Here is a 57407-nt window from a genome sequence, read left to right as displayed (position 1 = left end):
GGCGACCTCGTGGTCGACGTATCCGTCGTCGATGTCCACCAGCAGGTGGTGGCGGGGAAAGGCGCCGCGCAGCCGCTCCACGAAGGCCACCATGTCGGGCCACGCGATGAACCCGATGTCGGGGAGTCCGTAGTAGGACGCGGCGAACCCGAACCCGGAGACGAAGAAGCCGTCGTAGTGCCGGGCCGCGACGGACGCGGAGTACATGTCGTAGATGCCGATGAGCGGTGTCGTCCCGGGTGCGCCGATCGTCCGGCGCAGCGCGTTTCCATGGGTCATGGCGGATTCTCCGTGGGTGGTGTCGGGTGCCTCGTGCGCGAGGGGGAAGTCGCGCGGGCGGGGGAACGGATTCCCCCTGCGGAGCACGCGGGGGAATCATCGGAGAAACGATCACCATTCTTGGTGACTTCTCCGAAAAGAGGAGGGAAGGACCCCTCGGGGCCTCCCGTTCTTCGACATGAACGATATCTTTCCCCGTCGCTTACCCACAAGAAGAACTCTCTTGACTCCGGCGAGGAATTCGCTTCGAATTCCGGGTTCACCCATGTCCCCCTGTCGGCCCATAATCCTTAATTCAACCGCTGCGGTACTCTTTTCGCTTGTCCGGTGATCCGATGACGGGCCGGTCGTCTTTCAGGACCGGAATTCGGCGCCCTTCCGGTCCCGGGAGGTGTCGCTCTCCCGGACCCGGGGCGGGGGCCGCCCCCGCCTCTCCGAAACGGGCCGCCCCGTCCCACCCGGCCCTTGCCCACCGGGTCGCCCCCGGCAGCCGCGACCTCGCGGGCCCTCCGGCCGCGCTCCCCGCGCGGTTTGCCGCCGGAGCCATCGGGCGTAGCTTGGAAACCGAGGCGAAAGCGACCGCCCGTGAGGGACGCGCCGACATCGCCGTGAGTCGTGGAGCGCGGGCGGCATCCCCGTACGCGAGGTCTCCAAACGGCGCGGCGGTCCCGGCCCAAGGACCCCCTGTGGCCCGGTGGGGCGGAGGTCCCGCCCCGGGGCGGGGAGCCCGCACGGGACGGAGAGCCCGGAGACGGGGCGCGCTCCCGAGGCAGGCACGGAGGGATCATGACGGAGTTCCGTGGGGTGAAGGGCGTCGCGCCGAGCCCTGCCACGGTGCTGCACGGTCCCTCACGGCTGGCCGCGGTGGAAGCCGTCCGCGCGATCGACGACCGGACCGGCACCGCCTTCACCCGCTCCGCGGAACTGGCCGCCCGGCTGCTGGGCACCGGCATGGCGCTGATCAGCCTGGCCGGGGTCGACCGGCAGTTCGTCCGGGGCGGGACCGGCGCGGCCGTACCGCGGAGCGGCGAGCAGCGCGGGCTCGACTGGGCCTTCTGCTCCGAGGTGGTGGCGTCGGGCGGGCCGCTGGTCATCGACGACCTCCGGGACGACCCCGGGCGCGGGTCCGACGGCGCGGTCGCCGACACCGGCATGCGCGCCTACCTGGGGGTGCCCCTGCTCCTCGGCGGCCTGCCCGTGGGCGCGCTGTGCGTCCTCGACACCGGGCCGCGGCCCTGGGACCCGGGGCAGCGGCACGCGCTGGAGCAGTTGGGCGAGTCGGTCATGAGCGAGATCGGACTGCGCCTGGACGCGGCCGAGAGCGACCGGCTGCACGCGCGGACCGCGGCCACCGCGGCCGTCGAGCGCCAGCGGTCCCAGCAGTTGCGGGACCTGGCCCGGGCCAGTCTGCGGATCAACGCCACGCCCTCGCTGGAGCACGCCCTCCAGACGGTCACCGAGGAGGCCAGGAGGCTGGTGGGCACCCACCAGTCGATCACCAGCATGACCACGGACCTCCGCTGGGGCCAGGCGATCAACGCGGTCTCCCTGTCGGACAAGTACGCCGCGTACCGCTCGTTCGACGCGCCCCCGGTCGGCGAGGGGATCTACGTCCTGGTGTGCCGGGAGAACCGGCCGATGCGGATGACCCAGGACGAGCTGGAGGCCCACCCGGCCTGGCGCGGCTTCGGGGAGTACGCCAGCCGCCACCCCCCGATGCGCGGCTGGCTGGCCGTGCCGCTGATCACCTCCGACGGGCGCAACCTGGGGCTGATCCAGCTCTCCGACAAGGAGGACGGCGGCGAGTTCACGGCCGACGACGAGGCGATCCTCGTCCAGCTCGCCCAACTGGCCTCCGCGAGCGTCGAGAAGGCCGCCGCGCTGGAGAGCCAGTACGAGATCGCCCGCACCCTGCAGAGCAGTCTGCTGCCGCAGCGGCTGCCCGAGCAGTCGGCGGTGTCGGCCGCCTCCCGGTACCTCCCCGCGACGCCGCGCGCCGGCGTGGGCGGCGACTGGTTCGACGTGATCGCGCTCTCCGGCGCCCGGGTCGCGCTGGTGGTCGGGGACGTGGTCGGACACGGCATCCACGCCGCCGCCACGATGGGCAGGCTGCGTACGGCGGTGCGCACCCTGGCCGACGTCGACCCGACCCCCGAGGAGTTGCTCACCCGGCTGGACGACCTGGTCAGCCGCCCGCCGTCGGAGTCGGACACGGACGCCGACGACCGCCTGGGGCTGGAGGGCGAGGCCGCCCTCGGGGCCACCTGCCTGTACGCGGTGTACGACCCGGTGGCGGGGCGGTGCGCCCTGGCCTGCGCCGGGCATCCGGCGCCCGTCCTCGTCTCCCCGGACGGCCACACCGGTCTCCTCGACGTGCCCGTCGGGCCGCCGCTCGGCGTCGGGGGCGTGCCGTTCGAGACGGCGGAGGTGGACGTGCCGGAGGGCGGTCTGCTCGCCTTCTACACCGACGGCCTGGTGGAGTCCCGCAGCCGGGACCTGGACGCGGGGACGGAGGAGCTGCGCCGGACCCTGGCCGAGCAGCCCCGCGAGTCGCTGGAGACCCTGTGCGACGACGTGGTCGGGACGCTGCTGCCGGAGCCCCCGGCCGACGACGCCGCGCTGCTGCTGGTGCGTCCGCACAGCCTGGACCGGGCGCGGGTCGCCACCTGGGACATCGGCGCCGACCCGGCCGAGGTGGCCCGGGTGCGGGCCCGCATCGCCCGCAGGCTGGCCGCGTGGGGCCTGGACGAGATCGGCTTCGTGACCGAGCTGGTGGTGAGCGAGCTGATCACCAACGCCATCCGGTACGGGCTGCCTCCCCTCCAACTGCGGCTCATCTACGACCGGACGGTCATCTGCGAGGTCTCCGACACCAGCGGCACCGCCCCGCACCTGCGCCGGGCCGCCGCCCTCGACGAGGGCGGGCGCGGACTGATGCTGGTCGCGCGGCTCACCCAGCGCTGGGGCACCCGCCAGGCCCGGGAGGGCAAGACCATCTGGTGCGAGCAGGCCCTGCCCGCGACGGACCCGCCGCCCGAGCCCCGGTAGCCCCCGGCGCCGGTCCCGATGGTTCCGGCGGGCCGGCTCCCGGGCATCCCGGCTGTCGCGCGCCCGCCGCCCCGGAGACCGCCCTCCCGCTGTGGGGCCGGGTGCCGCCCTTCGGGGCCGGACGAAGCCCACGGACCGAACCGCCGGGGCCCCACGGCTCCCCCCCCCGGCTCGGGAGGGACCGGCCGAGGCCGGCCCGCCGCTCCCCGGGTCCCCGCCGACCTCCACCAAGTTCATGGCCTCGACCAAGAGGAGCGGGGCATGGCATCGCGCAGGACCGCGGTTCCCTCTCGTCGAGGTGTTCGGGCCCGACGGGAGGAGAGCGACGCGCCGCGCGGACTCCGCACGGGCGCTGCCGTACCGGGCTGCTGGACAGCGGCTCTGATGAACCTGCTCGACCGGGACGCGCCCCTGGGGCGATGATGGCCGTGTGACGTCGACCGAAGCGGCAGCAATCGCTCTGCAGGACCACGCCGCCTTATGGAGTGTGGGCGAAATCAGTGCGAGCGATGTCGTCGATGCCGCCTGTGACGCACTCGTGGCCGGACTCGACACCCCCGGCCTCCGGATCCTCGCCGCCCGCACGCGCTCCGAGGCGGACTACGACGTCCACGACCTGCTTCCCCCGGCACTCGACGAACTCGGCCTCACCTTCCATCCGGCCGGCGGCGGGACCGGCCGGGAAGCCGCCGCGCCAGCCCTGGCACGACGCATGCTCGCCGGTGAGCTGACACCTTCGGAGCTCACGTTCCGGATCCATCGGCGCTACGGACATGAGCTGCCCCTGACGAAACGGCTTGCCGAACTCGACGACGAGTACTCCGTCCTCGAATACGGCGGCAGAACCGTGGACCAGGTCGATGCCGAGGTCACGGCCGAAGCCCGCCGCCTGGCAGTCCACCCGAACGAGCCTCGTCCTCCCCGATCCGACGGGGCGGTGCGCGACATCCCGTGAGTTCCCCCCGAGCCCGACCGAGTCCGCCCCCCTGGCCGGGGAGGTGCCTTCTCCTTCTGCCCTGCGGGCTCGTGGCAGGACCTCGCGATCCTTGAGACGAAATCGCCCCGTCCTACCGATCCTCCGTCCAACTGGAGGCGAGGAGGCTCGGGTCGGCGGGGCCGGCGGCCGTACGGGACCTGCGTGAGCCACGGGCGCCCGTGCCGGCGGAAGATCCGGAGCGGTTCGAGATCGACGTGCCGTCCGGGTTCGTTCTCGCCCGGGCCTTGGCGGGACCCTCGGCCGGCTCCGCGGGGACGTCGGGCACCCGGAGCGGATCGGAACCCGCTTCGGCCAACCCCCGTGGGACCCGGAACCCGCCGACGCCGACGCGTACTTCGGGAAGGCGCGGCGGAACTCACCCGACTGGACCGGTCGCAGGTGCCGATGCCGTACTTCCTGTTCCCGGAGCCGCGGCACAAGGGCGAACCCCACCGGATGACCGACCGGGCGGTCGAGTGCCCGACCGACGGGATGAACCGGCGTGCCCGGAAGCCGTCCGGACTCCAGCGGAGCCCGGTCGGGCCCGGGTTGGTGATCCCGGCGGGGAAGAGGGGATCAGTGGACGGGCGGGACGAACTCGGGCCGGTCGAGCAGGCGCGGCCGGCTTCCATCAGGCTGGCGCCGGACGACCTGCGCCCGGGCCCCGGCCCGTCCTTCGGCGGGGTGGAGGTGAGGGCGATGTCCCCGCTGATCAGCGTCGGCAACGGTGGCTCGGAATCCAAACGGGGGCGGTTGGCCAGCACCTTCTCCGACGGCGCACGGATCGCCTCCCGGCCCGCCGTCCGGCCGCCGGGCGGGTAGGCCGTCACCGCCCCCTCTTCGTGGAGCGCGGCAACCTGGCCGCGTCCCCAGCGGACTCGGCGGGTCCTGAGACATGCAAGGCGGCCGACGCCAAGCCGTTCTCCACCGCCCGGCTGACCTTGTGCGGGCGTTGAGGCGATTCCCCTCATCGCGACGGGCCTCGCGCTGCAGCGGAGCCGACGGGGCGGCTTGACCGCCGACGAGCCGGTGGCGGTCGGCGAGGAGTCGTCCGAGCGGAACGCCCGGCCGGGACTCGCCGGCCGAGTGCCTCACCGAGCTCCGGACGACGGTCAGTTGATCAACCGGTACCGCAACGCCCCCTGGTGTGCGCCCGGCCGCCGAGGGCCCGGGCGTGGCCGGCGACGGCCTCCGCGACCGGGGCGAAGAGCAGTGCCCAGTTACCGGGCAGGCACCGCACCGCGGACGTGAGGTGGCCGCGGACGACCGCCCATTCGTCCGGGCGGCCGTCCGCCCCGTCCGCCAGGACCGCCCGCAGGCACGCGTCGACGCCCTCGGCGGGGTCGTCCTCGTCGAGCCCCAGCCGCGCCCACGCCTCCCCGGCGTCCGGCGGCAGGGGGAGGGAGTCACCGTCCCATCCGGCCGCCGCGTCCAGCAGGTAGAGGAGATGTCCACCGGGGGCCGGCGGAGCCGCGCGAAGGCCCTCGGTGGTGAACTCCCGCTCCCCGTCCTCCCGTACCAGCGCCGACGTCCCGGCCGAGGCGGCGACCAGCTCCGCCCAGCGGTCCGGGCCGTGCCCGCCGTCGGTCTGCCGCAGATGCTCGGCCGCGAACGCCGCCATCGCGTCCGGATCGTCGATCAGCGGGGAGACCACGAGGTCGTTCCCGTGGTCGAAGCCGAAGTAGTGGCGGTGGCCGTCGAGGGTGAGCGACTCGACCCCGGCCACATGGCCGACCCGTCCGGGCAGGGGGTCGAAGCGCCGGGCGCGTTCCTGTCTCATACGCAGGACCGTACGGGCGGTCACTGACATCGGAACGGGCGGCACCCGCGGCCGGAGCCCGGGCCGGTACGGCAGCCGGGGCCGGTACGGCAGCCGGGGTCCGGACCGGAGCTGAATGTCAGGCCGCCCAGACCCAAGCCCGCTCCACCGGTGCCGGAGCCGCAGCCCCAGGCCCAGGCCCAGGCCCAGGGCCGCTGCCGGGGCCGTGTGCCGCGCCGGTGGAGCGGATCCGGACCCCCCGCGCGGCGGCCGGGAGGCGGCCGGACACGGCGTTCGGGGCCCGGGGCCTCCCACCCGACGGACCCGCCGGACGCGCCGGACGCGACGGCCCCAACGGCCCCAACGGCCAAGGAATCCGACCGGACGGCACCCGTCCCCCGGGGGCGGCGGGGCGTGGTGGCCCTCCTCAGTCCCCGGCCTCGGCCCCGGTCAGCTCGTACGGCTCGCCCAGGGGTCCGCCGTCCGTCCCGGGGCGCCTCGCGCGCACGGTGACCCGTTCGCCGGGGAAGAGGGCGAGCAGGGCGACCCTGCCGGTCAGCGGCTTGCGGGCCGGGCGGCCGGAGGAGGCGCCGGGCGAGGTGTCCCCGATCTCCAGCAGTCCGGCCGCCCCGTCCACGAGCAATGTGTGGAAGCGCAGGAGTTCGTACCCCTCGTCGGACCCGGGCCGGCCGGTGAGGAGGGCGCTCTCCGACTCGCCGAACGGTGCCAGGGTCCTGCCGCCGAGGACGGTGTCGAGGTCCCCGGCGGCGGTCGGGTCGATGCCCATGACGCCTCCCGAGAGGTGTTCCGCGGGCTCCCACTCCCCGGTGCCGGCCCGGGTGCAGGCGTACAGCTCCTCCGCGAAGCTGCCGTCGTCGCGCCGGTGGAGGAGCAGTGCGAAGCCGAGGGCACCGCGCACACAGGTGTCGGCGACGGTGATGGCCCGGCCGCCGCCCGGCGCGGGGAGGGCGGTGCCGCCCGGTGGCGGGAGGACGGCTCCGTCCGGCGCCGCGCCGTGGGGGTGCGCCGCCGTGAGTGCCGCTCGGGCCGTGTCCGCCAGGTTTCCGCCCATGCCGCCCCTTCGTGTGCCGTGATCCGTCGGGTCCGGGACCGGACGCGCGCCGGACCGGGGCCCGCCCGTGTTCACGGCACGGAGCCGTCGGCGGGGCCCCGGGCCAGGGTGACGGCCGGACCGGAGGCGTGGGCGCCCCCGGGGACCGGGAGCGCCCCTCCCGGTCCCCCGGGGGTCAGTCCTGCTGCTCCAGGTCGCCCTCGGTCTCCAGGTACGCCTGGCGGAGTGCCTCCAGGAGGGCGGGGTCGGGGTGCTGCCAGAGACCCCGGGACTCAGCCTCCAGGAGGCGTTCGGCGATGCCGTGCAGGGCCCAGGGGTTGGCCTGCTGGAGGAACTCGCGGTTGGTGGGGTCGAGGACGTACGTTTCGGTGAGCTTGTCGTACATCCAGTCGGCGACCACGCCGGTGGTGGCGTCGTAGCCGAACAGGTAGTCCACGGTGGCGGCGAGTTCGAAGGCGCCCTTGTAGCCGTGGCGGCGCATCGCCTCGATCCACTTGGGGTTGACCACCCGGGCGCGGAAGACCCGGGAGGTCTCCTCGACCAGGGTGCGGGTGCGGACGGTCTCGGGGCGGGTGGAGTCACCGATGTACGCCTCGGGGGCGGTGCCGCGCAGGGCGCGGACGGTGGCGACCATGCCGCCGTGGTACTGGAAGTAGTCGTCGGAGTCCGCGATGTCGTGCTCGCGGGTGTCGGTGTTCTTGGCGGCGACGGCGATGCGCCGGTAGGCGGTCTCCATCTCCGCGCGGGCCGGGCGGCCGTCGAGTTCGCGGCCGTAGGCGTAGCCGCCCCACACGGTGTAGACCTCCGCGAGGTCGGCGTCGGTGCGCCAGTCGCGGGAGTCGATGAGCTGGAGCAGTCCGGCGCCGTAGGTGCCGGGGCGGGAGCCGAAGATGCGGGTGGTGGCCCGGCGTTCGTCGCCGTGCTCGGCCAGGTCGGCGCGGACGTGGGCGCGGACGTGGTTGGCCTCGTCGGGTTCGTCCAGACCCGCCGCCATGCGCACGGCGTCGTCGAGGAGGCCGACGGTGTGCGGGAAGGCGTCGCGGAAGAAGCCCGAGATGCGCAGGGTGACGTCGATGCGGGGGCGGCCGAGTTCGGCCGCCGGGACGGGTTCGAGGCCGGTGACGCGGCGGGAGGCGTCGTCCCAGACGGGGCGGATGCCGAGCAGGGCGAGGGCCTCGGCCACGTCGTCGCCCGCGGTGCGCATGGCGCTGGTGCCCCACAGGGACAGGCCGACGGAGGTGGGCCACTCCCCGTTGTCGGCGCGGTAGCGCTCCAGGAGGGAGTCGGCGAGCGCCTGCCCGGTCTCCCAGGCGAGCCGGGAGGGGACGGCCTTGGGGTCGACGGAGTAGAAGTTGCGGCCGGTCGGCAGCACGTTGACCAGGCCGCGCAGCGGGGAGCCGGAGGGCCCGGCGGGGACGAAGCCGCCGTTCAGCGCGTGCACGGTGTGGTCGAGTTCGGCGGTGGTCCCGGCGAGCCGGGGGACGACCTCACGGGCGGCGAACTCCAGGACGGCGGCCACCTGTTCACCCTGTCCGGTGGGGACGGCGGCCGGGTCCCAGCCGGCGTCCTCCATCGCCTGGACGAGGGCGCGGGCACGGGCCTCGGCCTCGTCGGCGGTGGTACGGGTGGCGCGGGCCTCGTCGAGGCCGAGCGCTTCGCGCAGGCCGGGCAGGGCGGTGGTGCCGCCCCAGATCTGGCGGGCGCGCAGGACGGCGAGGACGAGGTTGACGCGGTCCGCGCCCTCGGGCGGGCTGCCGAGGACGTGCAGGCCGTCGCGGATCTGGGCGTCCTTGACCTCGCAGAGCCAGCCGTCGACGTGCAGCAGGAAGTCGTCGAAGCCGTCGTCGTCGGGCCGGTCCTCCAGGCCGAGGTCGTGGTCGAGGCGGGCGGCCCGGATGAGGGTCCAGATCTGGGCGCGGATGGCGGGCAGCTTGGCCGGGTCCATGGCGGAGATCTGGGCGTACTCGTCGAGGAGTTGCTCCAGGCGCGCGATGTCGCCGTAGGAGTCGGCCCGGGCCATGGGCGGGACGAGGTGGTCGACGAGCGTGGCGTGGACGCGGCGCTTGGCCTGGGTCCCCTCGCCGGGGTCGTTGACCAGGAAGGGGTAGACGAGGGGCAGGTCGCCGAGGGCCGCGTCGGGGCCGCAGGCGGCGGAGAGCCCGGCGTTCTTGCCGGGGAGCCACTCCAGGTTGCCGTGCTTGCCCAGGTGGACCATCGCGTCGGCGCCGAAGCCGCCCTCGGAGCGCGGGGCGGCGATCCAGCGGTAGGCGGCGAGGTAGTGGTGCGAGGGCGGCAGGTCGGGGTCGTGGTAGATGGCGATGGGGTTCTCGCCGAAGCCGCGCGGCGGCTGGATGAGGACGAGGAGGTTCCCGAAGCGCAGGGCGGCCAGGACGATGTCGCCGTCGGGGTCGCGGCTGCGGTCGACGAACATCTCGCCGGGCGGCGGCCCCCAGTGCCGCTCGACGGCCTCGCGCAGGGTGGCGGGGAGGGCGTCGTACCAGCGTCGGTAGTCGGCGGCGGGGATGCGGACCGGGTTGCGGGCGAGCTGCTCCTCGGTGAGCCAGTCCTGGTCGTGGCCGCCCGCGTCGATCAGCGCGCGGATCAGTTCGTCGCCGTCGCCGGATTCCAGCCCGGGTATCGCGGCGTCCCCGAAGTCGTAGCCCTCGGCGAGCAGCCGCCGCAGCAGGGCGACGGCGCTGGCGGGGGTGTCGAGTCCGACGGCGTTGCCGATGCGGGAGTGCTTGGTGGGGTAGGCGGACAGCACGAGGGCGAGCCGCTTGTCGGCGGCCGGGACGTGCCGGAGCCGGGCGTGGCGGACGGCGGTTCCGGCGACGCGGGCGGCCCGTTCGGGGTCGGCGACGTAGACGGGCAGTCCGTCGGCGTCGATCTCCTTGAAGGAGAACGGCACGGTGATGAGGCGGCCGTCGAACTCGGGGACGGCGATCTGGCTGGCGGCGTCGAGCGGGGAGACGCCCTCGTCGTTGTCGCGCCAGTCGGCGCGGGAGCCGGTGAGGCACAGGGCCTGGAGGATCGGCACGTCCAGGGCGGTGAGGGCGCCCGCGTCCCAGGACTCGTCGTCGCCGCCCGCGGAGGCCTCGGCGGGCCGGGTGCCGCCGGCGGCGAGGACGGTGGTGACGATGGCGTCGGCCTCGCGCAGCGCGTCGACCAGATCGGGTTCGGGCGAGCGCAGCGAGGCCACGTGGAGCGGCAGGGCCCGGGCCCCCGCGGCCTCGACGGCGTCGCACAGGGCGTGCACGAAGGCGGTGTTGCCGCTCATGTGGTGGGCGCGGTAGTAGAGCACCGCGATGGTGGGCCCGTCGGTCTCCGGGCCGGGGGTGCGCTCCAGCGGGCCCCAGGTGGGGGCGGGCGCGGGGGCCTCGAAGCCGTGGCCGGTGAGCAGGACGGTGTCGGAGAGGAAGCGGGCGAGCTGGGCCAGGTTGGCGGGGCCGCCGTGGGCGAGGTAGGCGTGGGCCTCGGCGGCGAGGCCGACGGGGACCGTGGAGGCGGCCATGAGCTGGGCGTCGGGGGCCTGTTCGCCGCTGAGGACGACGACGGGGCGGCCGTCGGCGAGGAGCAGGCCGAGCCCCTCCTCCCAGGCGCGCAGCCCGCCGAGGAGGCGGACGACGACCAGGCCGACGCCGTCGAGGAGGGCGGGCAGCTCGTCGAGCGGGAGGCGGGCGGGGTTGGCGAAGCGGTAGGCGACGGGGCCGTCGGCGGCGCGGGCGCTCAGCAGGTCGGTGTCGGACGTCGACAGGAGCAGGACGCGGGGGGTCTCGGAACGCTCCCCGGGGAATTGCGGCATGCGTCGTCTGGCCTTCCTCGGGATCCTCGCCCCGGGCGGTGGGAGACGGCGGGAGTTCCTGACTCGCCCGGCCTGTCGGCCGGACTCACAGTGGCGGGACCGCGCCGGATTCGCACCGGGCTTCCTCCCATGTCGCCGTCCTGGCGATGGCGGGCTGGATGGCCCGCCAGGGAGCATAGTAAGCGCCCTTCGCCGTCCGTGGGGCGGGGGAATGGCAGCGGAGCCGGCCGGATCGGCGGTCGGTATGCTCGCCGCCATGCCGACCCCCCTCACTCCTCCGCCCCAGGTCGCGGCCGTCCACCGGGACCGCGGCGACGCCTGCCCGGGGTCGTTGCGTCTGCACACCGCCGACGACGGCGCGTTGGCCAGGGTGCGGGTCCCGGGCGGCGTGGTCACCGTGGCACAGGCGGAAGCGCTGGCCACGGCGGCACGGTGGGGCGACGGAGATCTTCATCTCACTTCGCGCGGCAATGTGCAGGTGCGAGGTCTGGACGCCGGTCGCGGCCCGGAACTGGCCGGACTGCTGGACGCGGCCGGGCTGTTGCCCGCGCCCGGTCACGAGCGGGTGCGCAACGTGGTGGCCTCGCCGCTGTCCGGCCTGGACGGGGGCGGGGAGCGCGAGGTGCGCCCCTGGCTGACGGAGCTGGACGCGGCGCTCTGCGCGAGCCCGGCGGCCCGGGAGCTGTCCGGCCGGTTCCTGTTCGCGCTGGACGACGGGCGGGGCGATGTCGCGGGGCTCGGCGCCGATGTGACGGTGCGGGCCGCCGCGGGCGGCACCGCGCTGCTGGGTGTGGGGGCGTCCCGCGAGGCGCTGCGCATGGCCGCCGGCGACGCGCCCCGCGCGGCGCTGCTGGCCGCCGAGGAGTTCCTGGCGGCGGCGGGGGCGCGGGCCTGGCGGGTGGCCGAACTGGGCACCGCCCCCGAGGCGCTGCTCGACGCCGTCGGGGACCGTCTGGCCGGCGCGGGCATCGCCTGGGCCCGGGTGCCGGCGGCCACGGGGCGTGCGCCGGAGCCCGCGCCGGGGGCGGCCGGGGCGGCGCTCTGCGCGCACGCCCGGTTCGGCCGGATCACGGCGGTCCAGTGGCGGGAGCTGATCCGTGCGGCGACCCGGGGCACCAGCGGGGAACTGCGGCTGACGCCGTGGCGGAGCGTCGTCGTGCCCGCCGCCGGACTGGACGCGGCCGGGCGCGCGGCGGCGCTCGCGGACCTCGCGGCCACCGGTCTGGTCACCGATCCCGCCTCGCCCTGGCCCCTGGTGGGAGCGTGCGTCGGACGGCCGGGATGCGCCCGGTCGCACGCGGACGTGCGCGACGACGCGGCCCGCGCCCTCACCGGGCCGGCTCCCGGGCCCGACGGCCCGGCCCCGGGCACCTCCGACACCGCGACTCCGGCCTCGGGCACTCCCGTTCTCGCGGGCCCGGCCCCGGGCACCGCCCTTCCCTCGGGCCCGGCTCCGGACGCCCTCACTCCCGGCGCTCCCGTTCCCGGCGCTCCGGCTCCGGAGGTCCCGGCTCACGACGTCCCGGCGCCCGGCGTTCCGGCTGCCCGGCCGCCGCTCCCCCTGTACTGGTCGGGCTGCGAGCGCCGGTGCGGGCGTCCGCGCGGCCCCCATCTGGACGTGGTGGCCGTTGCGGACGGCGGCTATCTGCTGACCGCCGCCGGGGACGGGCCGTCGCGCGCCGTCCCCCTGTCCGGCCCCTCCGGCCTCGCCGCCGCGCTGGCGGACCTCGCCCCGTGACCGGCGCGTCCCGACGCCCGCGGCACGCCGCCGCCCACGCCGCCCCGTTACGCCACCGGGCCGCCGACCCGCACGGCGGCGCCCCGCACGGCACCACGACGCGCCGCCCGTGGCCCCCGCCCCGGCCCGCCCCGGCGTCGGCCGACGCCCCCGTCAGCCCGCGCACCCCCGGTGCCCGGCGGCACGGGCGGCCCGCACCCCCGCGACCGCACGACGACCCCACCGACCGTCAGACGACCGAGAGCAGCGAGAAGACACCGTGACCACGTACGACTACGAGAAGGACGGCGCGGCGATATACCGCCGGTCCTTCGCCACGATCCGCGCGGAGGCGGACCTCTCGGCGCTGCCCGCCGACGTCCGTCCGGCCGCGGTCCGGATGATCCACGCCTGCGGCATGGTCGACCTCGTCCGCGACATCTCCTGCACCGACGGTGTGGTGGCCCGGGCCCGCGCGGCCCTGCGCGCCGGGGCACCGATCCTGTGCGACGTGCGGATGGTGGCCAGCGGGGTGACCCGCAAGCGGCTGCCCGCCGACAACGAGGTGGTGTGCACCCTGGGCGACCCCTCCGTGCCCGCCCTGGCGGAACGGCTCGGCACCACCCGCACCGCCGCCGCCCTGGAGCTGTGGCGGGACCGGCTGGACGGCGCCGTCGTCGCCGTCGGCAACGCGCCGACCGCGCTGTTCCGGCTGCTGGAGATGATCGAGGAGGGGGCTCCCCGGCCGGCCGCCGTCATCGGCGTGCCCGTCGGCTTCGTCGGCGCGGTCGAGTCCAAGGACGCCCTGGCCGGACACCCCTCGGGCCTGGACCACCTGATCGTCCGGGGCCGGCGCGGCGGCAGCGCCATCGCCGCCGCCGCGCTCAACGCCATCGCGAGCGAGGAAGAATGAGCGGCAAGCTGTACGGCGTGGGGCTCGGCCCCGGCGACCCGTCCCTGATGACCGTGCGCGCCGTCGAAGTGATCGCGGCGGCCGACGTGGTCGCATACCACAGTGCCCGGCACGGGCGGTCCATCGCCCGCTCCATCGCGGAACGGCACCTGCGCGCCGACCACATCGAGGAACGGCTCGTCTACCCGGTCACGACCGAGGCGACCGACCACCCCGGCGGCTACCGGGGCGTCATCGACGACTTCTACGCCGAGGCCGCGGCCCGGCTCGCCGCGCACCTGGACGCGGGCCGCACGGTCGCCGTCCTCGCCGAGGGCGACCCGATGTTCTACGGCTCCTACATGCACATGCACAAGCGGCTCGCGGACCGGTACGAGACCGAGGTGATCCCCGGGGTCACCTCGGTGTCCGCCGCCGCGGCCCGGCTGGGCACACCGCTCGCGGAGGGCGAGGAGGTGCTGACGATCCTGCCGGGCACGCTGCCCGAGGAGGAGCTGACCGCCCGGCTGGCGGCCACCGACACCGCGGTGGTGATGAAGCTGGGCCGCACCTTCCCCAAGGTCCGCCGGGCACTGGAGGGTTCGGGGCGGCTGGCCCGCGCCCGGTACGTGGAGCGGGCCACCATGGCCGGGGAGCGGCTGGCCGGGCTGGCGGACGTGGAACCGGAGTCGGTGCCGTACTTCTCGGTGGCGGTGCTGCCCAGCCAGGTGGGCGCGGAGCCGCCGGTGCCGGAGCCGGGGGCTGTCGGCGAGGTCCTGGTGGTGGGCACCGGGCCCGCCGGGCCGCTCTGGCTGACCCCGGAGACCCGGGGGGCGCTGGCCGGCGCCGACGACCTGGTCGGCTACACCACCTATCTGGACCGGGTGCCGGTGCGGGCGGGACAGCACCGGCACGGCACGGACAACCGGGTGGAGGCCGAACGTGCCGAGTTCGCGCTCGGGCTCGCCCTGCGGGGGCGGCGGGTGGCCGTGGTCTCGGGCGGCGACCCCGGGGTCTTCGCCATGGCGACCGCCGTGCTGGAGGCCGCCTCGGCGCCGGAGTACGCAGGGGTCCCGGTGCGGGTGCTGCCGGGGGTGACGGCCGCCAACGCCGCCGCCGCCCGCGCGGGCGCCCCGCTGGGCCACGACTACGCGACGATCTCCCTCTCCGACCGGCTCAAGCCGTGGGAGGTGATCGCCGGACGGCTGCGGGCCGCCGCCGCCGCGGATCTGGTGCTGGCCCTGTACAACCCCGGTTCGCGGAGCCGGACCTGGCAGGTGGGCCGGGCCAGGGAAGTGCTGCTGGAGCACCGCTCGCCGGAGACCCCGGTCGTGGTCGCGCGGGACGTGGGCGGCGCCGGGGAGCGGGTGCGGATCGTGCGGCTGGGCGAACTGGACCCGGCCGAGGTCGACATGCGCACCATCCTGCTGGTGGGGTCCTCCCGGACCCGGGTGGTGCGGCGCGGCGACGGCGAGGAGGTCGTCTGGACGCCCCGGCGGTATCCGGAGGAGTAGGGCGCGACGCCCGGCCGGAGCGCGGGGGCCGGAGCGGGTACCGGTGCACGGGGCCGGCATACGGGGCCGGTGCGTCGGGCCCGGTCCGGCGCACCGCCCCGCGCGGGGCGGGCCCCGGGGAGGGACGGGGCGGTCGCCGCCTCCGGCCCGAACACCGCCGTCAGCCGTGCCGTTCGCGGAGCCAGTCGGCCGCCGCGCCGGGCTCGGTCACGGTCGGGACCCCGGCGGGGACCGGGGGACGGCGGACGACGACCACCGGCAGGCCCGCCTCCCGGGCGGCCGTCAGCTTGGGCGCGGTGGCCGCTCCCCCGCTGTCCTTGGTGACCAGCACCTCCACCCGGTGGCGGCGCAGCACCTCGCGCTCCCCGTCCAGGGTGAACGGGCCGCGGTCCAGCAGCACGCCCATGTGCGCCGGGTGCGGGGGGACGGGGGCGTCGACGGAGCGGACGAGGAACCAGTGGCCGTCCAGCCCCGCGAAGGCCGCCAGGCCCGTACGGCCGGTGGTGAGGAAGACCCGGCGGCCGAGTGCGGGCAGCAGCCCGGCGGCCTCGTCCAGGGAACCGGCCTCGCGCCAGTCGTCGCCCTCGACCGGCGTCCAGCCGGGGCGGCGCAGCGCCAGCAGGGGCACCCCGGCGGTGGCGGCGGCGCGGGCGGCGTTGAAGCTGATGGTGCCGGCGAACGGGTGGGTGGCGTCGACCAGCGCGTCGACCCGGTGTGCGCGCAGCCAGGCGGCCAGTCCGTCGGCGCCGCCGAAGCCGCCGACGCGGACCTCGCCGGGCGGCAGCCGGGGGGCGGCCACCCGCCCGGCCAGCGAGGTGGTCACCCGCATGCCCAACGGCGCCTCCGCGGCGAGCAGTTCGGCCAGTCGGCGGGCCTCGGTGGTGCCGCCGAGGATCAGTACGCGCACGGCCGGCCGTCTTCCTTCGTCCGGTTCCTCATCTCCGCCTCCTTCGGGTGGGGGTGCCCCTGCCGGGCACCCGTGGGGTGGCTCACGGGGCGTCGCGTGGGCCGCGGTCCGGGGCGGGGTCCGGTGCCGGGACCGTCGGACGGAGACCGGAACCGGGACCGGAACCGACGGGACGTGCCCGGACCGGCGCGACGGGGCCCGGAGGCCGTCCGGAGGCCGGCGCCGCCGGGTGACCGGGTCCCCGTGCCACGGGCGGCACCGTCTCCGTCACGAGCGCACCCCCGCCCTCGGGTTCGGATCCCGCCGCACCTCCCGCGACGGCTCCTCGCTCCCCCGCCGTCACCACCCGTTCCCACGGGGCCGGTTGCCGGGCCGCGCCCGGAACACCCCGTGCACGCGCCCGTCTCAGCAGGTGTGGCGGTCGCGTTCGGCCGAGTAGAGGTGGCTGTCGCGGAACTGCTCCGCGCCCAGGGTGCGGCCGACCAGGATGACGGCCGTGCGCCGGATCCCCGCCTCCTTCAGCCGGTCGGCGATCTCGTCCAGCGTGCCGCGGATGACGACCTCCCCGGGGCGGGAGGCGAAGGCGACCACGGCGGCGGGGCAGTCGGCGCCGTAGTGCGGCAGCAGTTCCTCGACGACCCGGTCGGCGTACCCGGCGGCCAGGTGCAGGACGAGGAGCGCGCCGCTGCGGCCCAGGGTGGCCAGGTCCTCGCCCTCGGGCATGGGCGTGGCGCGCTGGGCGATCCGGGTCAGGATGACCGTCTGGCCGACGGTCGGCACCGTCAGCTCCCGCTTCAGGGCGGCGGCCGCGGCGGCGAAGGCGGGGACGCCCGGGACGACCTCGTACGGCACCCCCGCGGTGTCCAGCCGCCGCATCTGCTCGGCGACGGCGCTGAACACCGAGGGGTCGCCGGAGTGCAGCCGCGCCACGTCGAGCCCCGCCGCGTGCGCCCGGACCAGTTCGTCGGTGATCTCGTCCAGGGTCAGGCGGGCGGTGTCCACCAGCCGTGCGTCCGGCGGGCATTCGGCGAGCAGTTCGGGGGGCACCAGGCTGCCCGCGTACAGGCAGACCCGGCACTCCGCGAGCAGGCGGGCGCCGCGCAGCGTGATCAGGTCGGCGGCGCCGGGACCGGCGCCGATGAAGTGGACGGTCATCTCTCAGCTCCGGACGGGCGCGAGGGCGGGGAGGGGGACGGGTCGAGGGGCTTCCGTACGGCCCACTGGGTGACGGGCATGGCCTGCCGCCATCCGGTGAAGCCGCCGACGGGCACCGCGTGCGCCACGGCCAGGCGCACCAGTTCGCCGCCGTGGCGGCGGCGGGCGTCGGCGAGCAGCGCCTCCGACTCCAGAGTCACGGTGTTGGCGACGAGCCGGCCCCCGGCGGGGAGCGCCTGCCAGCAGGCGTCCAGGAGCCCGGGGGCGGTGAGGCCGCCGCCGATGAACACGGCGTCCGGGCGCGGGAGTCCGGCCAGGGCCCCGGGCGCGGCGCCGGTCACCACGGTCAGGTCGGGCACACCGAGGCGGTCCGCGTTGCGGGCGATGCGTCCGGCCCGGACGGCGTCGCGCTCGACCGTGACCGCCCGGCAGGACGGGTGGACGCGCATCCACTCGACGGCGATGGAGCCGGAGCCGCCGCCGACGTCCCAGAGCAGTTCGCCGGGGGCGGGGGCGAGCGCGGCCAGGGTGACGGCGCGGACGTGCCGCTTGGTGAGCTGCCCGTCGTGCTCGTACGCCTCGTCCGGGAGCCCGGGCACGGCGCCGAGGCGCAGGGCGTCGGGGGCACGGCGGCAGTCGACGGCGACGAGGTTGAGGGCGGCGGCGGGGGCGTCCGGCGGCCAGTCGTCGGCGGTGACCTCGGGGGTGACGCGCTCCTCCGGGCCGCCGAGCCGCTCCAGGACCCGCATGCCGCTCGGGCCGAAGCCGCGGTCGCGCAGCAGCGCCGCCACCTCGGCGGGGGTGGCGGCACCGGTGCTGAGCACCAGGAGGCGGCGGCCGTGGTGCAGGGCGGCGGCGAGCCGGGCGGCGGGGCGGCCGACGAGGGAGACGACCCCGGTGTCCTCCTGCGGCCAGCCGAGCCGGGCGCAGGCGTGGGAGACGGAGGAGGGGTGCGGCAGGACGCGCAGCGCGGCGGCGCCGAGTTCCTCGCCGAGGGCGCGCCCGATGCCGTGGAAGAAGGGGTCGCCGCTGGCCAGGACGGCGAGGCCGCGGCCGGAGTGCGCGGCGAGGAGGGCGGGCAGGGCGGGGCGCAGCGGCGAGGGCCAGGGCACCCGGTCCGCGGGGCACTCCGGGGGCAGCAGGTCCAGGTGGCGGGGGCCGCCGACCACGACCCGGGCGTCGCGCAGGGCCTGCCGGGCGGTCTCCGTGAGTCCGTCCCAGCCGTCGGCGCCGATCCCGACGACGGTGACGGCGGGGGCGGTCGCGTCCGCCGGTACGGGACGGTCGGTGGTCACGGATCGGTACCTCGGGGTCGGGTGCACACGTCGGTGCCGCACTCTACGGGGCGCCCACCTGCGCGGAGTCACTCGGGGGGACCCGTAGGGGACCTGCCCCGGCCGGGGCACGGCCGGGGCACGGCCGGTGGGGTGGGGCCGGGGAAGCAGTCCGGGGTGGGCCCGGGGGCGGTCGGGGTGGATCCCGGGGTTGGTCGGGGTGCGGCCGAGGCCGGTCGGGGCGGACCCGGGAGTCGGCCGGGGTGGCCCGGTGGTCCTGCGGGTGGGCCCGGGAGCGGTCGGGGTGCGCTCGGGGTGATCCCCGACCGGGTCCCGCCACGGCCCCCTCCTCCCCACCCTCGCCTCGGCACCCGCCCCTGTCAGGGGCGCCCCCGTCCCCTCACTCCCGCTCCCCCACCCCCCGCAGCGGGTTGGCCAGAGGCCGGTACCGGGCCGCCGCACCGTCCGCGCCGGTCCAGCGCAGCAGGAGGTTGGTCTTGGCGGGCAGGGTGGGCGCGTCCAGCAGGGCGGGGATCTCCGGCAGGTCGTGGCGGGCGAACGCGGCGCGCACCGCCGGCCAGGGGTCGAGGCCGGGGTGGTGCTCGGCCAGGGCGGCGGCCGTCTCCGCGAGGTGATTGACGACCAGGCAGTACACCAGCCGCTCCCACCCGGCCGGGCGCGGTGTGTCGGGCAGCAGCCTGACGCCCTCCGCGTCCCGGAAGAGGGCCTGGACGGGGGTGCCCGAGCCGTCGACCGCGACCAGCGTGTTCTGGAGGTGGGCCTCCAGCACCACCCCGTCGTCCGCGAAGGCGGTGAGCACCGGCGGGACGACGACGGCGAGGTACGCGCGCCACCAGGCCGCCGGGTCCGCCGCCTGTGCCAGGGGACTGCCCGGGAAGCCCTCCACCAGGGAGGCGGCCAGCAACGGCGTCGCGCCGGGCGCGAGATGGGGACGCAGACCGTCACGGACGACGACGGCGAGTTCCTCGAAGGCGAAGTCGGCGGTGCGGTAGCCCCGGTCGCCGAGCCAGGCGGCCGGGGGGCCGATCGCGGCGAAGGCCTCGGTGACCGCCGTGTCGGTGCGGCGCAGGGCGAGCAGGTCGTGGCGCCAGAGGCGGCGGACGTCGTTGGTGATGCGCACGTCGAGGCTGAACTTCAGGAACAGGTCGTCCCCGGCCGCGGGGGCGGGTACGTGGACGGTGCGGATCGCCGCCGTCGGCCCGACGGTGAAGGCGGTGGTGCCCAGCCGTACCAGCCGCCCGTCCGCGAAGGCGGGGGCCAGGGCGTCCGCGGCGAGGGCCAGCTGCCAGGGGTGGGCGGGCAGCAGCCGGTAGCCGGGCGGAGCGTGGCCGAGGGCGTCGAGGGCGGCGGTGTCGCCCTCCTCGACGAGGGTGTCGGCGCGGACGGCGAGCAGGGCCAGCGGGAAGCGGGCGTGCGCCTCGGGCGCGTACGGCAGCCACTCGGCGTGCGGGCCGCCGCCGCGCGCCTTGGGGGCCGGGTGGTGGGTGTGTCCGGTGAGGAGGGACTGCTCGGAGCGCAGATAGGGGTCCTCGGGCGGGGCGGCGCGGGCACGGGCCGCCAGCAGGGCGGCGACCGCGTCGCGGCTGTCGGTCATCTCGGCGGGCAGTCCGGGGTTGGCCCGGCCGGTGTGCCGGCGCAGTTCGTCGGCGGCGAGCGCCACCAGCCCGTCGTGGCCGACGCGGCGCCAGCCGTCCGGGGCGCGCACCTCCGGTTCGGCGGGGCGCCGTCCGCCGCGCACCCGCAGCAGCCGCCCGCTGGGCAGCCGGTGCACCGTGCGCCCGCCGGGTGGCGCGGGCAGCGCCTCGGCCAGCTCCCGCAGCAGGCAGTTGAGCAGCGGTACGGCGGCGAGGGCGTCGGCGCGGGCCGCCACGCCGTCCCGGGGGGCGGCGTCGGCGCCGGTGGTGGGGGGCAGGAGATCCACGCGTTGCACTCGTTCCCTACGGTCTGTCTGAGGTGGCGACGATCAGTATGTCTCCCGTGTCCCCCCGGTCCGTCGCGGGCCGGTGCCCCGTCCCGCCCCGTACGGAGCGTGGTGTCCTTCCCCTCGGGGGGTGCCGCGCCCCGCCCCGTACGGGTCGCCACCGACCGTCCCCCCGCCGTCCCCAGCCGCACCCCGACCCGCCCCGACCACCGCCCCGAGGACCACCCGGACCCGTACCCCAGGGGCCGCGCCGGTCCGCCGGGCCGTCCCTTCCGCCGCCGAGGAGCCCGCCCGTGCCCCGTCCGCCCACCGCCGAGACCGAGACCGCCGGGGAGCTGGCCGCCGTACGGCCCGCTCTCGTCCCCCGGTACACGGCCGAACTGCCCGGGGCCCGGGCCGCCGTGCTGACCAGGCTGTGGCGGGCGCTCGCCTGGGAGCCGCTGCCGTGGATCGCCGCCCGCGAGCCGGTGCGGGACGGACTGGTGCTGCGGCTGCGCGACGGCCGCCGGCTGAGCGGCCCGGCCGCCGACCCGTACCGCGCCGCCGCCTACGCCGCCCGGGTCCACCTGGACGGTGTGCCGTACGGGGACCCGGCGCGGCTGATGACGGACCTGGCCGTGCCCCGGGGCGTCGCCCTCGCCGGTGAACTCGGTCACAGCGTGGCGTCGTTGGCGCTGTCCCGGGCGGCGCAGCCGGAGGGGGCCGCCGCCCGGATTCACCCGGACGAGTGGCCGGTGACCGACTGGGGCTGGGAGCGGCGGGTGGTGGACGGGCATCCGTACCACCCCGCCTGCCGCGCCCGGCCCGGCTTCTCGGTGGCCGAGCAGCTCGCCTACGGCCCTGAGCACGGGCCGGTGGTGGGGCTCGGGCTGGTGCCGCTCCCGGCGGAGGACTGCCTGGTGTCGGGTGCGTGGCCGGACGACCTGCGGGACGGGGGGCGGCTGCTGCTGCCCGTGCACCCGTGGCAGGCGGCGCACGTGCTGAAGCTCCCGTGCGAACCGGCGCTCCCCGCACGTCCGTTGATGTCGCTGCGGACGCTCGCCGTGCCCGGCGGGCCGCATGTGAAGACCGCGCTCAGCGCCCGGCTCACCTCCTCGGTGCGGGACATCTCGGTCGCCTCGGTCGCGGCGTCGGCGGCCCTGTCGGCGTTCGGGGAGACACTGGCGGAGCGCTCGGAGGGGCTGGTCGGCTTCACCCGCACCCTGGGCGCGGCCACCCCGCACTCCCCCGACCTGGCCGCCGTGCTGCGCGAGTCGCCGAGCGCGTACGCGGGACCGGGCGAGCGGGCCGTCCCGGTGGCCGCGCTGACGGGCACCGGGCTGCCCTCGGACCCGGAGTGGCTGGCGGCCCTCACCCGGCTGACGCTCACCGCCGGGCTGCGGCTGCTGGAGCTGGGCGTGGCGCTGGAGGCGCACGGTCAGAACCTGCTGGTCGTCCTCTCCCCGTCGGGCGCTCCGCTGCGCCTGGTCTACCGGGACCTGGCCGACATCCGGGTCAGCCCGGCGCGGCTGGCCCGCCACGGTGTGCCGCACGCCGGGCTGCCGTCACGCGTCCTGACGGACGATCCGGTGGCGCTGCGCCGCAAGCTGTTCGGTTCGCTGGTGGGGGGCGCCCTGGCGGCCACGGCCGGGTCCGGCCCGGCGCTGCGGGCGGCGCTGGAGCGGGCGGTGCCGGACCTTCCGCCCGGCGAGGACCTGACCGCGCTGCTCCGGGAGCCGCTGCCGGTGAAGGCCCTGACACTGATGCGGCTGACACCGGAGGGGCCGGGCGACCTGTGGACGGGGCTGCCGAACCCGCTGCGGGGATGACGCCCGGCGGGGAGGCGGGACGGTTCGGGGGTCTCGGGGGTGGTTCGGGGTCTCGGGGGTGGTTCGGGAGTGCTTCGGGGGACTACCTGGTCAGTTCGTCGGCCTCGCGCGAACCGCTCGCGCACCGTCGTGCGGGCTTCCAGGACCGGCCCGCACGGATCGGGACGCCTGACAGGCCCGGCCGGACCGGGAGGAGGGAGACCGGACGGGGCGGACCGGGGGAGGCAGACCAGACGGGGCGGACCGGAAGGAGGCAGACCGGACCCGGACGGACGCAACCGGACAGGGCGGACGGGCGGTTTCCGCAACCCGTTCGCCACGGTCGTGACAGGTGGACCACGCCGTGGTGACGAACCATCGGGGCCGTACACGCCGTGTGGTTCGGGCGGTCGCACTGGGCGGTTCGGAGCGGTCGCGCCGAGCGGTTCGAGCGGTCGCGCCGGGCCACCGGGGCGTTCTCGCGGGCGCCCGGGGGCACGTCGTGCCAGGCCCCTCCGAAGCGTCGCGCCAGGTGCTTCCGAGGCGTCGTGCCGGAGCACCCGGAGGCGTCGTGCCGGAGCACCCGGAGGCGTCGTGCCGGGCCGTTCCGAACGGGCCGGAAGGGCCGATCCGTACGCGCCCGGGAGGCCGCCGCGAGGGCTGACGGCGCGTCGGGCGCGGGGCCGGTCATGGCCACCAGCCGTTTTGGAGCTGGACACCTTTGGTCAATAGGATCCGCCGATGATCACAAGTAAACGGCTGGCGGCGGGCGTCTGCGCTCTGCTCGCCGCGCTGACGGCCGGGATCGCCCTCCCGGCGGGGGCGGTCGCCGGGGAACCCACGGGCGACGACGCCCCGAAGGTGAACCTCCTGCTCGACGTCAGCGGCTCGATGCGGACCAAGGACATCGACGGCGGCACCCGGATGGCGGCGGCGAAGCAGGCCTTCAACGAGGTGCTCGACGCGACGCCCGAGGAGGTGCAGCTCGGCATCCGCACCCTGGGCGCCGACTACCCGGGCGACGACCGCCGGACGGGCTGCAAGGACACCTCGCAGCTCTACCCGGTCGGCCCGCTGGACCGCACCGAGGCCAAGACGGCGGTCGCGACCCTGTCGCCCACCGGCTGGACCCCGATCGGCCCCGCCCTGCTGAAGGCCGCCGACGACCTCGACGGCGGCGGCGGTTCCAAGCGCATCGTGCTGATCAGCGACGGCGAGGACACCTGCGCGCCGCTCGACCCGTGCGAAGTGGCCCGCGAGATAGCCGCCAAGGGCATCGGGCTCACCATCGACACCCTGGGCCTGGTCCCCAACGCCAAGCTGCGGCGGCAGTTGAGCTGCATCGCCGAGGCGACCGGCGGCACCTACACCTCGGTCGAGCATGTCGACGAACTCACCGACAAGGTCAACGAGTTGGTCGACCGCGCGGCGGACCCGGTGGTCACCCCGGTGCCCGCGGCGGGCGCGGACGCCTGCGCCGAGGCGCCGACACTGGCGCCGGGTCTGTACACCGACCGCGAGGAGTTCGGGCAGCAGCGCTGGTACCGAGTGGACGTGCTCCCCGGCCAGGAGCTGCGCGCCTCGGTGAGCGTGGCCGCCGACCGCGCCGTGATCCCCTCGTACGGACTCCTGCTGCGCGCCGTCACGGTGCACGGGCGCGAGATCGTACGCGGTGAGGCGGCGGACAACGGCCGCACCGACGTGCTCTCCACGGGGCTGCGCTACCCCCGGCCCGAGGCCGACGACGCGGACGCCAAGCCGGCCGCGGAGGCCGTGTGCCTCCAGGTCTCCAACTCCTTCTCCGCCGCAGCGGGCGTCAAGGCCACGCCCGGTCTGCCGCTGGAGCTGACCGTGGACGTGGTGGACGGGCCCAACGCCTCCTCCGACGTGGCCGCCTTCGGCCTCGGGCGCGGCTGGTGGTTGCTCGGCACGCTCGTCCTGGTCGGGTTCCTCGCCGGCCTGCTCTGGGGCTGGCTCTCGCGCTGGCGGTTCGCGGTCTGGAGGACCAACTGATGCGGTGTGCGAAGGTGATGGGCGCGGCACTGCTCGCCCTCGGTCTGGCCGCGGCCCCCGCGGCGGCCGACAGCTCCCCCACCCCCTCGGCGGCCAAGGAGGCGAGGTCCGCCAAGGGCGGCACGTCCTTCCGCACGGCCACCGAGATCGAGCAGGAGCAGGAGATCACGGCGAGCGCCTCCGCCGGCGACTACCTGTACTGGTCCTTCCCGGCCGACGCCGAGCAGCGCCCCACGGTCCGGGCCACCGTGGAGCTGCCGGAGGCGCACGCCGCCCAGACCTGGCGCGTCGACGTCTACGACGGGCTGCGCCGGCGCCAGGCCTGCCAGTGGGGCGCGCAGACCCGCACGGCGGCCCCGGGCACGACCTCCGTGGAGCTGGCCTGCGTACTGCGCACGGTCCGCGCCTGGGCCGAGCCGTGGGCCAACGACCCGCTGCCGGGCACGTACTACGTCCGGCTGACGGCGGTCGGTCTGCCGACGTCGGACCTGGGCATGCCGGTCGGCACCGGACTCCGTGTCGAGTCCAAGGACGTCGGCGGCCCGGCGGCGGTCGACGGTTCGCTGTCCGAACCGCTGGTGCCGGGTGTCTCCATGAAGTCCGGAGACGAGGGCAAGGACCCGGAGCGCAACGCCGTGCTGTCCGCGATCGAGCCCGAGGACGGCTGGTCCTCCGGCTGGTGGTCCGACCGCTGGGTGTGGACCGGGATCGGAGCGGTGCTGGCCGCGCTGGCGGGCATCGGCGGGTACGCCCTGACCCGCGGGTCGGGCAGGCCGTCCCGGGTGCCGCCGGGCGCCTGACCCGGTACCGCGCACGAGGAAGGAGGGCCCGCCCAGGCGGGCCCTCCGCCGTTACCGGGACCGGACGGGGACCGCGTCGGGACCGTGCCGGGAGCGCACCGGGCCGCGAGGGACCGCGAGGGACCGCGAGGGACCGCGAAAGCCAACGACCGCCCCGGTAGGGGGCTTCAGCCTGCCGCCTCCCGCAGCGCCTTCGCCGCAGGACCCTCCCCGCTCACCACGACCCGGCCATCGCGCACCGCCTCCACCAGCCCCGGCCCACCGCGCCCCAGAGCGGCGCAGGTGTCCGCGTCCAGCGCCAGCCGCGCGTCGGGCTTCCCGGGGGCGGGCCCGTCGCCGTACACCGGCCCCTCCCCGACGGCGCCACCGGCGTACAGATGGAAGTGCCCCTCGGCCAGCCGGACTTCGACGAGCCCCTCCTCCACCCCCGCCCGGCGCAGGGCGCGCAGCAGCGGCAGCGCGAACCAGTGGGCGCGTACGGCGTCGGTGGGCCGCCGCTCCGCCAGGTCGTCCGCGCCCCAGGCGCCGAGCGCCTCCAGCACGGGCAGCAGGCCGCGGCCCCGCGCGGTGAGTTCGTAGACGGTGGCCGCGCCGGGCGGCGGCAGCCGGCGACGGGTCGCCAGCCCGTCGCGCTCCATGTCCCTGAGCCGCGAGGCGAGCACATCGGTGCTGACGCCGGGCAGGTCGGCGTGCAGGTCGGTGTAGCGCCGGGGGCCGGCGAGCAGCTCCCGGACGATCAGCAGGGTCCACCGGTCGCCGACCGCGTCGAGCGCGCGGGCGGCGGAACAGTACTGGTCGTAGCTGCGGCGAGGGCGTGGTGACATGCGACGCAGTCTAGACAGGTTGTTGGACTTTCCAAGCTCACACTTGGTAAAACCAAGCAACACCAGTTTCCGGAGGGGAAGCCGCGCATGGAGTTCCGGCAGTCGAACAAGCTCAGCGAGGTCTGCTACGAGATCCGCGGCCCGGTGATCGAGCACGCGAACGCGCTGGAGGAGGCCGGGCACAGCGTGCTGCGCCTGAACACCGGCAATCCGGCCCTGTTCGGCTTCGAGGCGCCGCCCGAGATCCTCCAGGACATGATCCGCATGCTGCCGCAGGCGCACGGCTACACGGACTCGCGCGGCATCCTCTCCGCCCGCCGCGCCGTCGCCCAGCGCTACCAGACCCTCGGTCTGGCGGTCGACGTGGACGACGTCTTCCTCGGCAACGGGGTCTCGGAACTGGTCTCCATGGCCGTGCAGGCTCTCCTGGAGGACGGTGACGAAGTCCTCATCCCCGCCCCCGACTTCCCCCTCTGGACGGCGGTGACGACCCTCGCGGGCGGCAGGGCGGTGCACTACCTGTGCGACGAGCGGGCCGAGTGGTACCCGGACCTGGCCGACATGGAGTCGAAGATCACCGACCGCACCAAGGCGGTCGTCATCATCAACCCCAACAACCCCACGGGCGCGGTCTACCCGAAGGAGATCGTCGAGGGCGTCCTCGACCTCGCCCGCCGCCACGGACTCATGGTCTTCGCGGACGAGATCTACGACCAGATCCTCTACGACGACGCGGTCCACCACTCGGCGGCGGCCCTCGCGCCCGACCTCGTGGTGCTGACCTTCTGCGGCCTGTCCAAGACGTACCGGGTCGCGGGCTTCCGCTCGGGCTGGCTGGTGGTGACCGGCCCCCGGCAGCATGCCCGCGACTACCTGGAGGGCCTGACCATGCTGGCCTCCATGCGGCTGTGCGCCAACGCCCCCGCGCAGTACGCGATCCAGGCCGCGCTGGGCGGACGCCAGTCCATCCGCGAGCTGACGGCCCCCGGCGGCAGGCTGCGCGAACAGCGGGACGTGGCCTGGGAGAAGCTCAACGAGATCCCCGGCGTCTCCTGTGTGAAGCCCAGGGGCGCGCTCTACGCGTTCCCCCGCATCGACCCGGCGGTCTACCCCATCCACGACGACGAGAGGTTCGTCCTCGACCTGCTGCTCCGCGAGAAGATCCAGGTCGTCCAGGGCACCGGCTTCAACTGGCCCTCCCCCGACCACTTCCGCATCCTCACCCTCCCCTACGCCGACGACCTGGAGGCCGCCATCGGCCGCATCGGCCGCTTCCTGGCCGGGTACCGGCAGTAGGCGCCCCGCCGCTCCCCTCCGGTGCCCGCCTCCGCCCCGCCGCCCCTGCGTTCATCGGTCCGGCCCCGGGCAACGGCGAACTACGCCCGGCCGGGCGGATCACCGGGGCGGAGGGAAGGCGGATCACGAACGGGGGCACGGAGCGGAAGGAAGGACGCGACGGACGAGGGCGCGGGCCGGACGCCGCGGCGGAGGAGCGGGGGCGGGCGCGCGGGGCAGCGCGTGGAACGGAACGGGACACCTCACTCCCCGCTCCCCCGCTTCTGCTCTACCGTGAGTCGTCTCGGCCACCGCACTCGGGGAGAACCAGGATCTTGCGCACCCATCTCGCCACAACCGCCCTTCTCTGCACCGTCGTTCTCGCCGGAGCGGTGGCGTGCGAGCCCACGGACGGCTCGGCGCCGGGCGGCTCCGGCGGCACGTCGGCACCGGCCGACCCGGCCGGGAGCGCGCCACCGAAGGACGACGGGCGCGCCGGGGAACACCTCACGGTGCCGGACGTCGTGGGCATGGGGCTGCAGTCGGCCCAGGACAGGGCCCAGGAGACCGGCTTCCTCGCGCTCAGGTCGCACGACGCCCTCGGCAGGGGGCGGATGCAGGCCTTCGACCGCAACTGGAAGGTGTGCAACCAGACCCCGGCGGCCGGCACCCGCGCACCGTCCGACACCCGCCTCGACTTCGGCGCGGTGAAGCTCCGCGAGGAGTGCCCGGCCAAGGAGGGGAGCGCACCGTCCACCGACGACGGGAGGATGCCCGACTTCAGGGGGAAGTCGGTCAAGGCGGCCCGGCACGCACTCGGTTCGAGCGCGTCCCTCACGGTGGACGACGCGTCGGGGCGGGACCGGATGGTGCTGGTGGAGTCCAACTGGCAGGTCTGTACGCAGAGCCCGGCCGCCGGGGCCGCGGCAAACGGACAGCCGGTGGCACTCACGGCGGTCAAGTTCGGTGAGTCCTGCCCCTAGTGACCTGAGTCAGAGATATTCGGGGAGTTCTCGCGAGCCGCCCGGCGTGCCGGAGGCCGGATGTCGGCAGGCCGGGCCGGACCTGCCGGCCGCACGGCATCCGGCTGATGGCCGCGATCTGCCGACGGGTCTCCGACTCAGGTCACTGGGGTCTTTCGTTTGGATCGGGCCGGATCAGGGGGCGGGGTCCGGTGCCGTGCGTCGCGATGCGGAGGAGGGAGTCGGGGCGGAGCCCTGGCGGCCGACGACAACGCGGTGAGGTGCGGTGCCAGGTCCCGCGAGCCCGGCATGATCCAAACGAGCGGCCCCAGTGCTGTGACCGGGAGCGTCCGGCGGGGTGGGTGGCGCGTCGCCCACCTGCGGATATCCCAGTTCGGAGGGGCGGGGCGGTCCTCGATGACCACCTGGATCGGGCGCCGTCCGGGCGGGCCGCGCGGATCGATCGCAGAGCGGCCGGTGCTCCAGCCGAAGATCGGGATCTCGATGGTGAGGGCTGCCGAGGGGACAGGTGGCCGGCGTCGGTCGCCCGGAAGCGATCGGCCACGCCATCGGGGGCGTCGGTTCCCTCTCCGCCTACCCGGGGCCGCCGAGGCGGAGGGCGTCCCTCATCCCGCCGAGCTTCGCGGTCGTCGCCGGGGTCCACTCCCTCGCCTGTCCGCCGAGACGGAGGGCATCGTCGATCTCGTGGAGCTTCGCGGAGGACAGGACGCCCGCCCGCTCGATCAGGTCGTCCCGGGACACGGTGGTCAGCCATGTGCAAGGGGTGAGACCCGGACGCGGGAACGCGCACCGCAGCACGCCTTCGAAGGGAAGTCCTTCCCTGGCGCCGACTCGCACTTCGACACCCAGGCCGCCGATGTCGACGCCGGCCGGAGCGACTACCTGCATCGCCCGGATCCCGGACGCGTCGTCCACCGACAGCAGTACGACCAGCCGCCGCTCGTCGAACTCGACCCACCAGACTTCGCCACGTTGCACATGCCCTCCCGGCACAGGACGGCAGGCGAACGCCGCGCGCCCCTGACGCACTGTGGAGACGGGTGCCGCCACCGTTGACCAGCGGCGTGCGAAGACACACGATCACGCGGTGGCCGCAGGGCACAGCGTAGTCCCCGCCCGTCGGCAGGAGGCGTTCGAGGGCCTGATGAGCCGGATCGAAGGGCGGTTCGCACGGCCCGAACCCCGTTGTCGTGCCCGCCAGTTGGGACTCGGCCCACTGTCGGACCCGCCGCGCGGGTACTGCCGGACCATCACCGAGTTGGACGGAGGGAGAACCCCGGACGGCCTGCGGCACCTGCCCGGGCGGGCCAAGCGGGAGCCGGCCAGGTCCGCGACGACGCGCCTGACTACGTGGAGGAGCACCCGCACGACGACCAGGCGGTACCGGCAGCCGCCGAGACCGGCCCCCGCAACCGGACGACTCCCCTCCCCGCAGGACCGCGTAGCCTGAGGTCCCGTGATCGTATGGCTCAATGGCACCCACGGCGCGGGCAAGACGACGACGAGTCTCCTCGTTCAGCAACTGATTCCGGATTCCCGGGTGTTCGACGCCGAGAAGGTGGGCGAGACACTCATGGACATCACACCGGGGCTGCCCGCGACGGACAACTTCCAGCACTGGCCACCGTGGCGGCCGCTCGTGGTCGAGACCGCCCGCCGCGTCCTCGACTACACCGGCGGCACCCTGGTGGTGCCCATGACGGTCCTGGTCGAGCGGTACTGGCGCGAGATCGGCGCGGGCCTCGCCCGGTACGGCATCCCCGTCCGGCACTTCGTCCTCCACGCCGACCAGGAGACCCTCCGCCGACGCATCGCGGGCGACACCGTCCTCGGACCCGATTCCCCGTTCCGGCTCCGGCACCTCGAACCCTACGCGGAGGCGGCCCGCACGTGGCTGCACGCCGAGGCCGAGGTCGTGGACACCACACACCTCAGCCCCGCCCGGACCGCCCGGCGGATCGCGGAGGCACTCGGCACCGGGAGGAACGAGACCCTCGCCCGTCCGGCGCCACCGCCCCACGGGTGACGAAGGCCCCGCCCCCGCTCCCGCCCGGCGGTCGTCGTGGATCGGCACCCGTTCCGTGCCGAACCGCGGCGGGTGTCCGTCGCCCCCGTTCCGCACCACACAGCACTCCTTCCGGAGGAATTCGCCCGACCATGGCGCTCCTTGTCCCCGCCTTCCTGCTCCTGCTCCTGCTCTGCGGCTGGTTCGGATACGGCCTGCTGCCGCTGCGACGGCAGAACTCCTACCTCGCCGGCCCCGACACCCCGTTGCGGCAGGCGTGCGAGGCCGCCGCCCGAGGGCGCTGGGAACCCGCCGCCCGGCTCTTCGAGGACGCCGGCCAGGACTGGGAGCGCCGCTCCCTGTACGCCCAGCGGTTGGGGTACATCGCCGCCAGGAGGAGCGACCGTTGGCTGAAGGCCTGGGAGGAGGCCCGCCCCGGTGATCCGGACGCCGCGCTCGTGGTGGCACGGGCCAGGATCGCGTACGCCTGGAAGTTGCGCGGCCAGGCAAGGGCGCGCTACACGTCGCGGCGCCGGTTCGAGGGATTCCACCGGGAGTTGCACGCCTCGCGGGAGGAGATCGGGCGGGCCCTGGCCCTCAACCCGGACGATCCCACCCCGCTCGTCGCCGACATCTGGAGGGGGCTCGGACTGGGCCGCGGCAACCGGGAGATGCGGGTTCTGTGGTCCGAGATCACGTCCCGGGCACCGCATCACTTCGAAGCGCACACCAGTGCCCTCCAGTACTGGACCGCGAAATGGCGCGGATCGAGGCGCCTCGCACGGGAGTTCGCCGAGAAGTCGGCCGCCGGTGCGCCGCCGGGGAGCCTCCTGGCCGTGCTGCCGGTGATCGCCTGGTACGAGAACCATGCGTACGAGCTGGGCCGGGCCGGATTTCGCAGCCCGTCGGTACGCGCACTGGTCGACGCGGCGCTCGCCGACGCGGCACTCGCCGACCCCGATCACCCGAGACTCCCGGAAGTGCGGCACCTGTTGGCGTACTTCCTCCACCAACAGGGCCGGTACAGGGCGGCGAGGGAACAGTTCCGCCATGTCGACGGCTTCACGGAGGCACTCCCGTGGCGGTATTCGTACATGAAGCCGCTCCATTACCGAGCGGTCCGCACGAAGACGGGCCGCAAGGCACTCATGGAACGGCGGCCTCGCTGACCACCGGGCCGAGGCCGACGGTGGTCCGCTCGCCCTGACGGCGTCGACCGGCGGACCGGCCGCCGCTCGCGCGTGATCACGGTCGGAGCGCGGGGGTCCGGGGGATCCGTACGGAGGCGTCACGTGGCCGCGGTGGTGAGGGGCCCGTTGTCGGAGCGCGGAGGCGGGCCGCCGCCGTGTACCGGGGGCGTCCGGCGGCAGGGGCGGTGGTCCGGGCCGGCGGTGGCCCTCGCCGTTCCCGGCGGGGGCCGTCGCTGCGACAAGTCCTTTGCCGGGGGCGCCGGCGGCGGGTAGCGTCGCCCGCCATGACTCCCTCGCTGCGCAGCGACCGGCTGCTCCTCGAGCCGTATGTGCCCGCCGATGAAGATGACTTCGTCGCGCTGTTCGCGGATGCCCGGGTGTCCCGGTGGATGGGCGACGGGCCACGGCCCGAGGCCGAGTACCGCGCCGTGTTCGCCCGTGTCTTCACGCACGCCTATGGGAGCGAGGGCTTCGACGTCTGGGCCGTGCGCCTGGACGGCCGCCTGGTGGGGCACGCGGAGATCAAGCCCTCGAAGTCCGTCGAGGGACACGAACTGGTGTACTGCCTCCTCCCCGAGGTGTGGGGGCGGGGCCTGGGCACCGAACTCGCGCGGACGGTCGTCGCCCACGGTTTCGCCGCGCTGGGCCTGGAGCGGGTCCACGCGACCGTGGCGGCGCCGAACGCCGCGTCGCTGGCGGCACTGCGCAGGATCGGGTTCCGCCACGTCCGGGACATCACCGAGGACGACGGGAGCATCACCCGGCTCCTCTCCCTCGACCGCGCGGATCGGTAGTCCGGCCCGGGGCACGCCGGAGCGCGAGGGGACATGTCCGTGCCCCGGCACGGGTCCGGCACGGGTCCGGTCCGGTCCGGCACGGGTCCGGCACGACCCGGCACGGCGCGGCCCGGTCGTCGTGCCCCCCGTTCCGGGTGCCCGGCCGTAGCCTGGGGAGCATGGGTGATCTCTTTCTGGTGCGGCACGGGGAGACCGAGTGGTCGCGGGCCGGGCGGCACACCGGGCTGACGGACGTGCCGCTGACCGAGACCGGGCGCGAACAGGCCCGTGCCCTGGTGCCGTTCATCCGGTCGCACCGGATCGGGGCCGCCCTCGTCAGTCCCTCCCAGCGGACCCGGGAGACGGCGGAGCTGATCGGAGTGCCCGGCGCGCGGATCGAGCCGGACCTGCACGAGTGGGACTACGGCGGCTACGAGGGTGTGACCACGTTCGCCATCCACCGCACCCGGCCGGACTGGTTCCTGTTCACGGACGGTGTCCCCGCCGGGCCACCCGGGCATCCCGGGGAGAGCCCCGAGCAGGTCGGCGAGCGGGCCGACCGGGTACTGGCCACCGTGGACGCCGCCTTCGCCGACACCGAGGGGTGCGTGGTGCTGGTGGCCCACGGGCACTTCCTGCGCGTGCTGACCGCGCGCCACCTGGGGCTGCCCCCGTCGCACGGCGCGATGTTCCAACTGGGCACCGGGACCCTGTGCCGGCTGGGCACGGAGCACGGGCGGCCGGTGATCGCCGCCTGGAATGTCCGACCCCCGTCGTAGGCTCGCGGACGAGGGAAGGGAGGAGTCCGTGACACGACCGCCGACCGCCGCCCAGCGGCGGGTGATCGACGCCGCCGAGCCCGGCACCGGCCGGCTTCGGGGCACGAGGACGCAGCTCGCGGCGCTGGTGGCGCGGGGGCTCGCCTTCCGCCATCCCCGGCCGCCGCACGACTGCTTCCTGACCCCGGCGGGGCACCGTCTGCGCGAGGCGGGCGACGGGGCGGACGCCCCGGAGGGGTCCGCGCCTCCCGCCGGTGCCCCGGGCACCGCCTCCGCCCCGCCTTCCGGCTCCGGCTCCGGCTCCGGCTCCAGTTCCGGCTCGGACGGCGTGTTCGCCGCCCGGGTCGGCGGTGAGGAGCGGCCGCCGGAGGCCGGTGCGGCCGCCCGGCTGCGCGAGGTGCGCGGCGCCTGGCAGGGCCTGCTGGAGCTGCGCCGGATGACCCGGTCCGACGGCTCCCCGGAGCTGCCCTGCGACTGGGAGCGTGCCCATCTGGTGCGGGCCGCCGCGCTCGCCCTGGAGGCGGCCGGGCACCGGCCCGCGGCCGGCGCGGACGGCGACGGCTACCGGGTGCGGGCGACACCGCAGCCCGAGGCCGTCGCCGTGTACGAGGCCGACCCCGGCGCCCGGCGGGCCTGCGCGGAGACGCTGGAGGCGGCGGGCTGGCACGTCGGGGAGCACACCGAGCCGCGTACGCGGGTGCGTTGGCTGCTGGCCTCCCCGCGCAAGGTGTGACGGACCGCCGTGACAGGATCGGGAGGCCAGCGCGTCGACGAGAGAGGCAGCAACCGGTGAGCGAGCCATTTTCCGTTCCGGTGACCGTCCGCGGGTACGAGACGGACACCCAGGGGCACCTGAACCAGGCCGTCTATCTGAACTACGCCGAGCACGCCCGCTGGGCGCTCCTGCAGTCGGCCGGGATCCGGCAGGCCGATCTGGTCGCCCGGGGTGTGGGGCCCGTCGCCCTGGAGACGACCATCCGTTTCCGGAGCGAACTGGTCGCCGGTGACGAGGTGGAGGTGACCTGCGCCTTCGAGTGGGGCGAGGGCAAGACCTTCCGGATCGGGCAGGTCATCCGCAAGGCGGACGGCACGGTCGCCGCCGAGATCGAGGCCGTGGGCGGTCTCATGGACCTCGGGGTCCGCAAGCTGCTGACCGAGCCCGGGAAGCGGCTGGCCGAACTGGCCTCGGACCCGGCGGCGTTCGGCCAGTAGCGACGGGGCACACCTCTGCTCGGCGGAGCGACTCCGCCCGGTGGGGCACCTCCGCTCAGCCGGCGCCTCCGCCTCGTAGGGCACCTCCACACCCGTGGGGCACCTCCACACCGTGGGGCGGGCCGGTGGGCGCGGACGCACCGGTGGCGAAGCTTCCGCCCGCTTCCGTCAACCCGCCCACCCGACCACCCGTCCCTCGCGGCCTCGTGCCGCCGCACGCGAGCCGGACGCCCCGCTCGCGCGTCCGCCGTGGCCGTACCCGCCGGACACCGGGGCGCGGGACCGGCACCCGCCCGGGAGCGGGTTCGGCTCCCCCGCCCCACGCGCGGCACCGCGCCCCGCCCAACCGGCGCCCCGGCCCCCCGGGTATCGCCCGCTGCGCGGGCCCGACGCCCCGGGCGTCCGCCTCAGCCCCCGGTGGCGAGACGGGCGAGCCGTCGGGCCTCGTCCCGGGTGGTGCGGGCGACGGCGTCCTCGTCGAGGGTGAGCAGCCGTCCGTTCTCGACGATCTGCCGTCCCCCGACGAACGAGGCGGTGACCGGGGCGGCGGCGCCGAGGACGAGGGCCGCGACCGGGTCCGCGATGGAGGCGTGGGCGAGGGTGTCCATCCGCCAGAGCACCAGGTCGGCGAGCTTGCCGCGCTCCAGGGAGCCGGTCTCGGCGGCCCGGCCGAGGACCCGGGCCCCGCCGTGGGTGCCCAGGCGCAGCGCGTTCCGGGCGGTCAGGGCGGCCTGCCGGTGGGCGCCGAGCCGGTTGATGAGCAGGGCGTTGCGCAGTTCGGTGTGGAGTTCGCCGGACTCGTTGGAGGCGGTGCCGTCGACACCGAGGCCGACGGGGACCCCCGCGGCGAGCAGGTCGGGGACCCGGGCGATCCCCGCGGCCAGGCGGGCGTTGGACGACGGGCAGTGGGCGACGCCGGTGCCGGTCCTGGCGAAGGCGGCGATGTCGGCGTCGTTCATGTGGACGCAGTGGGCCATCCACACGTCCTCGCCGAGCCAGCCGGTGGACTCGAAGTAGTCGGTGGGGCCCATGCCGAAGCGCGCGTGGCAGTACTCCTCCTCCTCGACGGTCTCCGAGCCGTGGGTGTGCAGCCGTACACCGAGGTCGCGGGCCAACTCGGCCGACCGGAGCATCAGTTCGGTGGAGACGGAGAACGGGGAGCAGGGGGCGACGGCGATCCGGACGAGGGCGCCGGAGGAGGCGTCGTGGTGTTCGGCGACGGTGGCGGCGGTGGCGGCCAGGGCGTCGTCGGGGCTCTCCACGGCGAAGTCCGGGGGCAGTCCGCCGTCGGACTCGCCGCGGTCCATGGAGCCGCGGGCGAGGGTGAGCCGGACGCCGGTCTCGCGGGCGGCGCGGATGACGGCGCCGGACAGGTCGCCCGCGCCGCGCGGGTGGACGTAGTGGTGGTCCATGGCGGTGGTGACACCGCCCCGGGCCATCATGGCGAGGGAGCCCTGCGCGGCGGCGTGGACCATGGGCTCGTCGATGCGGGCCCAGACGGGGTAGAGGGCGACGAGCCAGTCGAAGAGGTGGTGGTCGGTGGCCAGGCCCCGGGTGATCCACTGGTAGAAGTGGTGGTGGGTGTTGACCAGGCCGGGGGTGGCCAGGTGTCCGGTCGCGTCGATGCGGCGCACGACGCCCGTCAGCCCCTCGGGGGCCCGTCCGGGGCCGACGGACTCGATCCGGTCCCCGGCGACGACCAGATGGCCGGAGGCGTACTCGGTGTCGTGGGCGTCCACGGTGGCGACGGCGCAGTTCTCGATGACGACGCGCTCGGCCGGCGGTGATGCGGCCATGCTGGCTCCTTGTCCTTCGGTGCGGGCCCGTCGGCGGTGCGGGCGCCCATGGCGCACGGCGGTGCCCCGGGCCTGGGGGGCGGTTCCGGGACCACCGGGCCCCGGCTGCCCGGACCGCGATGCGGCGGCCGGGTCCCGCAGCCGCCTCGGTGCCGGGAGCGGCCCGGCGGCTGCGGAGGGAGACGGCCGGGTCCGGGGAGGTGAGGGACCCGGCGGGCTGGAGGGAAGAGGAACCCGGCGGGCTCGGGGGGGGTCCCGGCGGGACGGTCAGAGGGTGGTGAGGTCGGCGGGGATGCGGGCCTCGCACCCGGCGCGGAGCACGGTGCCCTCGATCAGCCCGTAGGGACGGTCGGCGGCGAAGTACACCTCGTTGTCGTTCCCGAGCCCGAAGGGCTCCAGGTCGACCAGGAAGTGGTGGCTGTTGGGGAGGGAGAAGCGGACCTCGTCGATCTCGGCCCGGTGGTCGATGATCCGCGCGCCCATCTGGTAGAGGGTCTGCTGGAGCGAGAGCGAGTAGGTCTCGGCGAAGGCCCGGAGGAGGTGCGTCCTGACCTGCGCGTAGGAGTTCTCCCAGTCGGGCGCCTCCTGGGTGTCGTGGGTCCAGTTGAACCGCCAGCGGCCGGAGACCGAGGTGGCGAGGACGCGGTCGTGGGCCTCCTGGAGGGTGGTGTACCCGTCCCTGGCGAACCCCCGGAACTCCGAGTGGGTCGAGTTCAGCACCGTCAGGTCCCTGAGTCCCGAGACCACCTCCCAGCTGCCGCCGTCGTAGGTGATCTGCGCGGTGCGGACCTCCTGGCCCCTGCGGACGAAGGAGTGCCCCGTCCCCCCGGCGCCGTCCGGCGAGCCGGGCCCCGTCCCGGAGGCGGTGACGCGCTCCCAGGCGTACTCCTCGACGCGGACGCGGGCACGGTGCACCGGCTCCCGCGAGGTGACGAAGTGCCGGGCGAGGTGGATGCCGAACTGCTCGGCGGACGCGATGCCGTGCTCCTTGGCGAAGACGAACACGGTGTTCTTGACGGTGTCGGTGGGCAGGACGTGGGCGTTGGAGCCGGAGTGGTGGACGTCGTCCAGGTCGCCGGAGAGGGCTACGGAGACGTTCAGGTCCTTGATGTGGTGGGTGGCGCCGTCCCGGGTGATCCGGACGACGCGGTTCTCCGCCTTGCCGTACTGGTTCTGGCCCAGCGTCACGGGACGGGCGGTGCGGGGGTCGACGGCCATGTGTCTGCCAGGGCCTTTCTCTCGGGTCTCTCGGGTCTCTCGGGTCTCTCGGGTGGTGTCGCGGCCGGAGGCGGGGGACGTACCGGGCCGGCGTGCGGGCGCCCCGGCACGCCGGCGCGGGACCCCGCGCCCTCGGCGGGCGCCGGAGGAAGCGTTCAGCTCCCCCGGTACACGGAGTAGCCGAACGGGCTGAGCAGCAGCGGTACGTGGTAGTGCTCGCCGGGGACGACGGCGAAGGTGACCGCCACCTCCGGGAAGAACACCCCCGCCGCGCCGTCCCGCTCCGTGAGGGCGTCCCGGCCGGGGGCGGCGGCCCCTCGGGTCCCGGCCCGCCCCGTCCGGTCCCGCTCGGCGTACGGCTCCACGGCGAAGTCGAGCCGTACGTGGGTGGTGCCCTCCGGCACGGCGGGCAGGGCCGCGCAGCGCCCGTCCGGGCCGGTGGCACCGCCGCCGAGGCCCCGCCAGTCGGCCGTGCGCCCGGCGCGGGCGGAGAGCCGGACGGCGATGCCCCGGGCGGGGCGGCCGGTGCCGGTGTCCAGGACGTGCGTGGAGACGGAGGCGGTGGCGCCGCTCATGCGGGGGCGTCCTGTCCGACGAGCCGCCCCAGGCGGAGGCGGTTGATCCGCCCCAGCTCGCGGCGGACGACCTCCCGCTCCCGTTCGGGCGGGTTGCCGATCCGCTCCCTGGCCGCGTCCCGCAGCTCCGCGCCGGTCCGGCCGGCGGCGCAGACGAGGAGGACGTGGCCGAACTTCTCCCGGTAGGCGCGGTTGAGCGCGAGCATCTCCTCCCGGAGCGCCCCGGGGGCACCGGACATGCCGGACTGTTCACGGACGGAGACCGGATCGCCCGGCGGGGGGCTGCCGATCGGCGGGTGCGCCGCCAGCGCCGCGGCGAGGTCCTCCGCCGTGAGCCCGGCCGTGGCGGCGTCGGACGCCGCGTACAGATCCTCGGCGGTGGTGAAGGGCCGTGCGGCGAGCAGACGCCGGGCCCAGGCCGGGGCGGCGCACACCTCGTGGAGCACGGCGAGCGCCGCGGACTCCTCCAGGGCGTTGATGCGGGCCGGGCCCGGCGCGGGAAGGGACGTCACGGCAGCCTCCGTGGCCTCGGGCTGAAGGGGCGTGCCGACAGCTAACGCCCCACGGGGCGGACCGTCAACAGTCTGTTGAACATTGGCCGCGGGACCGGCCACCGCCCGGCGACCGGGGTGGGCCCGCACTCGGGGCCACGGGCGGGGACCCGAGGGGAACACGCCGGGAGTGCGACGCAACGCCGTCGCCCGCGCGGGGAGTTCGAGGCGGCACCCCGGCGGAGCCGCGGCCGAGCCACGCCGGGCACGCCGGGCACACCGGGCACGCCGGGCACGCCGGGGATCAGATCCCCTTCTCCCGGTTGAGGTAGTTGTAGACGGTGAAGCGGCTGACCCCGAGGGCCCCGGCGACGGTCTCCACGCCGTGCCGCACGGTGAACGCGCCGCGCGCCTCCAGGGTCCGTACGACCTCCTGCTTGGCCTTGCGGTCCAGTTCCGCGAGGGGCCTGCCGTGCCGGCGCTCCATCGCGGTCAGTATCCGGCCGAGCGAGTCGGCCAGCCGGGGCAGGCGCACGGCGGCCACGTCGGCGCCCTCCCAGGACAGCAGCACGTCCTCGGCGCCGGCCGCGCCCGGAGGGAGGAGTTCACCGCCGACGGCGTCGACGAGGGGCTTGACCGCCGCGAGGAACGAGTCCCGCCCGGTGCCGGTCACCGCCCCTCCTCCCCGGCCACGTTGACCTGGAAGGAGATCCGGGTGGCGCCCGCCGCCAGGGTCCTGCGCAGCAGCGCGTCCACGGTGGCCAGCACCTGGTCGGCGCCGCCCTCGACGGTGTTGCCGAACGGGCCGACGTCGACCGTGTCCAGCCCGGCGCCCTCCACCACCCGGCGGGCGACGGCCGCGTGCGCGGGCACCTCGTCGAGGTCGAAGGGTTCGGTCGTGAACTCCACTCTCAATCGCACCCGGTCAACCTAACGCCCGGTGACCGTTTCCGCCGCCCCCTTCCGAGAAGCCCGGAATCCCGGCGATATCCTTCCGTGGAGCAGAATGCGTACGCCGCCACGCGGAAGCGTCCAGGACGGAAGGGAGCGTGGCCACCATGCCGGGATTCGACCCCGACGGAGCCGCCGGCCACCGGTTCGACGTCAACCTGTCGATCCTCTTCACCGAACTCCCGCTCCTGGAACGCCCGGCGGCGGCCGCCGCGGCCGGGTTCACCGAGGTCGAGCTGTGGTGGCCCTGGCCCGGCACCCCCACTCCCCCGCGCTCCCGGCTCGACGCCCTGCGCACGGCGGTCGAGACCGCCGGGGTCCGACTCGTCGGCCTGAACTTCTACGCCGGGCTGCTGCCCGGACCGGACCGGGGCGCCCTGTCGGTGCCGGGCGCGGAGTCGGACCGCTTCCGCGCCAACGTCGACGTCGTCGCGGAGTTCGCCGGATCGCTGGGCTGCACCGCGCTCAACGCCCTGTACGGGAACCGGATCCCGGGCATGGACCCGGCCGCGCAGGACGAACTGGCCCTGGAGAACCTGGTGTCGGCCGCACGGGCCGCCGACGGGATCGGGGCGGCCCTGCTCGTCGAGGCGCTCAACTCCACCGACTCCCCGCACTACCCGCTGGTCTCCGCCGAGGCCGCGGTGGCGGTCGCGGACCGGGTCAACGAGGCCACCGGGCTGGGCAACGCCGCCTTCCTGATGGACCTCTACCATCTCGCCGTGAACGGTGCGGACCTGGAACGGGTGATCGACCGGTACGCCGGGCGGACCGGTCATGTGCAGATCGCCGACCACCCCGGCCGGGGCGTCCCGGGCACCGGCACACTGCCCCTGGCGGAGCTGCTCGCCCGGCTGCGCGGGGCCGGTTACGGGGGCCGGGTCGGCCTGGAGTACCTGCCGGTCGGACGGCGCTCCGCCGACGCCTTCGACTGGCTCCCCCGCGAGGCCCGCGCCGCCCGCTGACCGGCTCCCCGCGCCGGGACGGCCCCGGTCCGCGCGGCGCCGGTTCCTCCCGCCGCCGGCCCCGGCCGGTCGCGGGCCGGCCCGGCGCTACGCCCCGTGGTTCTCCCGCAGTTCGACCTTGCGGACCTTCCCGGAGACGGTCATCGGGAAGGAGTCGAGGTTGGTCACCTCGCTCGGCACCTTGTAGTGCGCGAGCCGCCCGGCGCAGTGGGCCCGCACCTCCTCCAGGGTGAGCGGATCGGCGGGGTCGCGCGGGATGACGCAGGCGAGGACCGCCTCGCCGTACCGCTCGTGCGGCACGCCGACCACCTGGACGTCGGCGATCTTCGGGTGGCCGTGGAGGAACTCCTCGATCTCGCGCGGGTAGATGTTCTCCCCGCCCCGGATGATCATGTCCTTGATCCGGCCGACGATCTCCACGTAGCCGTCCTCGCGCATCACGGCCAGGTCGCCGGTGTGCATCCAGCGGCCGGGGTCGATGGCCTCGGCCGTCCGCCCGGGCTCGTCCCAGTAGCCGAGCATCACGCTGTAGCCGCGGGTGCGCAGTTCACCCGTGGTGCCGCGGGCGACGGTGACGCCGGTGGCCGGGTCGGCGACCTTGACCTCGATGTGCGGCAGGACGCGGCCGACGGTGCCGGTGCGGTGCTCCAGGTCGTCGTCGATCCGGGTCTGGAGGGAGACCGGGGAGGTCTCGGTCATGCCGTAGCAGATGGACACCTCCGCCATGTGCATCTCCGAGACCACCCGCCTCATCACCTCCACCGGGCAGGGCGAGCCCGCCATGATCCCGGTGCGCAGCGAGGAGAGGTCGTAGGAGGCGAAGTCCGGCAGGTCCAGCTCGGCGATGAACATCGTCGGCACCCCGTACAGGGAGGTGCAGCGCTCCCGCCGCACCGCCTCCAGTGTGGCCGCCGGGTCGAAGGAGGGGGCGGGGATGACGACGCAGGCCCCGTGGGAGGTGGCGCCCAGATTGCCCATCACCATGCCGAAGCAGTGGTAGAAGGGGACGGGCAGGCAAATCCGGTCCTCCTCCGTGTAGCCGACCGTACGGCCCACCCAGTAGCCGTTGTTGAGGATGTTGTGGTGGGAGAGGGTGGCCCCCTTGGGGAAGCCGGTGGTGCCGGAGGTGTACTGGATGTTGACCGGGTCGTCGCAGCTCAGTTCGGCGGCCGCCGCGGCCGTCCGCCCGGGCGGCACCGCGGCGGCTCCGGCGGTCAGCGCGTCCCAGGACGGGTCGCCGATGTAGACGGTCTCGCGCAGCGCCGGGCAGCGCCCGCGGACCTCCTCGACGATGGCCCGGTAGTCGCTGCTCCGGTGGGCGAGCGAGGCGACCAGCAGACTGATCCCGGACTGCCGGAGGACGTACTCCACCTCGTGCGCCCGGTAGGCCGGATTGACGTTCACCATGATGACGCCGATGCGGGCGGTGGCGTACTGGACGAGGACCCACTCGGGGCAGTTGACCGCCCAGATGCCGACCCGGTCGCCCTTGACGAGGCCCTTGGCGAGCAGTCCGCGCGCCACCTCGTCGACGGCGGCGCCGAACTCGGCGTAGGTCCAGCGGCGTCCGGAGGGCACGTCGACGAGGGCCTCGCGGCCGGGGTGGGCCGCGACGGCGCGGTCCAGGTTGGCGCCGATGGTGTCGCCGAGGAGCGGGTGGGTGCTGGTCCCGTGGGCGTAGGACGGCCGGGCGGTCACCGGAAGTCCTCCTCGCGGTACTCGGTCACCGAACCGGCGGCGGTCGCCTCGCGCAGCTCGATGCGGCGGATCTTGCCGGAGACGGTCTTGGGCAGGTCCCCGAACTCCAGGCGCCGGACGCGCTTGTAGGGGGCGAGGGCGGCGCGGGAGTGCTCGAACAGGACCTTCGCCGTGTCCGGGCCCGGCTCCCAGCCCGCCGCCAGCACCACGTACGCCTTCGGCACGGCCAGGCGCAGCGGGTCCGGCGCCGGGACGACGGCGGCCTCCGCGACGGCCTCGTGCTCCAGCAGGGCGCTCTCCAGCTCGAACGGGGAGATCTTGTAGTCGGACGCCTTGAACACGTCGTCGGCCCGCCCGACGTACGTCAGATAGCCGTCGGCGTCGCGGGACCCGATGTCGCCGGTGCGGTAGTAACCGCCCGCCATGGCCTCGGCGGTGCGGTCGGCGTCGCCGTGGTAGCCGGTCATCAGGCCGACGGGGCGGTCGGAGAGGTCGAGGGCGATCTCGCCCTCGTGGACGCCCGCGGCCCCGCTGACCGGGTCCAGGAGTTCGACCCGGAAGCCGGGGCTGGGGCGGCCCATGGAACCGGACTTGAGCGCCTGGCCGGGGCTGTTGGAGATCTGCACGGCCGTCTCGGTCTGCCCGAAGCCGTCCCGGACGGTCACCCCCCAGGCGCGCCGGATCTGTTCGATGACCTCGGGGTTGAGCGGTTCGCCCGCGGCGACGATCTCCCGGGGCGGGGTGGCCAGCCGGGACAGGTCGGCCTGGATCAGCATGCGCCAGACGGTGGGCGGGGCGCAGAAGGTGGTGACGCCCGCGCGGTCCATCTCGGCCATCAGCCGGGACGGGTCGAAGCGGGTGTAGTTGTGGATGAAGACCGTCGCCTCCGCGTTCCACGGCGCGAACAGATTGGACCAGGCGTGCTTGGCCCAGCCCGGCGAGGAGATGTTCAGGTGCACGTCGCCCGGCTTCAGCCCGATCCAGTACATGGTCGCCAGATGACCCACGGGGTACGAGGCGTGGGTGTGCTCGACCAGCTTGGGGCGGGCGGTGGTGCCCGAGGTGAAGTACAGCATCAGCGGGTCGTCCGCCCGGGTGGCGCCGTCGGGGGCGAACCGCGCGGCCGCCGTGTACACCTCCTCGTAGGGCAGCCAGCCGTCCACCGGGGCGCCGCCGACCGCGATCCTGGTGAAGTCGCCGGGCACGTCGGCGAAGGTGGCGGTGTCCTCGGCGCGGGCGATCACATGGCGGACCCGGCCCCGCTCCACCCGGTCGCGCAGGTCGGCGGCGCCGAGCAGGGTGGTGGCCGGGATGACGACGGCGCGCAGCTTCATCGCCGCGAGGGCGGTCTCCCACAGCTCCACCTGGTTGCCGAGCATGACCAGGACCCGGTCCTCGGCACCGACGCCCCACTCGCGCAGCCGGTTCGCCACCCGGTCGGACCGCTCGGACATCTGCGCGAAGGAGACCCGCGTCTCGGAGCCGTCCTCCTCGACGATGTGCAGGGCGGTGCGCTCGTTGCCCGCCGCGATGACGTCGAACCAGTCCAGGGCCCAGTTGAAGTACGGGGGGCGGGGCCAGGTGAAGCCCTCGTAGGCCGCGGTGTAGTCCTCGCGGTGCTCCAGCAGGAAGTCCCGCGCGTCGCGGAAGAGCTGCGTCGCCGTCGTCATCTGTCCTCCTCGGTGCCGGGCCTTGCCGCGCGGCTCTGCCATCGTGTAATCCGTGACGAAGGTCTCACTACCCCCGAACGGGGGGGGTGTGCCCCGGACAGAGCGGGAAGAGGGCGGAACGGGTGGCGACGGCGGCCGACACGGCGGAGATCCGCGGCGCACTGGCGCGGCTGCGGCGGGCGACCGGGCTGCCGGTCGCCTTCGGCGGGGTGGTGGAGCCCGGCCGGCGGCAGATCCGCATCAGCGAACTGAGCGGCACCTCGACCGGTGCGCTGAGCGCCCTCGCGGTGACCTCCGGCAACGGGCTGGGCGGCAAGGCCGTGGCGCTCACCCGGCCGTGCGCCGTCGCCGACTACTCCGCCTCCCGGCGGATCAGCCACGAGTACGACCTGCCCGTCGCCGCCGAGGGCCTGCGCTCGGTGCTGGCCGTACCCGTGGTGGTGCGGCGCCGGGTGCGCGGGGTGCTGTACGGGGCGCTGCGGACGGCCGAGCCGCTGGGCGACCGGATCCTGAGCGCGGCGGTGGAGACGGCGCGGGACGTGGAGCAGGCGCTGGTGGTGCGGGACGAGGCGGCGGAGCTGCTGGCCGCGGCACGGCCGGGGCCGGGGCCCGGCGGGGCGGACACGGCGGCCTGGGAGCAGGTGCGGGAGGCCCACGCCGCCCTGCGGGCCCTGGCGCCGCGGATCGACGACCCGGCGGTGCGGGACGAGCTGCTGCGCGCCTGCGGCCTGCTGACGGCGGACCCCGGGCCCGGTCACCCCGCGCTGCCGGCGCCCCGCGAGATCGACGTCCTGGTCCGCGTCGCCGCCGGGGACACCAACGCGATCGCCGCGGAGCGGCTGGGGCTCGGGACGGAGACGGTCAAGAGCTACCTCCGCTCGGCCATGCGGAAGCTGGGCGCCAGGACCCGCGGCGAGGCGGTGGCGGCGGCCCGCCGGGGCGGCTGGCTTCCGTAGCCACGGGGCCCCGGGCCTCCGGGGGGCGGGGAGCGGTGCGGGTGCCGAGGGGCGGCCCCTACGGGGCGGCGGAGTGGTGCTGCCCGGCGAGCGCGTTCCCCACGGGTACGGAGGAGCGCCCGCCCGGCGGGGGTGCCCCTGCGGCGCGGGGGCGCGCCCGCGCGCCAGGGGTGCCCACGGGGCCGTGGGGCGGGTTCCGGGGCCGGGACCGGCACCCGTGGGCGCGGTCGCGGGAGGCGACGGGGTGTTCGGTTTTGCCGGTTTGTTATTCGGGTCACGTTCTCCGGGTCTGCTTGAGGGGATGGGCCGCTGCCTAGTATTGGCCCGAACACGACGGCGGAGGGAGCGGTGCGCGTGGGAGGGGACGTCCAGGAGCCCGCCGGGGGCCCTTCCGACCTGGTCACCGACCTGCTCATCGGCCGTGAGGAGCCCTGCGCCGCCGCCCGGGAGCAGCTCGACCGCGGCGGCAGCGTCCTGCTCTACGGCCCCGCCGGGATCGGCAAGTCGACCGTGCTGCGCGCCCTGGCCGCCGAGCACGCCCGCGACGCCCGCGCCGTGCTGCGCTGCTCGGCCACCGAGACCGAGTCCCACCTCCCCTTCCTCGCCCTCGCCGACCTCCTCGGCACCGTCCTGGACGGCGTGGCCGACGCGCTCCCCGCCGCGCAGCGCACCGCGCTGGAGTCGGCGCTCACCGGGCGCGGCGAGTCCACCCTGCAACGGGACGGGCTGGCCCTGCGGCTCGCCGTGCTGTCCACGCTGCGCGCGCTCGCCGCGGAGGGCCCGGTCCTGGTCGTCGCCGACGACCTGCAGTGGCTGGACCCGGCCAGCGCCGAGCTGCTCGGCTTCGCCGCCCGCCGCCTCGGCGACACCCGCGTGCGGCTGCTGTGCGCCGTACGGACCGAGGGGCCGGAGTCACGGGACGCCGAGTACCACCGGCACCTGCGGGCCTCCCCGCCGGACACCCTCGCGGTGCGGCTGGGGCCGCTGAGCCGCGCCCAGGTGTCCGCCCTGCTCGACCGGCGCGGCTACGCCGGGCTGCCCCGCTCCACGGTCCGGGACATCCACCGCACCAGCGGCGGCAACCCCCTCTTCGCCCTGGAACTGGGCCGCGCCCTGGCGGAGAGCCCCGCCGCGCCCCGCCCCGGCGAGCCCCTGCCGGTGCCGACCTCGCTGCGCGACCTGGTGCTCAGCCGGCTGGACATGCTCTCCGAGGAGACCCGCCGCACCCTCCTGGTGGCGAGCGCGGGCGCCCGGCCCACCCCGGCGCTGCTGCGCGCGGCGGGCCGGGAGCAGGCCGAGGCCGAGACGGCGCGGGCCGTGGAGCTGGGCCTGCTGACCACCGATCCGGAGGGCCCGACCCTGCGCTTCGCGCACCCCCTGATCTCCGCCGCGCTGTACGCCGAGGCACCCGCGCCGGAGCGGCGGGCGGTGCACGCGGCGCTGTCCACGGCGGCGTCCGACCCGATAGAGCGCGCCCGGCACCTGGCCCTGGCCACCACCGGCACCGACCCGGGCGTCGCCGCGCGGCTCGCCGGGGCCGCCGCCCTGGCCCGGGACCGGGGCGCGCCCGCGGTGGCCGCCGCGCTGGGCCTGCTCGCAGCCCGGCACACCCCGGCGGACGGCTGCCCCGGCCCGGACGGGCGCCGGGTGCTGGCCGCCGAGGACGCGATCCTCGCCGGTGAGGCCGACCTCGCCCGGGACATCGCCCGCGAGGTGCTGGCCCGGTCCACCGCGCCCGGCGAACGGGTGAGGGCCTGGATGGTCGTGATCGAGGCGGCCGGCCAGGCCATCGGCGAGGTCGACGCGGTCTTCCCGCAGGCCCTCGCCGACGCCGGTGAGGATCCCCGCCTGCTCGCCCTGGTCCACTACCAGCTCGCCTGGCGCGGCCTGGTCGTGCAGGGCGACTTCGCGCAGGGCCGCGACGAGGCGGCGCACGCGGCCGAGCTGGCCGCGCGGGCGCGGGACCGGCGCGCCGAGCTGATGGCGCTCGCCCTGCGCGCCCAGGCCGAGACCCTGATGGGACACCCGGACGCCCCGGAGACCATCCAGCGGGCGCTGCAGGAGCCGCAGGACCCGTGGGTGGCCTGCCACCACAACGGGGCGCGTTCGGCCCGGTTCCGCTGGCTGGTCATGGGCGACCGGCTGGCCGAGGCCCGCAACGCCGCGACCGACCTGCTGCGCGAGGCCCGGCGGCGGGGCATGGCCGAGAGCGAGGTGCACTTCGTGCGGCTGCTCGCCGAGACGGAACTGCACTCCGGGCACTGCGCCCGCGCGCTGGAACTGGCCCGGGAGAGCCTGACGCTGGCCCGGGACGCGGGGATCGGGGAGGGCGCGGGCGCCATGCAGGCGGCGCTGGCCGAGGCCGCGGGCGGCGACGTGGGCCGGGCGCTGGTGCTGGCCGGGGAGGCCGTGCGGCGGGCGGAGGAGGACGGCGACGCCGTCTACCTCTCGCGTGCCGTGGCGGCGCTGGGCCACGCCCGTCTGGTCGCGGGCGACGACGCCGCCGCCGTACGGGCGTTCCGCCGGGTGCAGGCGCTGGAGGCCGGGGCGGGCATCACCGACCCGGCGCGCGGCCGCTGGCAGGGCGATCTCGCGGAGGCGCTGGTGCGGATCGGGGAGCCCGCCGAGGCACAGGAGGTCATCGACGTGACCCGGGCGCACGCGCGTCGGCTGGGCCGCTCGGCGGTCCTGGCCGTGCTGGACCGCGCCGAGGCGCAGGTACGGGCGGCGCGGGGGCGGCACGGGGCGGCGGCGACCGAACTGGCGGCGGCCCGGGACCGGCTGGGCGCGCTGGGGTACGGGCTGGAGGAGGCGCGGGCGGCGTTCGCGCTGGCGCGGCTGCGGGCCGCGGAGCCCGATCCCGGGCAGGAGGCGTACGAGGAGGCGGCGCGGCTGTTCCGGCGATGTCGCGCGCTGCCGTGGCTGCGGCAGGTGGAGGCGGCGGTCGCGGACCGCGCCGCGCCGCCGACGGCGCCGGCGAAGGCCCCCCCGCCCGCCTGTCTGACCGAACTGGCCGCGATGGAGCGCCAGGTGGCCGGGCTGGTCATGGAGGGCGCCACCAACCGGGAGATAGCGGCCCGGCTGTTCATCAGCGTCAAGACGGTCGAGGCGACCCTCACCCGGGTCTACCGCAAGCTGGGCATCCGTTCCCGGGTCGACATCGTCCGGCTGGCCGCCACCCGCGGGCGCGACTGACGGCTCCACCGCCGGGCCCCACCGGCACGGCCGCCCGGGCCGACGGTCACCGCGCGTACGACCCAGCGGGTCCCGCGCCGCCCACAGCCGCCCGTCACCGCCGCCACGAGGCACCGGTCACGGGCTCACCGGCCGCCGGTCCCCGTTCCCACGGCCCACGGCCCACCGAACCGTCGGCGCACGGTCGACCAGCGCCACCGCCACGGCCAGGGCCACCGGTCGCGCCGTCCTCGGCCGACGGCCGCCGCCCGTGACCGACCGCCACCACCCCATGGGCCCCGTCCGCCGCCCGCGACCGGCCCGCACGGCCCCGGCCGCTCACCGGCGCCTCCCCCGGCCGAAGACCACCCGTCCCACGGGCCACCGGCCCCGTCACGGCTCGGTCACGCCCACGCCCACGGCCCCGTCACGCCCACGGCCACGCCCACGCCCACGCCCACGCCCGACGGTCACCGCCGTACGGCGGACCGCGCCGTCCCGGCGGTGGCCCCTCCCCCGTCCGTGCGGGGACGGCACCCCCCAGGGGCATCCCTCCCCGGGACTCCCCCTACGGGCCGGGGAGACGGGGCGGCCCGCTTCCCCTGGGGCGACGCTCCGAAGGTTTCCGCAGGTCGGACGGGGTTCCGGTCGGCGGTACCGGGGTGGGGGCCCGCTATGGGGGGACCGAGGGTTTTCCCTGTGGCGGGGGACTAGGGGGTTCCCTCATTGGGGGGCGGTGACGGCGGCCCTACCGTAGGGGTGTGCCGCTCGCCCGGGCATACGGGGGTCTGTCCCGAGACCCCCGTGCACACCCCCCACACCCGGGCGAATCCCCCACCGGCAAGCCCTGAGGAGACTCATGTCCGGGTTCACCCGCGCCAGACCGGCCGCCGCCCCGGCCCGTACCGGCGCACCGACCCGTGCCGGCGGCATGGACACCTGCCAGGGCGACAGCGGCGGACCCCCGGTCACCGGGGGCGTCCTGGCAGGGACCGCCTCTTCCGCGGCCCGGCTTCCGTTCCCGTAGCCGCCCTCCTCCCGCCCGGCCGCCCGCCCCTTCTTCTCCGGCGGTCCGCCCCCTTTCCCGCGGTCACCCCGCACCGGTCCCTCCGACCCGCGCCCGGCCGGTGCCTCCCTCGCGCACCCCAGATGTCCTGAGCACCCCTCAGGTGAGATGCCGGGGGGTGTTGCGGGCCTCCACGAGCGGCCCGCAGCGCCCCCTTTCCAACCCCTCCGGCCCGGCCCCTCCGACACGCGGGGGCCGGGTCAGCCGCGTACCGTCCCGAAGCGGACCCCGCGGCCCTCCCCCGGGTGCATGACCGCCAGCATCCGCTCCCCCTCGGCGGCGATCTCCGCCCGCTGCCCGCCGGTCGGCGGCTCGAAGGTCTCGACCACGAGGGCGTCGTCCGTCAGCGCCCACAGCCCGGCCAGGAAGCCGTCCACCAGGAGGGTGCGGTACGCCTGGTTGCCCTTCCAGGAACGGCCCTTGTGGCGGGGCGGCAGGACGCGGGTGCGGTCGGCGTGGGAGAGCAGCAGGTTGTCGAACTCCGGGAGGAAACGCGGCGGGGCCGGGGTCTCCGGGTCCGGGCGGGGCGCGTCGGGGAGGTCGAACAGCTCGGTGCCGCCGGGGTCCCGGAAGGTGAGGAGCCGGGGACGCAGCCGCTCGAAGACCTCGCGCGTCCGGGTCAGCCCGGACCACGTCCGCAGGTCCTTCACGGACGCCGGCCCGAAGGCGGCGAGGTAGCGCAGGACGATGGCGTCCGGCGCCGGGACCGGCTCGGACGGGCGTCCGAACCAGTGCTCGGCGGTGGTGAGCGCGACCTGACCGCTCCTGCCCCACACCCCGCGCGGGGTGACCTGGACGAGGGGCAGCCGGCAGCGGGCGGCGACCGCCAGGGAGGCCGGGTCGGCGTCGGGCCACCGGGCGCCCAGGGCCTCCCGGAGCTGCCCCATGGTGCGCGGCTCCTCCTCGACCAGCTCCCGGGCCAGGACGGCGAGGGCGTCGAGATCGACCCCGGCCAACCCGGCCCGGAAGTGGCGCAGTTCGCGGTCGCGGGCGGCCTGCACCAGCGGGCGCAGGGTGAGGCAGTCGTCGGCGGTGTGGGTGTGGACGGTGGAGCGCAGGGTGACGATGCGGGCGACCCGGCGGTCGGCCATCGGCCGGGCCAGGTCGTCGGGGGCGAACCCGTCGAGGCGGGCGGCGAGCGCGTAGTAGGGCGGCTTCACGTTCTGCGCCTGGAGCCCGACCAGATGGCTCACGGCGGCCTCGGCGGACATCGGCGCGCGGCACAGCAGGGCCTGCCGGGCCAGGGTCGCGCGGTTGAGCGCCCGGGTGCCGAGTGCGGGGGCCGTCGGGGATGCCTTGGAGGTCATACGGGCACGGTAACGCCGATGGAGGACGGATCCCGTCCTCCATGTGACGGGCGCCCGCGGGGCGGCGCCGTGCCCGGAACGGCGGCACAACGAGGCTCCGGAGGGCGCGGGTTCGGGGACCACCGCGAGCGTGGCCCGGGCCCGGGCGGGTACTTGGGGCGAGTGGCCACGGGGCCGCACGGAGCGGCGGGCGCCGGGTCCGGGGCGGTACGGGCGCCGGAAGCCGGGAGCCCCCGGGGCGACGGCATCGGTCCCCCTGGGACCGACGGCCCCGCGAACGGGGCCGTCACACCCGGGGTTTCGCCGCGCCCGGGGCCCGTACGTGGGTTGCGGCGCCTCCGCCGCCGTTCCCGGTCCGCGGCCCGGGCAGCGGTGCCCGGTGTCTCCGGGCCCCGGCCGCGGTGCCCGGAGCCGACGTGCCCGGCTCGCCGCGCACGGGGCCACCGGTGCCGAGGCCCGGTGCCGATGCCCCCGTGGCCGGTGCCCGGGCGTCCCGCACTCCGGCCGTGGCCGGAGGGGGACTTGATCCGCCGTGCCCGGCACGTCGGCGCCCGGCTCTCCGGGGCAGCGGCGCCTCGGGGCACGAGGGTCCCCGTCGGTGACGTGACGCGACCGGACACGTGCGGTCCGTGTCCGCGCGGGACCGCCACCGGAGCGGGTGGCGCGGTGTAGAACGGGCGAGGGAGGTGCCGGATGCGGGAACTTGCGGTGTCGCTGTGGGACATCGGTGAGGGACAGGGAGTGCGCCAGCTCGCCGAACTGGGGCTGGCGCTGCTGCTGTCCAGCCTGATCGGGCTGGAGCGGGAGGCCCAGCAGAAGAGCGCCGGGCTGCGGACGCACACCCTGGTCGGGGTGGCCAGCGCGCTGATGATGGAGATCTCCCAGCACGGCTTCTCCAGTGTGCTGGGCATGGACCACGTCGCCCTCGACCCCTCCCGGGTGGCGGCGCAGGTCGTCTCCGGCATCGGCTTCATCGGCGGCGGTCTGATCTTCGTACGGCGGGACGCGGTACGGGGGTTGACGACCGCCGCGACGATCTGGCTGACCTGCGCGGTCGGCATGGCGTGCGGGGGCGGGCTGCCCGTCCTGGCCCTGGCCACCACGGCGCTGCACTTCGTCGTGGTGCGCGGGTATCCGCCGCTGGTGTCCCGCCTGGTGAAGGACGCGGCGGCGCGCACCGTCGAACTGCGTCTGACGTACGTCGCGGGGCAGGCGCTGCTGCCACGGCTGATGGAGGTGTGCACCGGGCGGGGCTTCCGCATCGTGCGGGTGACCGCCGAGCAGCTCCCGGGGCGCACGGACCCGGCGGCCAGGGTGCTGCTGCGGCTGGAGGGCACCGAGGACCCGGTCGCCCTGACGTCCGACCTGTTCCTGATGGAGGGGGTGCTGGACGCCGATGTGAAGGTGGAGGCGACGGAGTAGCCTCCCGCACCGTCCGGCCGGGACGGGCCGGGGCACGGTCGGGGCGTACCCGGGGCCGGGCGCGCGGCTGAGGCCGGGACCGGGAGCCCGACCGGCGGCGGAGTCGGAGGCCGGGAGCCCCGGCCGGAGGCCCCGGGGACCGTCCGGGGGCCGGAGCCGGGACCCGGGCGGGAGGCCGGGGCGGTGGGCCCGGGGGCCGGCGGTGAGGCCGGAGGTCGGGAAACCGGGCCGGAGAAGCCGCAACCGGAGCCGGACGGGCCGTCCGGAAGCCGGACGGAGGAGGCGGTGCCGATGGGGGAACCGGGACCGGCGTCTGGGCGCGGGCCGGGACAGGGCGGGGACCAGGGCACGGGGCGCGGGCCGGGACCAGGGCACGGGGCGCGGGCCGGGACCAGGGCACGGGGCGCGGGCCGGGACCGGCGTGACGGTACGGGTCGGCATCGGCCGATTGGGGCGGCTCAGGCGTGGCACTCGGTGCGCATCGGTCCTCGACCGGGAGGAACCATCGTGACCACCGGCCGGCTGCCCGAGCACGAGCAGCGCATCCTCGACGAGATGGAACGGGCCCTGCGCCACGACCGCCGGCTCGACCGGCGGCTGCGCACCCTGCGCCTGAGCCGCCTTCCCGACCCGGCACGGCTGTCGGCGTACCGTCCGCACACGCTGACGGTGCTGCTGCTCCTCGCCCTGTCGGTCGTCCTGCTGATCACGGGTGCCGTCACCGCGGCGTCGGGCGTCCTCTGGGCCTTCGCCGCCGTGGGGCCGCTGACGCTGTTCGCGGCGCTCCGGCTGGCCCGGCGCCGGGGCCCGCGCTCCGACCCCCCGGTGCGCCCCCGACGCTGACCGGAGTCCGGCAGCGCCCCGACGCTGCCGGACTCCGACCGGGCCGGCGGCCCGGCCCCTTGCCCGCCTCGCGGTACGCGTCCCTTCGGAACGGGGCCGCGTCGGGTCCGGGCCGCCCGGTCGGGGCCGTCGGCCACGGTCGGGGCCGTCGGCCAAGGCTGCTGGAGCTGGCCGCCCGGTCGAGCGACCGGGCGGCCGGTCCGAGGGAGGTTCCGAGGCCCTCGGGGCCACCGGATCAGACCCCCTCCTCCGCCTGGGCGTGCTCCGCGAGGGCGAGACGGTAGACCCACTCGGTGCCCTCGGCCACGCCGTGCCAGGTGTAGTGCCGCAGGACGTGGTCGCGGCCCGCCCTGCCGTAGCGGTCGCGCAGTTCCGTGTCGGCGAGCAGCGCGCGGGCGGCGGCGGCGATGGCTTCCGGGGCCCTCGGGGGGACGAGGCGCCCGGTGACGCCGTCGGCGACGGAGTCGCGATGACCGCCGACATCGGTGGCCAGCACCGGCACGGCGCACGCCATGGCCTCCAGCGGCACCATGCCGAACGGCTCGTAGACCGGTGTGCACAGCACCACGTCGGCGCTGCCCAGCAGGGCCGGCATGTCGTCCGGGGCCACCGAGCCGAGCAGGGTGACCCGGTCGCCGACCCCGAGGCGGCGGGCCAGCGCGGTCAGGCGCCGGGCCTCCCGGTCGGTGCCGAGCCGTTCAGCCGGGGGGCCGCCCGCGATGAGGAGTTCGGCGTCGGGGATCGCGGCGAGCGCGCGGACGGCGTGGTCGAACCCCTTGCGGGCGACCAGCCGTCCGCAGGCGAGCAGCCGGTACCGCCGGCCGCGCGGGGGAACACCGGTGCCCAGGGCGCCGGGACGGAACTGCCCGGCGTCGACGCCGCAGGAGACCACCGAGATCCGGCGGGTCGGCACGCCCAGATCGCCGAGTTCGACGACCTCGTCGGTGCAGGTGGCCAGGACGCGGCAGGTCCGGGCGAGCCGCCGCTCGACGGCGACGCGTTCGGCCGGGCTGGTGTCCCGCTTGCCCTGGTGGCGCCGTTTGACGCTGCCGAGGGCGTGGAAGGTCTGCACGAGCGGCAACTCCTGGGGTCCGGTGGCGATCTGGGCCGCCATGCCGGACATCCAGTAGTGCGCGTGCACCACGTCGGGTCGCCGACGGCTCCACGCACGGGCCAGAGCGGCGCCGAACGTCGGTATGTACGGGGCCAGTTCGTCCCGGGGCACGGGCTCGGCCGGACCGGCGGGCACGTGCTCGACGACGGCGCCGCCGGGCAGCGGCACCCGGTCGGGCAGGTCCAGCGAGTCACGGCGGGTGTAGACCGTGACGTCGTGGCCGCGTTTTGCCAACTGCTCGGTGAGGCGGGCCACATGGACGTTCTGTCCGGCGGCGTCGACCCCGCCGAGCGCGGCGAGGGGGCTCGCGTGCTCGGACACCATGGCGATCCTCATCGGGTCACCTCCTTCGGCAGCCGCTTCCCGGTCGTCCGGGAAGCGGGTCAGCCCGTAGCGGGACAGGGCGGTCGCGGGGCTCCACCGACGGTGCTCCGCGCGGGCGGCGCGGCGTCGGGGAGGTCCCCCGCGGGTGCGGTCGGTGCGGCGGCGCGGTCGGGGACCGCTCCGCAACGGGGACCGGGGACGGCGGGGCACCGGGTGCGGTGCGGCGGGAGGCGGTACGGCCGGGGGCGGTACGGCGGGGGGCGGGCGACCGCGCGGGGACGGGCCCCGCACGCCGCGCCGGGGGACGATCCCGCCGGTGGGCCGGGCACGGCACGGGCCGCGGCGGCGGCCTCCCCACGGGCACCGTGAGCGTCCGGGGCACCCGCGCGGAGGACGCCAGGTGCTCCCGCGGCGCCGGGCTTCCCGCGCGGACGGCCGCGGGCCGGGGCCGTGCCCCGGGTCGGGAACGGGCCCCCGGCCGGGGTCACGGCGCCACCTCCCGCCAGGCGCGGGCGGCACGGTGGCGCCACTCTCCCCGCAGCCGGTACCAGGTGGCGAGCGGTGGGACGGCGACGCTGGTCCACCGTGGTGACCTCGCCCGGGGTGCGGGGCCCGGGGGCGACGCGCTCCCAGGCGAAGGCGGCGGTGCCGGCGGCCCAGCACAGCCCCGCCGCGGCGGCGGCCCGGCGGCGGCCCGCCGCCGCGAGGACGAGGGCGAGCGCCCCGGCGGCGGTGACGGCGGCGTGGCGGCGGATCCGGCTCCGGGGGGCGACCGCCTTCGCCCACCAGTCGGGCCCGTGCAGACGGCGCATCAGGGCGTCGTCGGCGTGGGCCCGCTGCTCGGCGAGGGAGACCCAGCGGGAGGCGGGGCGCACCGGGTGGCGGGTGGTGCGGCGGCCCCGCCGGATGCGCCGGCCCGCGCCCAGGACGCGCAGGGCGAGGTCGGCGTCCTCCCGGAAGGCGCGGGTGAAGCGTTCGTCGAAGCCGTCGACCTGTTCGAGCACGTCGGTGCGGTAGACCATGTCGGCGGCGCTCCAGGGGGCACGGGCGAGCCCGGCGCTGCCGCGTTCCCAGTCGGTGGGGCGGCGCCCGCCGGGCAGCGGCACGGTGATCACGCCCTGGACCCCGGCGGTGTCGGGGGCCGCCTCGGCGAGGTCCCGCGCCAGTTGGTCGTACCAGTACGGGCCGACCTGTACGTCGTCGTCGAGGAAGGCGGTCCACGGCGCGGTGACCGCCCGGAACCCGGCGTTGCGGGCGCCGGCGGGTCCCCGGCCGCCGCTGCGCAGCACCAGGGTGCGGTCCCGGAGGCCGCCGAGGACGCTCAGCGGGTGGTCCAGGGCGTCCGCCGCCGTTCCCGGTCCGGGCGCGGCGCCGCCCCGGCCGTCGCCGGGCACTGCGGTGTCCCACTCGGGGGGCCGGTCGTCGACGATGACGATCTCGTCCGGGAGGGGTCCGTGCGCGGCGGCGAGCGCGGCCAGGCAGTCGACCAGGCTGTCGCGGACGAGAGTGGGGATGACGACGGCGTATCCGCCGTCCCCCGCCCCGGTCACGCGGGCCCCCGCTCCCGGCGGCCCCGCGCCCGGTCCGGCCCGCCCGTCACGGGCCCGGCCTCGGGCCCGGCCGGGCGGGCGGAAGGTCCCCGCCCGGCGCCGGGGCGAGGGTCGCGCAGAACACGGGCCGGCCGTCCACCGGTGGATCGGCCACGGGCCGATCGGCCGCCGACGGGGCGGCGGGTGCCGTCGCGGCCGGTGCCGTCGCGGATCGGGGTCAGGAGGTCGGTAGCGAGGATGCGCATGCGCATGGAGGTGCTCCGTCCCGGGCGGCCCGCGGGCCGTGGGTTCCGGCGCCACGAGCCGGGGCTCAGCGGACCTGGGGGGGGCTCAGCGGATCTGGCGATCCGGGGGGGGCGGGCGGCAGGGGTGCGGGCGGCGGGGGTGCGGGCCGGAACCGGGCTCGGGCGGGGACTCGGGGCCGGACTGGCCGGCGCCGGGGCTCCGCACGCGCCCCGGCTCGATTCCTGCGGGTGCCGCGCCGCCGGGGCCTCAAACCCGGGAACCCGTCCCACCCCGGAAGGCCACCCCCGCGTCCCCCCTGACGGCGGCTCCCGGACCCGTACGGGCGTCAGGCCGGATACGTACCCCGGACCGGCCCCCTCCGCCCGCCCACCGGCCGTCCACCTGGCCGTCCGTCCACTGCGCCCCCTGGAGGGGGCGGCCGAAAGTCATCTATACGCTCGACGTACAGTCCCCGCATGCTTTCGCTGACCAAGAAGAGGAATGACGCACGGACGAGGTTGCCCGGGGCCCTGGTGATCGCCGCGGCCACCGCCCTGGCCCTCGCGCTGAGCGGCTGCACCCGGCTGGAAACCACCTCTCCCGGCGCCGTCCGCGACGCCGCGGGCATCCGGGACCCGGCACCCTTCGGCGCCGCGGACTGCCGCGAGGCCAAGTGCATAGCCCTGACCTTCGACGCCGGACCGAGCGGCAACTCCGCCCGGCTCCTGGACGTCCTCGCGGAGAAGCGGGTCCCGGCGACCTTCTTCCTGCTCGGCGCACGGCACATCGACACCCGTCCCGGACTGGTGCGGCGGATGGCGGCCGAGGGCCACGAGGTGGCGAGCCACACCTGGACCCACCGGATACTCACCGACGCCGCACCGGAGGAGATACGCGAGGAGCTGGAACGCACCAACAAGGAGATCGTCCGCCTGACCGGCCGCCGCCCCACGCTGATGCGCCCGCCCCAGGGCCGCACCGACGACACCGTGCACGCCGTCTCCCGGGAGCTGGGCCTGTCCGAGGTGCTGTGGACGGTGACCGCCAAGGACTACCGGACCACCGACCCCGACCTGATCACCGAGCGCGTCCTCGACCAGGCGTCACGGGACGGGATCATCCTGCTGCACGACATCTACGACGGCACCGTTCCCGCCGTGCCCGGCATCATCGACGCGCTCACCGCCCGCGGCTACACCTTCGTGACGGTGCCGCAGCTCCTGGCCCCAGGCAGGGCCCGGCCCGGCGAGGTCTACCGCTGAGGCACCCGGCCCGGGCCGCCGACGAGCCCGCCGGCCCCCGCTTCGGCCCTCCCGGTGCCCACGGCCCTTCCCCTCGCGCCCCGGCCGCCACCGTGCCCCTCACGGAGCGCTCCGCTCCGCCGTGAGCCCGCCGCCCACCAGGTCCAGGCCGTGCCGGAGCCGGCGGAAGTAGGTGGCCCGGCTGATGTGGAGCTGCCGGGCGAGCTGCTGATGGGTCCTCGGCCGCCCGAGGTAGTAGTGCCGGAGTATCCACCCCGCCTCGGCCTCCTCCCGCACCTCGCTGTCCGCCAGCCTCCGCACGCCCTCCCGCAGGTCCTCGGCCAGCTCCGCCACCGTCCGGGGGCGCGGCGAGGAGAGCAGCGGGCTCTCCGCCAGCCGGGCCGGGTCGGCGATTCCGGCGAGGGCGCGGGACACCTCCTGGCCCGTCGGCCGCGGTCCGCCGTGCGTCCCGCCGTGCGTCCCGGAGGCGCGGGCGAGCCGCTCCGTCCAGTCGGGCAGGGCGGCGGAGCCGAAGTCCTGGCTGTAGATCTCGGGCTTGCGCCCGCAGCGGTAGACGTCGTCGGTGGTGGTGCCGTGGCGCTGGAAGCGCAGTCCGCGCAGCAGCCGCTGGTAGTCCGGGTTCGGGGTGGACACCGTCAGCAGCAGGCCGCCCGCGATGACCTGGCGGAGCAGATCGCGCAGCAGGTGCGCGTGCGCGCCCCGGTCGGGGCAGTAGGCCGCCCCGAGCAGCCAGACCCCGGTGCCGCGCGGCCGGCCGAGCAGCCGGTCCGTGTGCTGCTGGAGCAGCGGCTCCACACCGTTCAGGGTGCGCTCGGTGAC

44 protein-coding genes, 3 pseudogenes and 1 riboswitch (2 of these 48 running past the window's edge) are annotated in these 57407 nt (G+C 76.0%); of the genes and pseudogenes, 24 read left to right on the top strand and 23 right to left on the bottom strand.

Features of this window, described 5'->3' with window-relative positions:
- On the bottom strand, positions 1-279 hold the 5' end (the start) of the coding sequence (locus ACZ7LB_RS08640) for an isocitrate lyase/PEP mutase family protein (protein ID WP_471466344.1). It extends 585 nt beyond the left edge of the window; only the first 279 of its 864 coding nucleotides appear in the window; the start codon lies at positions 277-279; its stop codon lies off the left edge, out of view.
- Positions 280-1065: 786 nt separating this feature from the next.
- On the opposite strand from ACZ7LB_RS08640, the gene ACZ7LB_RS08635 reads away from it, so the two are divergent.
- Together ACZ7LB_RS08635 and ACZ7LB_RS08630 are read left to right on the top strand one after the other, a co-directional pair.
- Positions 1066-3327, top strand: a complete 2262-nt coding sequence (locus ACZ7LB_RS08635) for a SpoIIE family protein phosphatase (RefSeq protein ID WP_471466342.1) — start codon at positions 1066-1068, stop codon at positions 3325-3327.
- Positions 3328-3757: 430 nt separating this feature from the next.
- Positions 3758-4282, top strand: a complete 525-nt coding sequence (locus tag ACZ7LB_RS08630) for a hypothetical protein (RefSeq protein WP_471466341.1) — start codon at positions 3758-3760, stop codon at positions 4280-4282.
- Between the two features lie 597 nt (positions 4283-4879).
- On the opposite strand, the pseudogene ACZ7LB_RS08625 reads toward ACZ7LB_RS08630, so the two are convergent.
- From ACZ7LB_RS08625 to cobN, 4 genes and pseudogenes are all read right to left on the bottom strand, one after another.
- Positions 4880-5219 (bottom strand): annotated as a pseudogene (locus ACZ7LB_RS08625) (YybH family protein).
- Between the two features lie 204 nt (positions 5220-5423).
- Positions 5424-6083 (bottom strand): hypothetical protein, encoded by a 660-nt coding sequence (locus ACZ7LB_RS08620; RefSeq protein ID WP_471466339.1) that lies wholly within the window; start codon positions 6081-6083, stop codon positions 5424-5426.
- 406 nt (positions 6084-6489) lie between these two features.
- Positions 6490-7134, bottom strand: coding sequence for a hypothetical protein (locus tag ACZ7LB_RS08615; protein WP_471466337.1), 645 nt, complete (start codon positions 7132-7134; stop codon positions 6490-6492).
- 175 nt (positions 7135-7309) lie between these two features.
- Positions 7310-10936: a cobaltochelatase subunit CobN gene (gene cobN, locus ACZ7LB_RS08610; RefSeq protein WP_471466335.1), complete on the bottom strand. Its 3627-nt coding sequence runs from the start codon at positions 10934-10936 to the stop codon at positions 7310-7312.
- A gap of 52 nt (positions 10937-10988) precedes the next feature.
- Positions 10989-11063, bottom strand: a riboswitch (cobalamin riboswitch).
- Between the two features lie 117 nt (positions 11064-11180).
- On the opposite strand from cobN, the gene ACZ7LB_RS08605 reads away from it, so the two are divergent.
- The 3 genes from ACZ7LB_RS08605 to ACZ7LB_RS08595 all read left to right on the top strand — a co-directional run bounded on the left by ACZ7LB_RS08605 (position 11181) and on the right by ACZ7LB_RS08595 (position 15059).
- Complete coding sequence (locus ACZ7LB_RS08605) at positions 11181-12674, top strand: cobalamin biosynthesis protein CobG (RefSeq protein WP_471466620.1); 1494 nt, start codon at positions 11181-11183, stop codon at positions 12672-12674.
- Positions 12675-12933: 259 nt separating this feature from the next.
- Positions 12934-13566: a precorrin-8X methylmutase gene (locus ACZ7LB_RS08600; RefSeq protein WP_471466333.1), complete on the top strand. Its 633-nt coding sequence runs from the start codon at positions 12934-12936 to the stop codon at positions 13564-13566.
- Positions 13563-15059: a precorrin-2 C(20)-methyltransferase gene (locus ACZ7LB_RS08595; RefSeq protein ID WP_471466332.1), complete on the top strand. Its 1497-nt coding sequence runs from the start codon at positions 13563-13565 to the stop codon at positions 15057-15059. The genes ACZ7LB_RS08600 and ACZ7LB_RS08595 overlap by 4 nt, the downstream gene beginning before the upstream one ends.
- A gap of 160 nt (positions 15060-15219) precedes the next feature.
- On the opposite strand, the gene ACZ7LB_RS08590 is transcribed toward ACZ7LB_RS08595, so the two are convergent.
- From ACZ7LB_RS08590 to ACZ7LB_RS08575, 4 genes are all read right to left on the bottom strand, one after another.
- A complete protein-coding gene (locus ACZ7LB_RS08590; RefSeq protein WP_471466330.1) occupies positions 15220-15966 on the bottom strand; it encodes a cobalt-precorrin-6A reductase in 747 nt (248 codons plus the stop codon).
- Between the two features lie 405 nt (positions 15967-16371).
- Positions 16372-17121, bottom strand: coding sequence for a precorrin-4 C(11)-methyltransferase (gene cobM, locus ACZ7LB_RS08585; protein WP_471466328.1), 750 nt, complete (start codon positions 17119-17121; stop codon positions 16372-16374).
- The gene (cbiE, locus tag ACZ7LB_RS08580; RefSeq protein ID WP_471466327.1) at positions 17118-18416 is read right to left on the bottom strand and encodes a precorrin-6y C5,15-methyltransferase (decarboxylating) subunit CbiE; all 1299 of its coding nucleotides are present in this window, start codon (positions 18414-18416) and stop codon (positions 17118-17120) included. Before cbiE ends, cobM begins: the two co-directional genes overlap by 4 nt.
- A gap of 379 nt (positions 18417-18795) precedes the next feature.
- Positions 18796-20346 (bottom strand): IucA/IucC family protein, encoded by a 1551-nt coding sequence (locus ACZ7LB_RS08575; protein WP_471466326.1) that lies wholly within the window; start codon positions 20344-20346, stop codon positions 18796-18798.
- A gap of 284 nt (positions 20347-20630) precedes the next feature.
- Between ACZ7LB_RS08575 and ACZ7LB_RS08570 the strand changes: the two genes are divergently transcribed.
- The 3 genes from ACZ7LB_RS08570 (at position 20631) to ACZ7LB_RS08560 (ending at position 24937) form a co-directional block, all read left to right on the top strand.
- On the top strand, positions 20631-22145 hold the full coding sequence (locus ACZ7LB_RS08570; protein ID WP_471466324.1) for an IucA/IucC family protein: 1515 nt from the start codon (positions 20631-20633) through the stop codon (positions 22143-22145).
- A 720-nt stretch (positions 22146-22865) separates the two neighbouring features.
- Positions 22866-24137: a VWA domain-containing protein gene (locus tag ACZ7LB_RS08565; RefSeq protein WP_471466323.1), complete on the top strand. Its 1272-nt coding sequence runs from the start codon at positions 22866-22868 to the stop codon at positions 24135-24137.
- Positions 24137-24937, top strand: coding sequence for a hypothetical protein (locus ACZ7LB_RS08560; RefSeq protein WP_471466321.1), 801 nt, complete (start codon positions 24137-24139; stop codon positions 24935-24937). Before ACZ7LB_RS08565 ends, ACZ7LB_RS08560 begins: the two co-directional genes overlap by 1 nt.
- A 167-nt stretch (positions 24938-25104) precedes the next feature.
- Here ACZ7LB_RS08560 and ACZ7LB_RS08555 read toward each other — a convergent pair whose 3' ends face one another.
- Positions 25105-25761, bottom strand: coding sequence for a winged helix-turn-helix transcriptional regulator (locus ACZ7LB_RS08555; protein WP_471466319.1), 657 nt, complete (start codon positions 25759-25761; stop codon positions 25105-25107).
- Positions 25762-25848: 87 nt separating this feature from the next.
- Here ACZ7LB_RS08555 and ACZ7LB_RS08550 point away from each other — a divergent pair, with 87 nt between their 5' ends.
- Positions 25849-27057, top strand: coding sequence for a pyridoxal phosphate-dependent aminotransferase (locus ACZ7LB_RS08550; protein WP_471466317.1), 1209 nt, complete (start codon positions 25849-25851; stop codon positions 27055-27057).
- A gap of 314 nt (positions 27058-27371) precedes the next feature.
- The gene (locus tag ACZ7LB_RS08545; protein WP_471466315.1) at positions 27372-28019 is read left to right on the top strand and encodes a PASTA domain-containing protein; all 648 of its coding nucleotides are present in this window, start codon (positions 27372-27374) and stop codon (positions 28017-28019) included.
- 573 nt (positions 28020-28592) lie between these two features.
- On the opposite strand, the gene ACZ7LB_RS08540 is transcribed toward ACZ7LB_RS08545, so the two are convergent.
- Complete coding sequence (locus ACZ7LB_RS08540) at positions 28593-28997, bottom strand: type II toxin-antitoxin system PemK/MazF family toxin (protein WP_471466313.1); 405 nt, start codon at positions 28995-28997, stop codon at positions 28593-28595.
- A 109-nt stretch (positions 28998-29106) separates the two neighbouring features.
- Between ACZ7LB_RS08540 and ACZ7LB_RS08535 the strand changes: the two are divergent.
- The 7 genes and pseudogenes from ACZ7LB_RS08535 to ACZ7LB_RS08505 form a co-directional block, all read left to right on the top strand.
- Positions 29107-29441: pseudogene (locus ACZ7LB_RS08535) on the top strand (IS701 family transposase); the annotation flags it as partial.
- 34 nt (positions 29442-29475) lie between these two features.
- The gene (locus ACZ7LB_RS08530) at positions 29476-30045 is read left to right on the top strand and encodes an AAA family ATPase (protein WP_471466311.1); all 570 of its coding nucleotides are present in this window, start codon (positions 29476-29478) and stop codon (positions 30043-30045) included.
- Between the two features lie 131 nt (positions 30046-30176).
- Positions 30177-31193 (top strand): hypothetical protein, encoded by a 1017-nt coding sequence (locus ACZ7LB_RS08525; RefSeq protein WP_471466618.1) that lies wholly within the window; start codon positions 30177-30179, stop codon positions 31191-31193.
- A 305-nt stretch (positions 31194-31498) separates the two neighbouring features.
- A complete protein-coding gene (locus ACZ7LB_RS08520; RefSeq protein WP_471466310.1) occupies positions 31499-32008 on the top strand; it encodes a GNAT family N-acetyltransferase in 510 nt (169 codons plus the stop codon).
- 161 nt (positions 32009-32169) lie between these two features.
- A complete protein-coding gene (locus ACZ7LB_RS08515; RefSeq protein WP_471466308.1) occupies positions 32170-32769 on the top strand; it encodes a histidine phosphatase family protein in 600 nt (199 codons plus the stop codon).
- A 28-nt stretch (positions 32770-32797) separates the two neighbouring features.
- Positions 32798-33502: a hypothetical protein gene (locus ACZ7LB_RS08510; RefSeq protein ID WP_471466306.1), complete on the top strand. Its 705-nt coding sequence runs from the start codon at positions 32798-32800 to the stop codon at positions 33500-33502.
- 56 nt (positions 33503-33558) lie between these two features.
- Entirely contained in the window at positions 33559-33981 is a 423-nt protein-coding gene (locus tag ACZ7LB_RS08505; protein ID WP_471466304.1) for an acyl-CoA thioesterase, read from the top strand.
- 407 nt (positions 33982-34388) lie between these two features.
- Here the strand turns inward: ACZ7LB_RS08505 and ACZ7LB_RS08500 are convergent, their stop codons facing one another.
- The 6 genes from ACZ7LB_RS08500 to ACZ7LB_RS08475 form a co-directional block, all read right to left on the bottom strand.
- Positions 34389-35777, bottom strand: coding sequence for an 8-oxoguanine deaminase (locus tag ACZ7LB_RS08500; RefSeq protein ID WP_471466303.1), 1389 nt, complete (start codon positions 35775-35777; stop codon positions 34389-34391).
- A gap of 267 nt (positions 35778-36044) precedes the next feature.
- A complete protein-coding gene (gene pucL / locus ACZ7LB_RS08495; RefSeq protein WP_471466302.1) occupies positions 36045-36995 on the bottom strand; it encodes a factor-independent urate hydroxylase in 951 nt (316 codons plus the stop codon).
- A gap of 155 nt (positions 36996-37150) precedes the next feature.
- The gene (locus ACZ7LB_RS08490) at positions 37151-37570 is read right to left on the bottom strand and encodes a hydroxyisourate hydrolase (protein WP_471466301.1); all 420 of its coding nucleotides are present in this window, start codon (positions 37568-37570) and stop codon (positions 37151-37153) included.
- On the bottom strand, positions 37567-38082 hold the full coding sequence (uraD, locus tag ACZ7LB_RS08485) for a 2-oxo-4-hydroxy-4-carboxy-5-ureidoimidazoline decarboxylase (RefSeq protein WP_471466300.1): 516 nt from the start codon (positions 38080-38082) through the stop codon (positions 37567-37569). The genes ACZ7LB_RS08490 and uraD overlap by 4 nt, the downstream gene beginning before the upstream one ends.
- Before the next feature lie 283 nt (positions 38083-38365).
- Positions 38366-38734 carry a helix-turn-helix domain-containing protein gene (locus tag ACZ7LB_RS08480; protein ID WP_471466299.1) on the bottom strand — a complete coding sequence of 123 codons (369 nt, stop codon included), beginning with the start codon at positions 38732-38734 and terminating at the stop codon, positions 38366-38368.
- Positions 38731-38982 carry a thiamine-binding protein gene (locus tag ACZ7LB_RS08475; RefSeq protein ID WP_471466298.1) on the bottom strand — a complete coding sequence of 84 codons (252 nt, stop codon included), beginning with the start codon at positions 38980-38982 and terminating at the stop codon, positions 38731-38733. Before ACZ7LB_RS08475 ends, ACZ7LB_RS08480 begins: the two co-directional genes overlap by 4 nt.
- A gap of 137 nt (positions 38983-39119) precedes the next feature.
- Between ACZ7LB_RS08475 and ACZ7LB_RS08470 the strand changes: the two genes are divergently transcribed.
- Positions 39120-39977 (top strand): TIM barrel protein, encoded by an 858-nt coding sequence (locus tag ACZ7LB_RS08470; protein WP_471466616.1) that lies wholly within the window; start codon positions 39120-39122, stop codon positions 39975-39977.
- A gap of 87 nt (positions 39978-40064) precedes the next feature.
- Here the strand turns inward: ACZ7LB_RS08470 and ACZ7LB_RS08465 are convergent, their stop codons facing one another.
- Positions 40065-41675 (bottom strand): AMP-binding protein, encoded by a 1611-nt coding sequence (locus ACZ7LB_RS08465; protein ID WP_471466297.1) that lies wholly within the window; start codon positions 41673-41675, stop codon positions 40065-40067.
- Positions 41672-43345 carry an AMP-binding protein gene (locus ACZ7LB_RS08460; protein WP_471466296.1) on the bottom strand — a complete coding sequence of 558 codons (1674 nt, stop codon included), beginning with the start codon at positions 43343-43345 and terminating at the stop codon, positions 41672-41674. Before ACZ7LB_RS08460 ends, ACZ7LB_RS08465 begins: the two co-directional genes overlap by 4 nt.
- 122 nt (positions 43346-43467) lie before the next feature.
- On the opposite strand from ACZ7LB_RS08460, the gene ACZ7LB_RS08455 reads away from it, so the two are divergent.
- From ACZ7LB_RS08455 to ACZ7LB_RS08445, 3 genes are all read left to right on the top strand, one after another.
- Positions 43468-44301 carry a helix-turn-helix transcriptional regulator gene (locus ACZ7LB_RS08455; protein WP_471466295.1) on the top strand — a complete coding sequence of 278 codons (834 nt, stop codon included), beginning with the start codon at positions 43468-43470 and terminating at the stop codon, positions 44299-44301.
- A 354-nt stretch (positions 44302-44655) separates the two neighbouring features.
- A complete protein-coding gene (locus tag ACZ7LB_RS08450; RefSeq protein ID WP_471466294.1) occupies positions 44656-47496 on the top strand; it encodes an AAA family ATPase in 2841 nt (946 codons plus the stop codon).
- An 838-nt stretch (positions 47497-48334) separates the two neighbouring features.
- Positions 48335-48502, top strand: coding sequence for a trypsin-like serine protease (locus ACZ7LB_RS08445; protein ID WP_471466293.1), 168 nt, complete (start codon positions 48335-48337; stop codon positions 48500-48502).
- Positions 48503-48741: 239 nt separating this feature from the next.
- Here the strand turns inward: ACZ7LB_RS08445 and ACZ7LB_RS08440 are convergent, their stop codons facing one another.
- A complete protein-coding gene (locus tag ACZ7LB_RS08440; RefSeq protein ID WP_471466290.1) occupies positions 48742-49848 on the bottom strand; it encodes a winged helix DNA-binding domain-containing protein in 1107 nt (368 codons plus the stop codon).
- 693 nt (positions 49849-50541) lie between these two features.
- Here ACZ7LB_RS08440 and ACZ7LB_RS08435 point away from each other — a divergent pair.
- Together ACZ7LB_RS08435 and ACZ7LB_RS08430 are read left to right on the top strand one after the other, a co-directional pair.
- Entirely contained in the window at positions 50542-51270 is a 729-nt protein-coding gene (locus ACZ7LB_RS08435) for an MgtC/SapB family protein (protein WP_471466288.1), read from the top strand.
- Between the two features lie 507 nt (positions 51271-51777).
- Positions 51778-52113 carry a DUF3040 domain-containing protein gene (locus tag ACZ7LB_RS08430; protein ID WP_471466286.1) on the top strand — a complete coding sequence of 112 codons (336 nt, stop codon included), beginning with the start codon at positions 51778-51780 and terminating at the stop codon, positions 52111-52113.
- 235 nt (positions 52114-52348) lie between these two features.
- Here ACZ7LB_RS08430 and ACZ7LB_RS08425 read toward each other — a convergent pair whose 3' ends face one another.
- Together ACZ7LB_RS08425 and ACZ7LB_RS08420 are read right to left on the bottom strand one after the other, a co-directional pair.
- Entirely contained in the window at positions 52349-53563 is a 1215-nt protein-coding gene (locus tag ACZ7LB_RS08425) for a glycosyltransferase (RefSeq protein ID WP_471466285.1), read from the bottom strand.
- A 472-nt stretch (positions 53564-54035) separates the two neighbouring features.
- Positions 54036-55101 (bottom strand): annotated as a pseudogene (locus tag ACZ7LB_RS08420) (glycosyltransferase family 2 protein).
- 701 nt (positions 55102-55802) lie between these two features.
- Between ACZ7LB_RS08420 and ACZ7LB_RS08415 the strand changes: the two are divergent.
- Positions 55803-56588, top strand: coding sequence for a polysaccharide deacetylase family protein (locus tag ACZ7LB_RS08415; protein ID WP_471466283.1), 786 nt, complete (start codon positions 55803-55805; stop codon positions 56586-56588).
- A gap of 99 nt (positions 56589-56687) precedes the next feature.
- Here the strand turns inward: ACZ7LB_RS08415 and ACZ7LB_RS08410 are convergent, their stop codons facing one another.
- On the bottom strand, positions 56688-57407 hold the 3' end of the coding sequence (locus tag ACZ7LB_RS08410) for a hypothetical protein (protein WP_471466281.1). Its footprint extends 1143 nt past the window's final position; only the last 720 of its 1863 coding nucleotides appear in the window; the start codon falls outside the window, past its right edge — the gene reads right to left on this strand; the stop codon is at positions 56688-56690.

Source organism: Streptomyces sp. NPDC107521 (genome assembly GCF_055598485.1).
This window is presented reverse-complemented; position numbering and strand designations above follow the sequence as displayed.

What these genes read in the sequence shown, in the direction of transcription:
- ACZ7LB_RS08635 (WP_471466342.1), top strand. Translation starts at nt 1,066, where the DNA reads ATGACGGAGTTCCGTGGGGTGAAGGGCGTCGCGCCGAGCCCTGCCACG.
- ACZ7LB_RS08620 (WP_471466339.1), bottom strand. Translation starts at nt 6,083, where the DNA reads ATGAGACAGGAACGCGCCCGGCGCTTCGACCCCCTGCCCGGACGGGTC.
- ACZ7LB_RS08615 (WP_471466337.1), bottom strand. Translation starts at nt 7,134, where the DNA reads ATGGGCGGAAACCTGGCGGACACGGCCCGAGCGGCACTCACGGCGGCG.
- cobN (WP_471466335.1), bottom strand. Translation starts at nt 10,936, where the DNA reads ATGCCGCAATTCCCCGGGGAGCGTTCCGAGACCCCCCGCGTCCTGCTC.
- ACZ7LB_RS08605 (WP_471466620.1), top strand. Translation starts at nt 11,181, where the DNA reads ATGCTCGCCGCCATGCCGACCCCCCTCACTCCTCCGCCCCAGGTCGCG.
- ACZ7LB_RS08595 (WP_471466332.1), top strand. Translation starts at nt 13,563, where the DNA reads ATGAGCGGCAAGCTGTACGGCGTGGGGCTCGGCCCCGGCGACCCGTCC.
- cobM (WP_471466328.1), bottom strand. Translation starts at nt 17,121, where the DNA reads ATGACCGTCCACTTCATCGGCGCCGGTCCCGGCGCCGCCGACCTGATC.
- ACZ7LB_RS08565 (WP_471466323.1), top strand. Translation starts at nt 22,866, where the DNA reads ATGATCACAAGTAAACGGCTGGCGGCGGGCGTCTGCGCTCTGCTCGCC.
- ACZ7LB_RS08560 (WP_471466321.1), top strand. Translation starts at nt 24,137, where the DNA reads ATGCGGTGTGCGAAGGTGATGGGCGCGGCACTGCTCGCCCTCGGTCTG.
- ACZ7LB_RS08555 (WP_471466319.1), bottom strand. Translation starts at nt 25,761, where the DNA reads ATGTCACCACGCCCTCGCCGCAGCTACGACCAGTACTGTTCCGCCGCC.
- ACZ7LB_RS08550 (WP_471466317.1), top strand. Translation starts at nt 25,849, where the DNA reads ATGGAGTTCCGGCAGTCGAACAAGCTCAGCGAGGTCTGCTACGAGATC.
- ACZ7LB_RS08525 (WP_471466618.1), top strand. Translation starts at nt 30,177, where the DNA reads ATGGCGCTCCTTGTCCCCGCCTTCCTGCTCCTGCTCCTGCTCTGCGGC.
- ACZ7LB_RS08520 (WP_471466310.1), top strand. Translation starts at nt 31,499, where the DNA reads ATGACTCCCTCGCTGCGCAGCGACCGGCTGCTCCTCGAGCCGTATGTG.
- ACZ7LB_RS08515 (WP_471466308.1), top strand. Translation starts at nt 32,170, where the DNA reads ATGGGTGATCTCTTTCTGGTGCGGCACGGGGAGACCGAGTGGTCGCGG.
- ACZ7LB_RS08500 (WP_471466303.1), bottom strand. Translation starts at nt 35,777, where the DNA reads ATGGCCGCATCACCGCCGGCCGAGCGCGTCGTCATCGAGAACTGCGCC.
- pucL (WP_471466302.1), bottom strand. Translation starts at nt 36,995, where the DNA reads ATGGCCGTCGACCCCCGCACCGCCCGTCCCGTGACGCTGGGCCAGAAC.
- ACZ7LB_RS08490 (WP_471466301.1), bottom strand. Translation starts at nt 37,570, where the DNA reads ATGAGCGGCGCCACCGCCTCCGTCTCCACGCACGTCCTGGACACCGGC.
- ACZ7LB_RS08470 (WP_471466616.1), top strand. Translation starts at nt 39,120, where the DNA reads ATGCCGGGATTCGACCCCGACGGAGCCGCCGGCCACCGGTTCGACGTC.
- ACZ7LB_RS08460 (WP_471466296.1), bottom strand. Translation starts at nt 43,345, where the DNA reads ATGACGACGGCGACGCAGCTCTTCCGCGACGCGCGGGACTTCCTGCTG.
- ACZ7LB_RS08445 (WP_471466293.1), top strand. Translation starts at nt 48,335, where the DNA reads ATGTCCGGGTTCACCCGCGCCAGACCGGCCGCCGCCCCGGCCCGTACC.
- ACZ7LB_RS08440 (WP_471466290.1), bottom strand. Translation starts at nt 49,848, where the DNA reads ATGACCTCCAAGGCATCCCCGACGGCCCCCGCACTCGGCACCCGGGCG.
- ACZ7LB_RS08435 (WP_471466288.1), top strand. Translation starts at nt 50,542, where the DNA reads ATGCGGGAACTTGCGGTGTCGCTGTGGGACATCGGTGAGGGACAGGGA.
- ACZ7LB_RS08425 (WP_471466285.1), bottom strand. Translation starts at nt 53,563, where the DNA reads ATGAGGATCGCCATGGTGTCCGAGCACGCGAGCCCCCTCGCCGCGCTC.
- ACZ7LB_RS08415 (WP_471466283.1), top strand. Translation starts at nt 55,803, where the DNA reads ATGCTTTCGCTGACCAAGAAGAGGAATGACGCACGGACGAGGTTGCCC.